The sequence below is a fragment of the Aeromonas sp. ASNIH7 genome (genome assembly GCF_002903485.1).
Lineage (GTDB): Bacteria > Pseudomonadota > Gammaproteobacteria > Enterobacterales > Aeromonadaceae > Aeromonas > Aeromonas caviae.
Genome location: NZ_CP026226.1, coordinates 4,697,535 through 4,755,205, shown reverse-complemented (window position 1 = coordinate 4,755,205; position 57,671 = coordinate 4,697,535). Strand labels below are relative to the sequence as shown.

The 57,671-nt window shown below is 60.6% G+C and carries 39 protein-coding genes, 1 tRNA gene and 4 pseudogenes (1 of these 44 only partly in view); 14 read left to right on the top strand and 30 right to left on the bottom strand.

Annotated features, from left to right (window positions below; genetic code table 11):
- The 9 genes and pseudogenes from nrfE to C2U47_RS22180 all read right to left on the bottom strand — a co-directional run.
- Positions 1-819, bottom strand: the 5' end (the start) of a protein-coding gene (nrfE, locus tag C2U47_RS22220; protein WP_103261922.1) for a heme lyase NrfEFG subunit NrfE. The gene continues 1,143 nt to the left of window position 1, outside the view; 819 of the gene's 1,962 nt are visible here — the first part of the coding sequence; it begins with the start codon at positions 817-819; its stop codon lies beyond the left edge, outside the window.
- Positions 820-1,126: 307 nt separating this feature from the next.
- Positions 1,127-2,079 (bottom strand): annotated as a pseudogene (gene nrfD / locus C2U47_RS22215) (cytochrome c nitrite reductase subunit NrfD).
- 87 nt (positions 2,080-2,166) lie between these two features.
- Positions 2,167-2,847, bottom strand: coding sequence for a 4Fe-4S dicluster domain-containing protein (locus C2U47_RS22210; RefSeq protein WP_052815438.1), 681 nt, complete (start codon positions 2,845-2,847; stop codon positions 2,167-2,169).
- Positions 2,844-3,437, bottom strand: a complete 594-nt coding sequence (gene nrfB / locus C2U47_RS22205; RefSeq protein ID WP_052815437.1) for a cytochrome c nitrite reductase pentaheme subunit — start codon at positions 3,435-3,437, stop codon at positions 2,844-2,846. The genes C2U47_RS22210 and nrfB overlap by 4 nt, the downstream gene beginning before the upstream one ends.
- A 51-nt stretch (positions 3,438-3,488) precedes the next feature.
- Positions 3,489-4,934: an ammonia-forming nitrite reductase cytochrome c552 subunit gene (gene nrfA, locus C2U47_RS22200; RefSeq protein WP_103261921.1), complete on the bottom strand. Its 1,446-nt coding sequence runs from the start codon at positions 4,932-4,934 to the stop codon at positions 3,489-3,491.
- 599 nt (positions 4,935-5,533) lie between these two features.
- A pseudogene (gene glpC, locus C2U47_RS22195) lies at positions 5,534-6,735 on the bottom strand (anaerobic glycerol-3-phosphate dehydrogenase subunit GlpC).
- A 51-nt stretch (positions 6,736-6,786) separates the two neighbouring features.
- Complete coding sequence (gene glpB, locus C2U47_RS22190) at positions 6,787-8,067, bottom strand: glycerol-3-phosphate dehydrogenase subunit GlpB (protein WP_052815434.1); 1,281 nt, start codon at positions 8,065-8,067, stop codon at positions 6,787-6,789.
- Complete coding sequence (gene glpA / locus C2U47_RS22185) at positions 8,057-9,736, bottom strand: anaerobic glycerol-3-phosphate dehydrogenase subunit A (RefSeq protein WP_069785654.1); 1,680 nt, start codon at positions 9,734-9,736, stop codon at positions 8,057-8,059. The genes glpB and glpA overlap by 11 nt, the downstream gene beginning before the upstream one ends.
- Before the next feature lie 221 nt (positions 9,737-9,957).
- Positions 9,958-10,413 (bottom strand): YchJ family protein, encoded by a 456-nt coding sequence (locus C2U47_RS22180; RefSeq protein WP_080989954.1) that lies wholly within the window; start codon positions 10,411-10,413, stop codon positions 9,958-9,960.
- Positions 10,414-10,541: 128 nt separating this feature from the next.
- On the opposite strand from C2U47_RS22180, the gene C2U47_RS22175 reads away from it, so the two are divergent.
- The 4 genes from C2U47_RS22175 to C2U47_RS22160 all read left to right on the top strand — a co-directional run bounded on the left by C2U47_RS22175 (position 10,542) and on the right by C2U47_RS22160 (position 15,771).
- A complete protein-coding gene (locus C2U47_RS22175) occupies positions 10,542-12,209 on the top strand; it encodes a methyl-accepting chemotaxis protein (protein ID WP_010674921.1) in 1,668 nt (555 codons plus the stop codon).
- A 104-nt stretch (positions 12,210-12,313) separates the two neighbouring features.
- Positions 12,314-13,525 carry an ROK family transcriptional regulator gene (locus tag C2U47_RS22170; protein WP_029314606.1) on the top strand — a complete coding sequence of 404 codons (1,212 nt, stop codon included), beginning with the start codon at positions 12,314-12,316 and terminating at the stop codon, positions 13,523-13,525.
- Positions 13,522-15,105 (top strand): ATP-binding protein, encoded by a 1,584-nt coding sequence (locus tag C2U47_RS22165; RefSeq protein ID WP_102948523.1) that lies wholly within the window; start codon positions 13,522-13,524, stop codon positions 15,103-15,105. The genes C2U47_RS22170 and C2U47_RS22165 overlap by 4 nt, the downstream gene beginning before the upstream one ends.
- Positions 15,106-15,771 carry a response regulator gene (locus C2U47_RS22160; protein WP_103261920.1) on the top strand — a complete coding sequence of 222 codons (666 nt, stop codon included), beginning with the start codon at positions 15,106-15,108 and terminating at the stop codon, positions 15,769-15,771.
- Positions 15,772-15,908: 137 nt separating this feature from the next.
- Here C2U47_RS22160 and C2U47_RS22155 read toward each other — a convergent pair whose 3' ends face one another.
- The 6 genes from C2U47_RS22155 to C2U47_RS22125 all read right to left on the bottom strand — a co-directional run bounded on the left by C2U47_RS22155 (position 15,909) and on the right by C2U47_RS22125 (position 23,349).
- A complete protein-coding gene (locus C2U47_RS22155; protein ID WP_103261919.1) occupies positions 15,909-17,438 on the bottom strand; it encodes a tripartite tricarboxylate transporter permease in 1,530 nt (509 codons plus the stop codon).
- Between the two features lie 9 nt (positions 17,439-17,447).
- Entirely contained in the window at positions 17,448-17,909 is a 462-nt protein-coding gene (locus C2U47_RS22150; RefSeq protein ID WP_103261918.1) for a tripartite tricarboxylate transporter TctB family protein, read from the bottom strand.
- A 57-nt stretch (positions 17,910-17,966) separates the two neighbouring features.
- The gene (locus C2U47_RS22145) at positions 17,967-18,932 is read right to left on the bottom strand and encodes a tripartite tricarboxylate transporter substrate binding protein (protein ID WP_103261917.1); all 966 of its coding nucleotides are present in this window, start codon (positions 18,930-18,932) and stop codon (positions 17,967-17,969) included.
- Between the two features lie 174 nt (positions 18,933-19,106).
- The gene (locus C2U47_RS22140) at positions 19,107-20,639 is read right to left on the bottom strand and encodes a lytic transglycosylase F (RefSeq protein WP_103261916.1); all 1,533 of its coding nucleotides are present in this window, start codon (positions 20,637-20,639) and stop codon (positions 19,107-19,109) included.
- Between the two features lie 177 nt (positions 20,640-20,816).
- Complete coding sequence (locus C2U47_RS22135) at positions 20,817-22,502, bottom strand: aspartate:alanine antiporter (protein WP_029314601.1); 1,686 nt, start codon at positions 22,500-22,502, stop codon at positions 20,817-20,819.
- Positions 22,503-23,273: 771 nt separating this feature from the next.
- Positions 23,274-23,349, bottom strand: a tRNA-Asn gene (locus C2U47_RS22125).
- A 132-nt stretch (positions 23,350-23,481) separates the two neighbouring features.
- Here C2U47_RS22125 and uvrB point away from each other — a divergent pair.
- From uvrB to C2U47_RS22110, 3 genes are all read left to right on the top strand, one after another.
- Positions 23,482-25,494 carry an excinuclease ABC subunit UvrB gene (gene uvrB, locus C2U47_RS22120; protein ID WP_052814371.1) on the top strand — a complete coding sequence of 671 codons (2,013 nt, stop codon included), beginning with the start codon at positions 23,482-23,484 and terminating at the stop codon, positions 25,492-25,494.
- Positions 25,491-25,748 (top strand): DUF1232 domain-containing protein, encoded by a 258-nt coding sequence (locus C2U47_RS22115; protein WP_041215068.1) that lies wholly within the window; start codon positions 25,491-25,493, stop codon positions 25,746-25,748. Before uvrB ends, C2U47_RS22115 begins: the two co-directional genes overlap by 4 nt.
- A 147-nt stretch (positions 25,749-25,895) precedes the next feature.
- Positions 25,896-26,558 carry a DedA family protein gene (locus C2U47_RS22110; RefSeq protein ID WP_010674909.1) on the top strand — a complete coding sequence of 221 codons (663 nt, stop codon included), beginning with the start codon at positions 25,896-25,898 and terminating at the stop codon, positions 26,556-26,558.
- Between the two features lie 246 nt (positions 26,559-26,804).
- Here C2U47_RS22110 and dsbB read toward each other — a convergent pair whose 3' ends face one another.
- Together dsbB and nhaB are read right to left on the bottom strand one after the other, a co-directional pair.
- Positions 26,805-27,326, bottom strand: a complete 522-nt coding sequence (dsbB, locus tag C2U47_RS22105) for a disulfide bond formation protein DsbB (RefSeq protein WP_103261914.1) — start codon at positions 27,324-27,326, stop codon at positions 26,805-26,807.
- An 86-nt stretch (positions 27,327-27,412) separates the two neighbouring features.
- Positions 27,413-28,987 (bottom strand): Na(+)/H(+) antiporter NhaB, encoded by a 1,575-nt coding sequence (nhaB, locus tag C2U47_RS22100; RefSeq protein WP_052814370.1) that lies wholly within the window; start codon positions 28,985-28,987, stop codon positions 27,413-27,415.
- Positions 28,988-29,320: 333 nt separating this feature from the next.
- On the opposite strand from nhaB, the gene fadR reads away from it, so the two are divergent.
- Positions 29,321-30,034, top strand: a complete 714-nt coding sequence (fadR, locus tag C2U47_RS22095; RefSeq protein WP_010674906.1) for a fatty acid metabolism transcriptional regulator FadR — start codon at positions 29,321-29,323, stop codon at positions 30,032-30,034.
- A gap of 59 nt (positions 30,035-30,093) precedes the next feature.
- Here fadR and C2U47_RS22090 read toward each other — a convergent pair whose 3' ends face one another.
- The 6 genes and pseudogenes from C2U47_RS22090 to C2U47_RS22065 all read right to left on the bottom strand — a co-directional run.
- A complete protein-coding gene (locus C2U47_RS22090; RefSeq protein WP_039040868.1) occupies positions 30,094-31,614 on the bottom strand; it encodes a SpoVR family protein in 1,521 nt (506 codons plus the stop codon).
- A gap of 10 nt (positions 31,615-31,624) precedes the next feature.
- The gene (locus tag C2U47_RS22085; RefSeq protein WP_052815757.1) at positions 31,625-32,896 is read right to left on the bottom strand and encodes a YeaH/YhbH family protein; all 1,272 of its coding nucleotides are present in this window, start codon (positions 32,894-32,896) and stop codon (positions 31,625-31,627) included.
- 24 nt (positions 32,897-32,920) lie between these two features.
- Entirely contained in the window at positions 32,921-34,843 is a 1,923-nt protein-coding gene (locus C2U47_RS22080; protein WP_010674903.1) for a PrkA family serine protein kinase, read from the bottom strand.
- A 572-nt stretch (positions 34,844-35,415) separates the two neighbouring features.
- A pseudogene (locus tag C2U47_RS22075) lies at positions 35,416-36,456 on the bottom strand (RecQ family zinc-binding domain-containing protein); the annotation flags it as partial.
- Positions 36,457-36,466: 10 nt separating this feature from the next.
- Entirely contained in the window at positions 36,467-37,804 is a 1,338-nt protein-coding gene (locus C2U47_RS22070) for an IS4-like element ISAeme15 family transposase (protein WP_041205253.1), read from the bottom strand.
- An 82-nt stretch (positions 37,805-37,886) separates the two neighbouring features.
- Positions 37,887-38,780: pseudogene (locus C2U47_RS22065) on the bottom strand (RecQ family ATP-dependent DNA helicase); the annotation flags it as partial.
- A 332-nt stretch (positions 38,781-39,112) separates the two neighbouring features.
- Here C2U47_RS22065 and sstT point away from each other — a divergent pair.
- A complete protein-coding gene (gene sstT / locus C2U47_RS22060; protein WP_010674901.1) occupies positions 39,113-40,363 on the top strand; it encodes a serine/threonine transporter SstT in 1,251 nt (416 codons plus the stop codon).
- A 735-nt stretch (positions 40,364-41,098) separates the two neighbouring features.
- Here sstT and C2U47_RS22055 read toward each other — a convergent pair.
- The 3 genes from C2U47_RS22055 to pabB form a co-directional block, all read right to left on the bottom strand.
- Complete coding sequence (locus C2U47_RS22055; protein WP_029314600.1) at positions 41,099-42,397, bottom strand: serine/threonine transporter; 1,299 nt, start codon at positions 42,395-42,397, stop codon at positions 41,099-41,101.
- 215 nt (positions 42,398-42,612) lie between these two features.
- A complete protein-coding gene (locus tag C2U47_RS22050; protein WP_029314598.1) occupies positions 42,613-43,179 on the bottom strand; it encodes a CoA pyrophosphatase in 567 nt (188 codons plus the stop codon).
- Positions 43,180-43,222: 43 nt separating this feature from the next.
- Complete coding sequence (pabB, locus tag C2U47_RS22045; protein WP_103261913.1) at positions 43,223-44,593, bottom strand: aminodeoxychorismate synthase component I; 1,371 nt, start codon at positions 44,591-44,593, stop codon at positions 43,223-43,225.
- A 210-nt stretch (positions 44,594-44,803) separates the two neighbouring features.
- On the opposite strand from pabB, the gene C2U47_RS22040 reads away from it, so the two are divergent.
- Positions 44,804-46,327 (top strand): fumarate hydratase, encoded by a 1,524-nt coding sequence (locus C2U47_RS22040; RefSeq protein ID WP_039040872.1) that lies wholly within the window; start codon positions 44,804-44,806, stop codon positions 46,325-46,327.
- 306 nt (positions 46,328-46,633) lie between these two features.
- Here C2U47_RS22040 and C2U47_RS22035 read toward each other — a convergent pair whose 3' ends face one another.
- The gene (locus C2U47_RS22035) at positions 46,634-47,113 is read right to left on the bottom strand and encodes a cell division inhibitor (protein ID WP_103261912.1); all 480 of its coding nucleotides are present in this window, start codon (positions 47,111-47,113) and stop codon (positions 46,634-46,636) included.
- Positions 47,114-47,347: 234 nt separating this feature from the next.
- Between C2U47_RS22035 and C2U47_RS22030 the strand changes: the two genes are divergently transcribed.
- Both C2U47_RS22030 and C2U47_RS22025 read left to right on the top strand, forming a co-directional pair.
- Positions 47,348-47,545, top strand: a complete 198-nt coding sequence (locus tag C2U47_RS22030) for a DUF4250 domain-containing protein (protein ID WP_005323525.1) — start codon at positions 47,348-47,350, stop codon at positions 47,543-47,545.
- Between the two features lie 390 nt (positions 47,546-47,935).
- Positions 47,936-50,410: a glycogen/starch/alpha-glucan phosphorylase gene (locus tag C2U47_RS22025; protein ID WP_103243056.1), complete on the top strand. Its 2,475-nt coding sequence runs from the start codon at positions 47,936-47,938 to the stop codon at positions 50,408-50,410.
- A gap of 64 nt (positions 50,411-50,474) precedes the next feature.
- Here the strand turns inward: C2U47_RS22025 and C2U47_RS22020 are convergent, their stop codons facing one another.
- Complete coding sequence (locus C2U47_RS22020) at positions 50,475-51,041, bottom strand: cytochrome b/b6 domain-containing protein (protein ID WP_103261911.1); 567 nt, start codon at positions 51,039-51,041, stop codon at positions 50,475-50,477.
- A gap of 256 nt (positions 51,042-51,297) precedes the next feature.
- Between C2U47_RS22020 and C2U47_RS22015 the strand changes: the two genes are divergently transcribed.
- Positions 51,298-52,635, top strand: a complete 1,338-nt coding sequence (locus tag C2U47_RS22015) for an IS4-like element ISAeme15 family transposase (protein ID WP_041205253.1) — start codon at positions 51,298-51,300, stop codon at positions 52,633-52,635.
- A 48-nt stretch (positions 52,636-52,683) separates the two neighbouring features.
- On the opposite strand, the gene C2U47_RS22010 is transcribed toward C2U47_RS22015, so the two are convergent.
- Positions 52,684-54,072, bottom strand: a complete 1,389-nt coding sequence (locus tag C2U47_RS22010; protein ID WP_010674893.1) for an SLC13 family permease — start codon at positions 54,070-54,072, stop codon at positions 52,684-52,686.
- A 154-nt stretch (positions 54,073-54,226) separates the two neighbouring features.
- A complete protein-coding gene (gene trxC / locus C2U47_RS22005; protein WP_010674892.1) occupies positions 54,227-54,667 on the bottom strand; it encodes a thioredoxin TrxC in 441 nt (146 codons plus the stop codon).
- 153 nt (positions 54,668-54,820) lie between these two features.
- Between trxC and C2U47_RS22000 the strand changes: the two genes are divergently transcribed.
- On the top strand, positions 54,821-57,619 hold the full coding sequence (locus tag C2U47_RS22000; RefSeq protein ID WP_103261910.1) for a hybrid sensor histidine kinase/response regulator: 2,799 nt from the start codon (positions 54,821-54,823) through the stop codon (positions 57,617-57,619).
- Positions 57,620-57,671: the final 52 nt, after the last annotated feature.

Sequence of the window (57,671 nt, the reverse complement as noted above, 5' to 3'; positions counted from 1 at the left end):
GTGGCCGTAAGCGCCGCGCTTCTCGCACACCACCAGGGCGTGCAGCAAGGCAGTGCCGAGCAGCCAGGGCAAGAGGGAGGCATTTTCTACCGGATCCCAGAACCACCAGCCGCCCCAGCCGAGCTCGTAATAGGCCCACCAGGAACCCAGCACGATGCCGGCGGTGAGAAAGACCCAGGAGCCGAGCGCCCAGGGGCGGCTCCAGTGGGCTACGGCGCCATCGAGCCGACCCGAGTGCAGCGCCGCCATGGCGAAGGCGAAGTTGACCGCAAAGCCGACATAACCGAGATAGAGCAGGGGCGGGTGGATGATGAGGCCGATGTCCTGCAGCATGGGGTTGAGATCGCGTCCCTCCAGCGGCCCCGGGAACTGGCGGTCAAACGGGCTGGAGAAGATCAGGGTATAGAGGCCAAACAGCCCGACGATCAGCCCCATGATGGCCAATACCCGGATTGTAATCAGCGGATCGACCCGCCTGGAGCAAAGGGCCACCAGGGCGCCCCACAGCCCCAGCGCAAAGACGAAAAAGAGCATGGAGCCTTCATGGCCGCCCCACACCGCTGCCAGCTTGAAGCCAAGGGGCAGGGCGCTGTTGGCGTGCTGGGCCACATAGACCAGGGTGAAGTCATCCTGGCCAAAACAGCTGGCGAGCAGCAGCAGGGCGGCCACCAACAGGAGCGCGACCAGGATGGCCAGCGGTGTTGCGCAGCCGAGCAGCGGGCGTGAGGCGAGCCGCAGCCCCAGCCAGGGCAGCAGCCCTTGCAGCAGGGCGAGCCCGGTCGCCAGCAACAGTGAGAGATAGCCGAGCTCCGCCAGCACACAACCTCCAGTCAATCATTTGTCTATGTTATGCCGCAGCGTCTGCACCGTACCGGCGCTGAGGGATAACATCCACCTTTCTGGCAACAACCAATCGCAACAACTCATCGCCACAAACAAGCGCCAGTCACCCGAAGGGCGGCTGGCGCTTATCCCCAGCTTTCAATAACCGGTTCACTATCCGTCGCGAGAGGTTGTCAGCAAGGTAAAGAGCAGCGCAGGAACCGGAGTGTATGTGAATACATGAGGATTCCGAGCAGCACATGAGCCTTGATCACGGCCTCGCAGCAGGAGCGTGAACCGATTTTTAAACTACCGTCATCTGGCCGGCATAGAGCACGAAGTAGCGCAGCAGCAGGATCCCCACCAGGGTCAGGCTGCAGACCAGTACCAGATAGCCGTTTTTGGCCCGCAGCGGCGCGGGGGCCAGCAGGGCCAGCAACTGGGGCAGCAGCATGCCGATGCCCACCACCCCGAGCCAGAACACCTGACCCAGAAGCCGCTGCCGATGGCGGCCCACATGGCTGCCTCCTTCTGGCCGCCACCGAAGTAGAGGCCGGTAAAGAAGCAGACCAGCAGCAACACCTCCACCGCCAGCACCGGCCGCTCGAAGCGGTGGACAAAGCTCACCCCCTGGCTGTGATGGTTCTCCTTGAACAGGGTGACCGCCAGCAAGATGGTGGAAGCGATGCCGGAGCTGACGCCGGAGATGAGGAACAGCACCGGCAGCACCGGGTTGTTCAAGAGCGGATAGGTCTTGAGCGCCGACAGCAGAAAGCCGGTGTAGGCCCCCAAGAGCACGGCGAGCAGCAGCAAGAGCGGCGCCAGCAGCCGCTCGATGCGGGCGAGCCAGCCAATCAGACCATCCACAAAGGCGAACTTCTCTTGCAGCAGGTGACTGCGCAAGGTCTCGATCTCGGCCCGAAATACCACCGCCAGCCAGGCAAACAGCACCGCCATGTAGACCTGAAACAGCATGACCCCCATCGACATCACGGAGTCGAACTGGTAGTGGAACATCAGCTTCCAGAAGGTCCAGGGGCGGGCCAGGTGGAAGATGAGGATCAGTAACCCCAGCACCACGCTCACCGGCGCCAGAATGGCGGTCGCCTTGATGATGCCGCTCTCGCTGCCGGCTCCCTTGCGGCGCAGCAGCACCGAGAGGCTGGTGGCCCCGGCGGAGATGCCGAGCAGAAAGAGATAGATGGCGATTGGCCAGTCCCAGACAAGTGAAGGGAAGTGAAATGCGTCATGCAACATGATCCATTCCTCCTTCTGTTACTGCGGTAGATGGCGATCGGACAAATCCCCACACAAGGGAAGGGAAGTGAAATGCCTCTTGCATCGTCATGACTTTATCTCCCCTTTGGGCACGCGGTACATCTTGGGCGAAGTGCCGAGTGCCTGCTTGTAGCGATAGGTGGTCTCCTTTACCAGCCGTTTGGCGATGGGGCTGTCCGGGTCATCCAGATTGCCGAACACCAGCGCCTTGGTGGGGCAGGATTCCACGCAGGCCGGCTCCTTGCCCGCCGCCAGGTTGGTCCTGCGGCAAAAGTCGCACTTGTCGGCCACCTTGGTCACAGGGTTGATAAAGCGCACCTGATAGGGGCAGGCGGCCAGACAGTACATGCAGCCGACGCAAAGATCCGGGTTGACGTCGACGATGCCATCCTCCTTGCGGATATGGGAGGCACCGGTCGGGCAGACGTGCACGCAGGGAGCGTTGTCGCAGTGCTGGCAGGACTTGCGAAAGAAGTGGTACTCGGCATCGGGGAAGGTGCCGATGGGGCCGGAGCGGATGATCTCGAGGCGCGAGACCCCCTCTGGCACCTGATTCACCTCCCGGCAGGCATCCATGCAGGCGGTACAGCCGATACAGGCCGTCTCGTCGTGGATCATGCCAAAGCGTACCCCGTCGATGGTCTGGCTGTGGGCGAGGGGGGTGGCAAGGGAGCGAGTCGGCCCTGTCATCATGATGAGGGCCCCCGCACTCATCCCCGCCATGAAGTGACGGCGAGAGCAGCTCATGGTGCCTCCTTGCCCGAGGTGGTGTTCGCCTTGGCCGCCTTGACGACCTCATGCTGCTTGCTGTGGCAGTCGACGCAGAGCTTGATGCGGGACTTCTCCGGAATCGCCACCATGGGCTCCTTGGCCGGGTGCAGCTGGTGGCAGCTGGTGCAGGTGAGCTTGGTAGCGTGCACGTCGTGGGCCCAGAGCGCCTCGCGCAGCACTTTGGGCTCGTGACAGCTCATGCAGACCCCGTTCTGCTCGGCGATGGGGTAGCTCTCGGTACTCTGTTTGTTATTGAAGCTGTCGCTAAAGCGCATCACGTCCTTGACCCCTTCCCGGTGTTGAGGGGAGGGTTGACCGTGGCAGTTGGTGCAGGTTACCGGCGCCAGGTTGTTGGGGTTGGTCGCCTGGCCGTGCTTGCCGTGCATGCCTTCGACCTGCTCCTTGTGGCAGTCGGTGCAGGCCTTGTCGGCACTGCGCAGAAATTCCACTTCATGTGTAGTCGGTGCCGGGGCGGTTGCCGCATCGGCCGCCTGGCCCTGCAGGCTGGTGAGCAGCATGGCTGCCATCAGCATCAGTCGTAAGAAATCCATTGTTAAATCACCCATAGGAAGCCTCCATCCGGCTGCGGGCCCGACACTGGGGGCCCGCATGCCTCGTCATTGTGCGAGCCGTCCGGCCGCTTTGGCCTCGGCATCCCAGGCGGGGACTGTGGTCTTGAGGAACTGGGCCTTGTCGCTGTTCATCTGCTTCATGTCCATGCCAAGAGCGGCCTGGGCCTTCTCCTTGCTGGAGATGTCAGGAATGGCGATCTCGTGGCTGATCCCCTTGGCGGCCAGCAGGCGTGCCAGCTTGGTGCGGGCATCGGCGGCCTTGTCCAGGGCGGTTCCCAGCATGCGCAGCGCCACTTCCGGGGCGTGCATCTGCACCCCGTGGGAGGCGATGGAGAAGTCCCAGCGCCATTGGGCGTGACGGATGTCCTGCAGAATGTCCTTCATCTCGGCCTCGGTGGCGCCGGCATCCCAGGCGGCCTTGGCTTCAAAGTGGGCGTGCACCAGCTGCTTCTCGACTTTGAGCTTGATTTCGGTGACGGCGTCCTTGCGCTGCTTGACCACCCCTTGCAGCATCTCCTTGCTCTGGGTGTGGCAGTTGCGGCAGGTCTGATCGAAGCGATCGAAGGGGTTGCCTACCTTGTGATCCGTGTAGACCTTGCCCTGTTCGTTCTGCACCTTGGGCATGTGGCAGTCGACGCAGGCGACGTTGTTCTGGCCGTGAATGCCGGCGCGCCAGGTCTCGTACTCGGGGTGCTGGGCTTTGAGCATGGGGGTCTTGGAGAGGGCATGGGTCCAGTCGGCAAAGCCAATCTCGTCGTAATACTCTTCCATCTGCTCAACAGTCGTACCCTTGTCCCAGGGGAATTTCACCGCCTTGGTGGGGCCGCTGAAGTAGTACTCCACGTGGCACTGGCCGCACACCTGAGACTGCTGATCGAAGCGCCCCTGCTCCTTGAACGGCTTGCCGATAGCGGTCATGGCCCGGTCGGCATAGGGACGGGAGAGGTGCAGGGCGGGTTTCCCTTCCTTGAACTCTTTCGAGGCGGTGTCGTGGCAGTCGGCGCAGCCGATGGTGTTGACGATCTCCGGTCCGCCTTTTGCCCACATGCCCTTGAAGTAGCCATCCTCACCCCTCTCGTCGATGACGCGGGCCACGTCCGGGCCTTTGCAACTCCAGCAGGCCATGGGCAGCGGACCGTCTTCGGCAGTCTTGGGGGCGCCGGTACGCAGGGTTTCCCGCACGTCGGTCAGCGCATAGAAGTGGCCGCGCGGCTTGTTGTAATCCTTGGAGAAGGGGTAGCCGGCCCAGAGCACCACCATCTGCGGATCTTCCGCCAGGGCGTCGGTGCGCTCGCGGCTCTCGCTGGTGCCTTTCCAGCTGGTGAACTGATCGGCGTGATCCTTGGCGAACAGCTCGCTGCGCGCCTCGATCTTGCCCTTGCTTTGTGCCTCGTCGGCCGCCTGTGCCCAGCCGCTGGTGCCAAGGCAGGTGGTAAGCAGCAGGGCGGCGAGGCCCAGCATGGTCTGTCTGTTGTGTGAACTCACGATCATCACTCCCAAATCGATCTCATTGCCAAGCCTGACCGTTCCATCCTGGATGTGGGCATCAGCCCCCGCACTAGGCAGGAGCAGGCAGGCCGATTAATTGTTATTAGTGAATAAAACCCATGTATTTATGCGATTGCTCGAGCTGGATATTACCAAATGGGTAAAACGAATGATGATTTATCGGGAGCGGGATTGCGCTAGATCAATTGGCGGAGCCGGCAACAAGCGGAAATGAGATCCCGGTTAAATTATGAGGAAACTCAACTTATTGCACCATTGTTAACGCTGTTGTCTGGCGACAGTGGGCTCAGTTGCCCGCCAGCCCGCGTCCGGCAAGGAAATGTGCGTCAAATGGCGCGAGCTGTATTCATTTAGGGATAGAAAATTTCTAATGTATATATATGCATTATTAACTTTAGGGGAGGGAGTCATTATAATCCCCTTATTGCCGGATTCAATCAGAGGATTGTCCATGGATACCATGGCCTATTCGAACGATGATCCAGTAAAAAGAGCCGGCGCTTGCCGGCTCTTTTTCCATCTGGTGTTTGCTTGTCGGCCTCTTTGCCGAGCGGGCCGTCTGGCCTAGCGTGGCAAGGGGATCAAGCCAGGGCCTGGGCCAGCAGGTGGATGGGGTGTTCGCAGCGGAACGCTGTGCTCATCTCGATCTGCCATTTGCAGGTTTCGCAGTCGGTGATGACCAGATCGGGCTTGAGCCGGTTTATCTGATCAAACAGCCCCTCGCCGATGGCCTGGCTGGTCTGGTAGTTCTCCGACTTGAAGCCGTAGGTACCGGCGATGCCGCAGCACTGGGAGTCCAGCACCGTCACCTTGACCCCTGGGATGGCGCGCAGCAGCTCCAGGGTATAGATGACCCCCCCATCTTCTCCATGTGGCAGGGGGTGTGGTAGGCGATGTGCAGATTGAGCGGCTTCATCGCCGGCTTGTTGCCCTGGTAGAACTCGTTCCACAGGAAGCGGGTCACCAGCGAGATGCGATCGCGCACCTTGTGGTTGTCCTGCTCCAGCAGGTGGGGGTATTCGTCGCGCAGGGTGAAGCCGCAGGTGGAGGAGGTGGCTAGTAGCGGCATCTCGTTGCCGAGCAGGGTGTTCTCCAGCTGCTGGATGTTGAAGGCCGCCTGCTGCTTGGCCTTGTCCATGAAGCCGTTGGCAATCAGCGGCACGCCGCAGCACTTCTCCCGCTCCAGCAGCTGGACGCCGATGTTCATGGCGTTGAGCACCTGCACCAGCTCCTTGCCAAGTTGCGGGTGGTTGTAGTTGACGTAGCAGCCGTGGAAGTAGGCAATTTGGCGCGTAAAGCGGGCCTGACTCGCTTTCTGCTTTTTGTACCAGCCGCGGAAGGTGCCCTGGGAGTATTTGGGCAGGTCGCGGTGGGAGGAGACCCCCAGCGCCTTGTCCAGCACCAGCTTCATCGGCTTGAGGCCGGTGGTGAAGTTGACCACCGGGGCCATCAGGGTGGACATGCTGCCCATCAGGTCGGTGTGGGAGAGCACGAACTCGCGGATCCCCGGTTTGAAGCCGCTGTACTGGTGTTTGGCCTTGGCGATGATGTCGCCGATGCGCACCCCGCTCGGGCAGGCCACTTCGCAGCGCTTGCAGTTGGTGCAGTACTTGAGGGCGCTGTCAAAGAGCTCCGGGCTCTTGATGCGCAGCCGCTCCCCATCCGGGCCCGCCTGCTTGGGGCCTGGGTAGGCCGGGTTGGCCTTGGCCACCGGGCAGTAGGCGGTACAGACGGTGCATTTGATGCACTGATCGAAGGTTTGGTTGGCATGATCCAGTAGCATGTCAGTTCTCCTCCCGTTGGGTGTGAAGGCACGGGATATGGGACAAAATCGTCATTGGGCTGAACTCAAAATATGACCGGCAGCCTGCCAGCCGGTGGCAACGGCCACGCCTGAGCCTGACCCTTCTTTTATGGGGTCATAGTGCGCCAGCACGCTACCGGCGCCGTAGAGGTTGACGAGCGGTTTGCCGCCACGCAGCACTCTGAGCTTGTCGTCGGTCTTGACCCCGAAACCCATGAAGGGGTGGTGGTCGAACAGGCGGCGGCCGGCCCAGGCGTCGCGCTCGGGCAGGCTCAGCACGTCGGCGTTGAAGATGGGCTCACGAATGCCGCGCAGGCGCGACTCCAGCCCGCGGCTGAAGAAGCTGCCGGAGGCGAGTACAAAGTTATCCGCTTCAAAGAGTTGATCGTCGCCATTCTGGCTGTGCACGCCGATGACCCGATCTCCGTCGTAACGGGCGCCCAGCACCCGCTCGCTGGTGAGGAAGGTGCCGCCAAGGGCCATGAAGCGGCGCTTGAGGGCCTCCTGCATCCGCATGCCAATAAGCGACGGCGGCATGGTGGCAACCTCCTTGATGATGCAGCCGGTGCGCTGCTCCAGCTCCGTCAGGCGCGGGCCGACCAGCCCCAGCGACAGGCAGGCGGGCAGCACCAGGTGGCGGCAGCGCGGCTCACCGCTCTCCTGCACCATGCGGCTGATCTCGCGGGCTAGATCCGTCAGCAGGTCATGCTGGCCATTGCCCTGCTTGTCAAACAGGCGGGCGATGTCGGCGGAGCGAAACTCGTGGGGATTGCGGCTGAACTCGGCCAGCTGGGGCAGCCGAATTTCCCCGGTCAGGATGCGGCAGTGGGCGAAGCGCGCGTGGGTCGCGAGATTCGCTGCCGCGAGCTCGGGGTGAAAGTCGCGAAATCCCTCCAGGGTGGCCAGCAGGATGGCGTCGGGGGCCGGTGCATCGGTCACGCAGGCGCAGGTGTCGGGGGAGAGCCAGGTGGCTTTGAGGGTGCCGATGGGGGTCAGCCGCTGGTGGTTGCGCTCCTGGCGAAACAGCGGCAAGCCCTGGGCGGCGCAGTGGCGTTGCAGATCATCGAGGCTCGCCGCGATATGGGCCAGCCCCACCTTGCTGTAGGGATGCTCGGGGTTGGCGGCCATAAAGGCGGGCAGGGCGGCGCGGGGATCTCCCTCGCTCTCCAGCAGATCCACCGAGCCGGAGGAGAAGTGCAGGGCGCTCTGGCCGGAGGCCATCAGCAGGGTCTTCTGGCCGGCCTCGGCCAGGCGCAGGGCCGCGGAGAGGCCCGCCATGCCGCCGCCGATAGCGATGCTGTCAAATTTCATGGCTGCGCTCCTTGGTGGGATTGGCGGTGCTGGCGTCTTGCGGGAAGGGGGGCTCGGCCACCAGGTGGGGGGCCGTCCACTCGCCAAGGCCGAACAGCCCCTCGTAGATCCAGTAGGTAAATTCGGCTTCGCGCAGGGCATCGCCCCACAGCACGGGGCGGGTGCCCTTGTAGCGCTCCTCCAGGAACTGGCGCAGCATGACGCAAGCCTGGCGGCCGTCGGCCTTGCCGTACTCCTGCATCAGGCCGGCGGCGCGATAGGCGCACAGCTCCCCCTGACAGGGTCCCATGCCCAGACGAGTGCGGCGGCGCAGATCCACCAGGTTGTCCACATCCAGCTCGCGCAGGGCGTATTCGATTTCACCTGCGGTCACCATCTCGCATTCGCAGATGAGGGCGTTGGCCTTGGGATTGTCGCGGAAAAAGGCGATGACCCGCTCGCCGTGACGGTACTGGGCCGAGCCTTCAGCCGGGACCGAGAGACCGGGGGCGGAGACCTTCTCCGGATCCCGCGAGCCGGGCAGGCTCAGTTCAGCGGTGCGGCACGGTTTGCTGTTGCCAAGCTTCTTGGCAAGCAAGTCGGTGGCCCATTCTGCCATCAGCCGGTAGGTCATCAGCTTGCCGCCGGTGATGGTGTTGAAGCCCTTGAGCCCGTCGCGCTCGGCGTGATCCAGCAGCACTATGCCACGGCTAATGTTGCGGCCGGACTCGTCGCCATCCACCGCCACCAGCGGGCGAACCCCGGCATAGGCGCGCAGCAATCGGGTGCGGGCCATGATGGGGGCCAGTTTTATCCCTTCGCGCAGCAGCACTTCCACCTCTTCAGGCTCGACGGTGAGCTGGTCAATCTTGTGGTAATCGATGCGACTCGAGGTGGTGCCGATGAGGGAGATGGTATCGCCCGGCACCAGGATGTCCGCGTCCGCCGGTTTGCGGGCGCGGTTGAGCACCAGCTGGTTGATGCGGTAATCCATGATTAGCAGGGAGCCCTTGGCCGGGAACATGCGGATGCCGAGATCGGCGTACTCGCAGATCTGCTGGCCCCAGATGCCGGCGGCGTTGATCACCTCCTGGCACTCCACCTCGAACGCTTCGCCGGTGCGGGTGTTGATCGCCTTGACCCCGTGCACTCTGTCTTGGGTGCGCAGCAGCCCCAGCACCTTGCTGTGGGTGAAGATGCGGGCGCCGTGCTCCTTGGCATCCAGCACGTTGGCGGCAGCCAGACGGAAGGGGTCGACCGTGCCGTCCGGCACCTGAATGGCGCCGATCAGCGCCGGGTTGACGTTGGGTTCAAGGCGTAGCGCCTCGGCGGGATCCAGCTGGCGGGCGTCGATGCCCGCCAGGGCGCAGGCGTCCATGAAGGTATTTTGAAAATGGATGTCATCTTCCGGCAGGGTGATGAAGAGGCCGCCGGTGTCCTCGACGCAGTGGCTGGCGATCCGCTTGAGGATGCGGTTCTCCTGAATGCACTCGCGGGCGGACTCCTGATCCGTCACCGCGTAGCGGGCGCCGGAGTGAAGCAGGCCATGGTTGCGGCCCGTGGTGCCGGCGGCGATGTCGTCCCGCTCAAGCAGGATGCAGTCGATGCCGCGCAGTGCGCAATCGCGCATGATGCCGGCGCCGGTGGCGCCACCCCCTATGATGACGACTTGTGTGGTGATTCTTTTCATTCTTGCCCGTCTCATCTCTTCCAGATAAGGCCAGTGTGGCGCCTTCACGACGTAAAATGTTTGATATGGGCCAAATTAATGTTCGTAAACGCTCATTAAGTGTGAGGCGATGAGCGAAATGTGATGAACCTCACGTCACCGTCGAGGCGGGCAGGGGAAAGCATGACGGGAGGGGAGAAGGCCAGCCCGGGGGCTGGCCAGAGGGCGGCGTGGGGGAAACCTCAGCCGCAGCACTTCTTGAACTTCTTGCCGCTGCCACAGGGGCAGGGGTCGTTTCGCCCCACCCGCAGCGGCGCCGGATCCTGCTCGCCGTCGGTGTAGACCCAGCGCCCCTGATGGCGCACGAAGCGGGATCGCTCATGGAGGCAGTGACGTTCGTCCCCTTCCAGGAACCAGGCCTTGAATTCCACCATGCCGAGGGTGTCATCGGGGCCGCCCTGGCTGGTGAGGATCTCGAGGCCATCCCAGCGGGTGTCGGTCGATGAGAGGTCGGCCGCGGTCAGCCCGTTCAGATAGTCCGGGTGCCAGCTGTGTACCAGATATTCTCCCAATCCCAGCACGAAGGCGCTGTAGCGGGATCGCATCAGCTGCTCCGGGGTGGCGGCGGGCTGACCTGCGTGGAGTACACCGCAGCACTTGGCAAGAAAAAGAGAGGAACCGCAAGGACATAGGTTCATGAGTCAGCTCATCTGGTCGATAATTAAAGGTGGCGGGATTGTAGCGAACGCACTTCCCTTTCGGCCAGCTTCCCATGCCGTTTAGGCAGACATCATGCAGCAATGAACACAGCACAAAGGGTGACACAATGACACTTAAGCAGAAGATCCTGTTACTGGGGGCCATCCCCGTGCTGCTGATGGCCCTGGTGGTCAATCTCAGCAACTACCTGGTGGCCAGGAGCGATCTGGAATCGGATCTGGTGGTGGCGCGGGAGAGGGCAATCAAGGAGCGCAAGGCGCTGCTCAGCAGTTATCTGATGCTGGCCAAGACGGCCATCGAGGGCAGCTACGGCAAGCCTGACAGCCCCGAAGTGCGCCAGCAGGTGAAGGAGATATTGCGGCCGCTGCGCTATGGCAGCGACGGCTACTTCTTCGTCTACGACTATCAGGGCAATACCGTGCTGCTGCCGACCCGGCCCGAGATGGAGGGGAAGAACCGCTGGCAGGACAAGGATACCAAGGGTGCCTTCCTCATTCAGGGGATCATCAAGTCGGCGCGGGAAGGAGATGGCTTCTCGGAGTACTGGACCAACAAGCCCTCTATCGGGCGGGATGCCCCCAAGCTCTCCTTCAATCTGGTGCTCGACAAGTATCAGTGGGTCGTGGGCACGGGCTTCTACATCGACGACATCGACAATGAGCTGGCCACCCTGCGCAGCGAGCGGGAGGAGACCATGTATGGCTCCCTGAAAACCGGGGTGCTGTTCATCCTGGTGATCCTGGGGGTGACCCTGGCGGCCACCGTGGTGATCGGCAACCGGGTCACCCGCCCGCTGGCGGATGCGGTTGCCGCACTCAATGACATCGCCGACGGGGACGGGGATCTGACCCAGCGCCTCAAGGTGCAGAGCAAGGACGAGGTGGGGCAGCTGGCCGCCGCCTTCAACCGCTTCGTCGAGCGGATCCAGTCGGTGGTGAGCCAGGTGGGGGAGACCAGCCACCAGTTGCTGGGGGCCGTGGATCGGCTGCATAGCCTGAGCGAGCATGCGGACAGGCAGATGCAGGGCCATGGCAAGGAGACGGATCAGGTGGTGACCGCGGTGACCGAGATGAGCTCCACCGCCCAGGAGGTGGCGGCGAGCGCTTCCAACGCCGCCAGCGCCACCAGCGATGCGGCCCGCGAGTCCGATGCGGCCCGGGGGGTGGTGAACAGCGCCATCGGCAGCATCAACCGGCTGGTGGACGAAGTGCATGTGGCGGCCGGGGTCATCGAGCAGCTCGCCCACGAGACCGGCAAGATAGGCTCCGTGGTGGAGGTCATTCGCGGCATCGCCGATCAGACCAACCTGCTGGCCCTCAACGCCGCCATCGAGGCGGCCCGGGCGGGCGAGCAGGGGCGCGGCTTTGCGGTGGTGGCGGACGAGGTGCGATCCCTCGCGGGCCGTACCCAGCAGAGCACCAAAGAGATCAACGAGATGCTCCAGCGCCTGCAGGGCGGAGTGAAACAGGCGGTGGAGGTGATGCAGGCCAGCGAGGCACGCAGCCAGGAGACGGTGCAGGAGGCGAGCCACATCGCCAGCTCCCTGGACAGCATGGTGGCGGCGGTCGGCACCATCAACGACATGAACATCCAGATCGCCACGGCCGCCGAGGAGCAGCACGCGGTCTCCGAGGAGATCAACAAGAACCTGGTGGCCATCCAGCAGATCGTCAGCGAGCTGACCGAGGCGTCCGGGGAGTCCAGCACCACCACCCGCGCCCTGGCAGGCACGGGTGACAAATTGCGCCAACTCGTCTCCCGCTTCCGTTACTAATCACATTTTTGCCGTCTGGACAGGATTTCCAGACGGCAAATTTGGGGATCGGCGCAGAATGTGTGAAAATCGCGCCATTCGTTCCTTTCGTTAGCCCCAACCCTATGAATGAGATCGTGAAAGGCAGTATCGATTTGATCCGTCAGCTCAACTACGGCCTGGTCTATGCCAGCCTGGAGGAGCACAAGGAGCTGTCCCGTACCGATCTGTCCCGTCTGACCGGCCTGTCGCCGGCCAGCATCACCAAGATCACCCGCGAGCTGCTGGACGGCGGCCTGGTGGTCACCTGCGGCGAGAGCTCGGTGGGGCGTGGCCGTCGCCAGACCCTGCTGCGCATCAACGAGCGCCGCTTCCAGTTTCTCTCCATGCGCCTGGGGCGCGGCTATGTGGACATGGCCCTGTTCGATCTCGCGGGTCACTCCCTGGCACGCCATCGCCATGTCTTCAACGAGGCGGAGCGTGCCGAGCTGCTGGCCAGCCTGGTGCGGGCCATCGAGGGCTTTTTGCCCAAGAAGGCGCTGCGTCTGGCCTGCATCGCCCTCTGCCTGCCCGGCCAGGTGGAGCGCCACTCCGGCATGGTCAAGCATTTTCCCTATTACGATCTGCGCAACTGGCCCCTCGGTCCCACCCTGCAGGAAGCCTTCTCGGTACCCGTGCTGGTGAGCGGCGACGTGCGCACCTGGATCCAGGCCGAGCGGGAGTGGGGCGCCGCCAGGAACTGCTCGGATGCGGTGCTGGTGTTCGTGCACAACGACATCGGGGTCGGCATGGTGGTCAATGGCCAGCTCATCGAGAGCGAGTCGGCTCTGCTCGGGGATCTCAGCCATCTGCAGCTCGAACCCTATGGCCAGCGCTGCTACTGCGGTGGCTTCGGCTGCGCCTGCACCCTCGTGACCAATCAGGCGCTGGAGGCGCAATATCGGGAGCTGCGTGAACGGATGCAGGAGTTCGATCTGCCCGAAAGCGTCACCATCCGCGAGCTGTGCGAGTTGGCGCTGGCCGGCAACAGCCTGTGTCAGGACATCCTGCACCAGGCAGCAGGCCGCCTCTCCCGGGTACTGGCGAACCTCATCTGCCTGCTCAACCCGGGCAAGCTGCTGCTCGGGGGGGAGATCACCCGGGCCGATCGACTGCTCTTCCCCATGTTGCACCAGTCCCTGGCAAGCCAGTTGCCCGCCGAGTACCTGGTGCGCCTGCAGATTGAATCCACCCACTTCTACGAAGATCCCACCAAACCCACCTCGGTGCAGGTGCACAAGGCCCTGCGCGATGGCAGTCTGCTGCTCGACTTGTTGCGAGGCGACAAGGAGGCATGAGGCTCGGGTTGCAAGGACGCTTCCTGCTCATTCTCTGTCTGGTCAGTCTGTTGCAACTGGTGTTGCTGAGCGGGGCCAGCTACTACTATGTCGCCGGGCAGCGCTACCGTGAGGTGGGGGATCAGGCCCTGGATGTGGCACGGCTGGTGGCGCGGGAGTCCGGCGTCATCGCCGGGGTGAAGCGGGCGGATACGGTCCGCCTCAATGCCCTGGTGGAGCGGATCCGCGCCGAGGTCGGGGCCAGCTACATCGTCATCGGGGACAGGCAGGCACGCCGCCTGGTGCACCCCAATGCGGACCGGATTGGCAAAGCCATGGTGGGGGATGATCCCGAGCGTGCCCTGCAGGGAGAAGCCTATATCTCCAGGGCCCAAGGGTCCCTTGGGGTCTCGGTGCGCGGCAAGGGGCCCATCCGGGACGAGATGGGCAAGATCATCGGGGTGGTGTCGGTCGGCTATCTGGTGCGGGACATCGATGCGGATCTGCAGGGCTATTTGCGCTTTGGCCTGGCCATGACATTGCTCATTGTGGTACTCAACAGTGTCGCAGCCGCCTGGCTGGCCCGGCGCTACAAGAAGGCGATATTCGGCTTTGAACCCGAGCAGATGGGGCGACTCTATGCGGAGCTCGACTGTACCCTGCGCACGGTGCGCGAGGGGATCCTCACCATCGACGAGCAAGGGCGCCTCACCTCCCTGAACCCCAACGGCATCAAGCTGCTGCGCCTAGACGACACCACCGCCAGGAGCGCCATCGGCCAGCCCATTGGTCACCTGCTGCCGGGCAGTCGCATGCTCTCCATCCTGCAAGAGCAGACCCCCCAGTTTGACGAGGAGATAGTGCTCAACGGCCAGTCCCTCATCGTCAACCGCTTGCCGCTGGTGCGCGAGGGCAAGCTGATCGGCGCCGTGTCGAGTTTTCGCCGCAAGGACGAGCTGGCGGAACTCAGCGCCCAGCTCTCCCAGGTGCAGGCCTACAGCGATCTGCTGCGGGTGCAGACCCACGAGCACAACAACCAGCTCGGGACCATCGCCGGCCTCATTGAGCTCGGTGCTACCCGGGAGGCGCTCGCCTTCATCGGGCGGGAGGCGGCCACCGAGCAGACCCTGCTCGGCTTCCTGATGGGGGCCATCGCCAAACCCAAGGTGGCGGGGTTGCTGCTCGGCAAATACCACAGGGCCCACGAGCTCGGTCTTGAGCTCGTGATCGATCCCGATGCCCGTCTGCACGATATTCCTGCCCGTGTCAGCGGTTCCCAGCTGGTAACGGTGCTGGGCAACCTCATCGACAACGCCTTCGAGGCGACCCGCCGCCACGGTGCGCCCTATCAGCCCATCCGGGTTTCCCTGAGCGATCTGGGGCAGGATCTGGTGCTGGAGGTGGAGGATGGGGCTGGCGGTATCGACCCGCAGTTGGCGGACAGGTTGTTCGAACAGGGGGTCAGCAGCAAGCCCGAGCCAGGACACGGTATCGGGCTCTCCCTGGTGCGCAAGACCCTGGATGCCCTGCAGGGGGAGATCACCATCGAAGCCACGACGCAGGGAAGTTGCGTCGTCTGTTACATTCCCAAGGAGGTGTGAGTGATCAAGATCCTGATCGTCGAGGATGATCCCGCCATTGCCGAGATCCACCGCCGCTTCGTGCAGCGCCTCGCCGGTTTTGAGGTGCTGGGGGTGGCGTTGACCCTGTTCGATGCCAGGGAGCAGATAGGGATCCTCCGGCCCGATCTGGTGCTGCTGGATGTCTGGCTGCCCGATGGAGAGGGGTTCTCGCTATTGAGAGAGCTGCGCCAGGCGGGGGCGAGTCTGGATGTGATCCTGCTCACCGCGGCGCGGGAAGCCGCTGCCCTGCAGGAGGCGATGCGCCTCGGGGTGGTGGATTTCATCTTGAAGCCCGTGGTGTTCGAGCGCCTGCGCGACACCCTGGAGAAGTACCATCAGAGCATCGCCGCCCTGGCGGCGTTGGCCGACATCGATCAGCAGGCGGTGGACACCCTGTTCGGTACGCCGTTGCAGCAGGTGGCGGCAGAGGGACTGCCCAAGGGCATCGATGCTCTCACCCTGCAGCGGGTGCTGACGGCCCTGACTCCGGAGGCCGCCAGTGCCGAGGAGATAGGCAGCCGTATAGGGGTGAGCCGGACCACGGCACGCCGCTATCTGGAATTTCTGGTGGGGCAGAAACTGGCGAGCCCCGAGCTCGAATATGGCACCGTCGGGCGGCCGGAGCGGCGTTACCGCAAGCCGTGATCCGATCGCCCGGAACCTGTTGTCCAGACAAGAAAAGAGCGCCTTTCGGCGCTCTTTTTATCAGGGTTTGCTTCCCGTGGGCATCAAGGTCTCTGCGCGTGATGGTCAGGGTTCAGAGGTGGCAGAGGCTCATCGATTCAGTGGCTGGTGGCAGGCTCCCCCTTGGGGGCCCGGCGAGCCTGCCACCACTGCCAGACGGGCAGCAGCAACATGGTCAGGGTGATCACCGTGAAGGCGAGGGTGATGGGGCGCTCCCACAGGAAGCTCAGGCTGCCGTCGTTGATCACCAGGGCCCGGCGCAGGTTGTCCTCCAGCATGCCCCCCAGGATGAAGCCGAGCAGCATGGGGGCCATGGGGAAGGTGAGCAGGCGCAGGCCGATGGCGATCAGTGCAACGATGGCCATCACATGGATGTCCATGGTGTTGAAGGAGACCAGATAGACCCCGGTCAGGGAGAACAGCAGCACCATGGGGATGAGCACGGGGCGCGGCACCGCCAGTACCCGGGCCAGGTAGGGGATGAGGGGGAGGTTCAGGATCAACAGCACCACGTTGCCCAGATACATGGAGATGATCACCGACCAGAAGACGTCCGGATGCTCCATGAATAGACGCGGGCCCGGCTGGATGCCGTAGGCCACCAGGGCGCCCAGGATGAGGGCCGTGGTGCCGGAGCCCGGGATCCCCAGGGTCAGCAGGGGCACGAAGGAGCCGGTGGAGGCGGCGTTGTTGGCCGCTTCCGGGGCGGCCAGACCGCGCAGGCTGCCCTTGCCGAACTGCTCCTGGCGCTGCTTGCCGGCGATGTTGCGCTCGGCGCCATAGGCCATGAAGGCGGCGATGGTGGCGCCGGCTCCCGGCAACACGCCGATGAGAAAGCCCAGCACCGAGGAGCGGGCGATGGGAGGCGCGATCTCCCTGACCTCTTCCTTGCTCAGCTTGAGGCTGCCGAGCTGCTGCATCTGCCTGGCCTCTTCCTCGCTGCTGTCCTTGCCGGGGCGCAGCACCGCCATCAGGATCTCCGCGAGGGCAAAGGTGGCCATGGCCAGCAGCAGGAAGGAGAAGCCGTCACGCAGGTCCGGCAGGCCGAAGGTAAACCTGTCTACTCCGACACTGCGGTCGATGCCGATGGTGGAGATCATGATGCCGAACAGCGCCATGATCAGCGCCTTGAGCACCTGCCCCTTGCCGGCAAAGGCCGCCACGGCGGAGAGGCCCAGCACCATGAGGGCGAAGTAATCCGCCGACTGGAAGGAGAGGGAGACCTTGGCGAGCAGGGGCGCCGCCACCATCAGCATAATGGCGGAGAGGGTGCCGCCGGTGAAGGAGGCGTAGGCGGCGATGGCCAGCGCCTTGCCCGCCTGTCCCTTGCAGGCCAGGGGATAGCCGTCGAAGGCGGTGACCACGGTGGCGGAGCAGCCGGGGGCGTTGATCAGGATGGAGGAGGTGGAGCCCCCGAAGATGGCGCCGTAATAGACCCCCGCCATCAAGATGATGCCGGAGGCCGGATCCAGGCCATAGGTGATGGGGATCATCAGGGCGATGGCAGTGACCGGGCCAAGGCCCGGCAACATGCCGATAAAGGTGCCGATGAAGCAGCCAAGCACCACCATCATCAGGTTGACCGGCAGCAGTGCAGTGCCGAGTCCTTGCAAGATTCCGTCTAACATGGTGACTCCTTAGAAACCGAGCAGGGTGAACAGGCGACCCGGCTCCAGATAGATGTTGAGCCCCTTGGTGAGCAGGGCCCAGAAGCCGATGGAGAAGGGGACGCTGATCATCAGGCCGTAGCGCAGGCTGGGCTCACCGAGCACCCGGATGCCCACGCTCAGGAAGGCGATGGTCGAGAGCACGAAGCCAAACCAGGTGAGCCCCAGTCCGTAGATGACCATGAGCCCGAGCAGGATGAAGACCCGGCGCCAGTCCCCCTCTTCCCGGCGCAGGGGCTCGCCCCCGGGGAAGAGCACCAGCAGCAGGGAGAGCAGCGCCCCGAGCCCGGCCAGGGCATAGGGCAGGGTGCTGGCGGTGAAGGGGTCGTATTCGTCGCCGGGGTAGCCCGGTATCTCGGTGGCGTAGTAGCCATAGGCGAGGGAGAGCAGCAGAAACAGCAGGCCCCCCAGTCGCTCCTTGGTAATGTTCATCTTTTGACTCCAACATGAGCGGCGGGCCTGCGCCCGCCTGCGATGGGACAGCGAGGGTTATTTGATGAAGCCGAGCTCGCGCATCAGGCCGCCGATCTGCTGCTCCTGGCCGTCAAGGAAGGCGGTGAACTCGGGACCGGACTGGTAGAGGTTGGTCCAGCTGTTGCGGCTGCGGACCACTTCCCACTCCGGCTTGTCGTACATCTGCTTGAGCAGGGCGGCAAACTCGGCGGATTTCTCCGGGCTGATGGTGGGGGAGGCGAAGTAACCGCGCCAGTTGGCGAAGACGGTGGGGTTGTTCTGCTCGCTGAAGGTGGGGATCTGCTCCGCCCCCGGCAGGCGTTTGTCGGAAGTGACCCCGAGGATCCGCATCTGGCCTGACTTGACCGCTTCCATCGCCTCGCCAAAGCCGGTGGAGATGGCCTGGGTCTCTCCGGCCAGCACGGCGGCCATGGCGCTGCCGCCGGCATCGTAGGCGACGTAGCGCAGTTTGCTGGCGTCGGCGCCGGCATTCTTGAAGGTCAGGGCGGCGACCAGGTGATCCAGGCTGCCACGGGCGGAACCCCCGGCAATCTTCACCTTGGCCGGGTTCTCCTCGTAGGCGGCCAGCAGCTGGGCCCAGTTCTGATAGGGGGAGTCCGCCTTCACCGCCAGCGCCTGGTAGTCGGCGATGATGGCGGCCACCGGCGTCAGATCACGGAAGGACTGGGGCAGCTCCTTGGAGAGGGATTTGACGATGATGGGGGTGGAGTTGACCATCAGAGTCTTGTCGGACTGGGCCGAGGTCTCGATGAGGTGGGCGATGGCCTTGGCGCCGCCACCGGCGGACATGTTCTGGTAGGAGACGGTCTTGACCAGACCGGACTTGGCCAGCACTTCACCGGTGCCGCGGGCCGTGGTATCCCAGCCGCCGCCAGCGCCGCCCGGGATCAGGAAGTGGACTTCGTTGATCTGGGCGTGGGCGCCGACGCTCAGTGCGAGCAGACTACCGATCAGGGTACGCTTGAAGGTTCCTTGCAACATGGTGCTCTCCTTGTGATTGTTGCAAGAAGGTTAATTAATCATGCCTGACTGGAAAACAATCTGACCGTAATGGCTATTAAGGCTGTTGTGGCCATTGTGTTCATTCTGGTCATGGGCCGAAGAGGGGGGCGCGTATAGAAACGAGGCGCCCGTGAGCGCCTCGTCCGGCAAGGATCACTGGGTCGGTTTCGCCGCCGATGTGCTGATGTCCTCCTTCGCCTCCTGTTTCAGGGCATCGCTCGCCTGCTGGCGCAGAGCCACCTGCTCCATCACCAGCTTGTAGGCGATGTAGTACTTGTAGATGTTGCCCACATAGGTGACCGTCTCGGGGCCGATTTTCTCTGCCGCCACGTACTCGACATTGTGGAACCAGACGTTGGGATCCAGCCCCCGTTTCCTGGCCTCGGCACGGAGCCTGGCTACCCGGGCGGGGCCGGCATTGTAGGAGGCGAACGAGAAGAGGGCCTTGTCGAGGGCGGTCATGGGCTCGTCCGCATAGTAGTGATCGATCATCCAGCGCATGTATTTGACGCCCCCGTGAATATTGGGCTCGAGCTGGCGGATGTCGCCGACCTTCAGCCCCTTGCCGGTGGCGGGCATGATCTGCATGATGCCGATGGCGCCCACATGGCTACGGGCATGATGGTTGAGGGCGGACTCCTGGTAGCCCTGGGCCGCCATCAGCAGCCAGTCCATGTCATAGCGTTCGCCATATTCACGGAACAGCTCGACCACCTGCAGGAATTTCTTGCGCTCCGCCTCGGCGGCGGCGCTTTTGACGAACTTGTTCTGCTTGAGATAACGGGCCAGGATCTCATCCCCCGTCGCCTTGCCGCGCAGCGCCTTGATCTGCTCGTTGAGCATGGCGAGCAACTGGGGGCTCTCCTTGCGCACCGCCCAGGCGATGACGCCCCCTTCCCGGAACACGGGGGCGTCGTGAATGGTGATTCCGGGGAAAATCTTTTGCCAGAAGCGGGCCTTGTGCTCGTCCATGACGATGAAGGGGAGCAGGCCTGCGTTCACCATCTCCACCAGATCTTCATCTTCGAGTACCTCCGAGGCGGGTTGGAGGTCGATGAGGGGCTCTCCCGCCGACTTGCGGGCCTGGTTGTAGGCCATGAGGCTCTCGTAGTAGCTGGAGGAGGGGCGCACGAAGACGCGCTGGCCCCCGAGATCGGCGGCGCTTTCCACCTTGGGGGAGAGGGGGCCGGAGACGAGCAGCTCCCGCACGTTTTCAAGCAGGGGATCGGTGAAGGCGATACCCTGCTTCTTGCGCTTGTCCGTGATGGTGAGATTGGCGGCGGCGATGTCGCCTTTGCCCTCGATGAGGGAGCTCAGCAGCGCTTCCCGGGCCACGGGAATGAAGACGAAGTGCACCTTGAGGTGGCGCTTGATCGCCTTTTGCTTGCGCAACTGTTCGTTGAGACGCTTTTCCACCTGCATGAAGGCATCGTAGGTGACGCCCCGCTGCACGCCCTTGGTGATGAAGAACCCCGTCTTGTTGTAGGTGGTGAGCACTCGGATGGTGCGCTGCTCCAGCATGACGTCGAGATCTCCCAGCCTGGGTCTGGCAAGCTCGTCCCCCTCAAAGCTCAGGGCGCTTTTCTCCGTCTCTGCCTCGGGGGCCACCTGCTTGCCGGATTCGGCCCCCCAGGCTGGCGTCAGGGAGCAGAACCACCAGATCACGACCATCCATGCGCGTTTCATCACTTACACCTCGCTCGTTTTATTGAGTGTAAGTGGCGCCTTGTGGGTGATTTAGCTTATTGGGTTTGATAGAGATGGCCCCATAGCACGATTTCCACTATTCCATCCAGGAGTGCCCGCCCATGAAAAAAGGAGCCCCGAGGCTCCTCTTTTTCTGCGTGTTGCGGGCCCGTTTGGCTAGAACCAGAAGCCGATGATGAAGGAGCCCGCCAGGGTCAACATGACGTTGGCCACCGCATAGGTGCCGGCATAGCCGAGCGCCGGGATGGAGCTGTTGGCCGCTTCGTTCACCACGTCCATGGCCGGGGCGCAGGTACGTGCGCCCGTGATGGCGCCGAGCAGCAGGGCTGGGTTCATTTTGAGCACCCAGACACCGAACAGGTAGCCTACCAGCACCGGCAAGGTGGTCACCAGCATGCCGGAGAAGAGCACCACCATCCCCACTTCGCTCAGGTGATCAAGGATGCCGCCCCCCGCCTTGAGGCCGGTACTCACCATGAAGACAGCGAGCCCGAGATCCTTGGCAAGGCGCAGGGCCCCCGGCGGCACATAGCCCACCGTGGGGTGGTTGGCCCGCAGGTAGCCCATCAGGATCCCCGCCAGCAGCAGGCCGACGGCATTGCCGAGGCCGAACTCTATCTGGCCGAACACCAGGGAGACGGAGCCGATGAGCAGCCCCAGCACGAAGAAGGTGGCAAAGGCCACCAGATCCGTGGTCTGGCTGTGGATGCTGATGAAGCCGATCTTGTTGGCCAGCAGCTTGACCCGCTGCTTCTCGCCGCTGATCTGCAGCACGTCACCCTTTTGCAGCATGATATTGCGATCGAACGGCATCTCGATCTGGGAGCGCACCACCCGGTTCAGGAAGCACCCCTTCTCGGTGAGGTTGAGCTCCACCAGGTGGCGACCCACCACGGCATCGTTCTTCACCACGATCTCTTCGGTGACGATCTGGAGGTCAAGCAGGTTGCGATCGAACACCTCTTTGCCGTTGCGGTAGTTGACGTCGAGCTTCTCGTGGCTCTCGGGGTAGCCCACCAGAGCTATCTCGTCCCCTTCCTGAATGACGGCATCACCGTCGGGGCTCGCCAGGATGCCGTTGCGGCGAATGCGCTCCACATAGCAGCCGGTGTGGGGATAGATGCCGGTCTCCCGCAGGGTACGCCCCCCGATCCAGGCGGCGAGCTCTGGGCCGACCCGATAGGCGCGGATGATGGGCAGATAGGTCTTGCGGCTCTCGCTGTCGGACAGCCCCCGCTCGCGCGCAATCTTCTGCGCTTCGGTATTGAGATCCAGCCTGGCCAGGGAGGGGAGGTAGCGCACCACCAGCATCAGCCCCACCAGCCCCACCAGGTAGGTCAGGGCGTAGCCGATGCCCATGTTGTCCAGCACCGACTGCATGTCGGTCTGGTGGGGCAGGTTGAGCAATCCGCTTCGCAGGGCGTCCTGCGCCCCCACCAGGGCCGGCGTGGAGGTGAGGGAACCTGCCAGAATGCCGGCGGCCATGCCGGGCCCCAGATTAAAGAACTTGGCGAGCCCCACGGTCAGCAGCAGGGCCGACAGCAGGATCACCAGGGTCAGGGTGATGTAGTGGATGCCGTCGCGAAGGAAGACGCTGAAAAAGTGCGGCCCCGCTTCAATTCCCACACAGAAGATGAACAGCATGAAGCCGACGTTTTCAGTGGAGGTGGAAAACTGGAATCCCATCTGGCCAAACAGCAGGGCGGTGAAGAGCACGCCTATGGTGTTGCCTATCTGGAAGTTGCCGATGCGTACCTTGCCCAGCAGCAGCCCGAAGGCTAGTACCACGAACAGCAGCAGGGAGTCGCTTTGATGTAGCAGTGTCACGAAATCTATGGTCATGCCCGGAAAAACCGAGGATAAAAGTGAGGCCGATATTGTGCCGGATCCTGTATCAAGAAAGAAGCGCCAAAGCGGATTAACAGCCAGTTAAGTGCTGGTCTCTTCGATGAAGATAGGGATGCGAGGGGGGGCTGGGGAAAACACCTCTATTTTACGCTGCAAGGCCCGCTGTCAATGAGTGAAATATGCTGTCGAGCAGAGAGGGGATGACGCTCCTGTGGACAATTTATTACCTGCTGCATGGGGAGCAAACGGGCATGTTTTTCAGCATTTTCCACTGAGGAAATTGAAGGGTAACAAAAGAGACTCATGACTCATCCGGCGAGGGCTGACCCGCAGGACGCGGCATAGCGAAAAAAAATCCCCCACAGGCAGCACCGCGAGTCGATTCATCCCATTTAGGGGGGAAGGGAAAAACAGCAGAAAATGGGGAAGAGCGGGGGCAGCCATCGCAAACCGGGGACAATGGCTGCCAGCCCAGATGAACCGTGGCTTTGGTCAAGTTACCCACAGAAACTGTGGATAACCCTGTTTATGAAACTTGGCAATCAGGCTGAAAGCCGCGCCAATACTGGGCTGCAAGGACTGTTCAAAAAATACCTGCAATAAATTGTTTCTATAAAAATCAAATAGTTATACGCAGCAGAACAAAAAGCTGCTGGTCAGTAACGGGAGATCAAAAGGGAGTCAGGCCGCAGGGGAGGGCTTGTGCATTAAAATTGGAAGAGGAAAGCACTAAAGTGGATAACTTGCACCGAGATGGTGAGGAATTGGCTCCCACGACTGGACTTGAACCAGTGACATACGGATTAACAGTCCGCCGTTCTACCGACTGAACTACGGGGGAACATCAGGCAAGGAGGTGCATCATACAGAGGTCGTATTTCAGGGTCAATAGCCATCAGGGAGGGTGAGCGGATACCCAGCTCCTTCAACTCGGGGTACACTGCTCCCTTGCCGTTTTTTGCCGGGAGTCGTCATGAGCAAGTTATTCCAGTTGGCCAGCCAGTTTCAACCCGCCGGGGATCAGCCGAGGGCCATCGCCCAGCTGCTCGATGGCATCGAGTCGGGACTGGCCCACCAGACCCTGCTCGGGGTGACCGGTTCGGGCAAGACCTTTACCATGGCCAACGTCATCGCGACTCTTAATCGTCCCACCATGATCCTGGCCCCCAACAAGACCCTGGCGGCCCAGCTCTATGGGGAGATGAAGGAGTTCTTCCCCGACAACGCGGTGGAGTATTTCGTCTCTTATTACGATTACTACCAGCCCGAAGCCTATGTGCCGACCACGGACACCTTCATCGAGAAGGATGCCTCCATCAACGATCACATCGAGCAGATGCGGCTGTCAGCCACCAAGGCGCTGCTGGAGCGGCGCGACGTGGTGATCGTCGCCTCGGTATCGGCCATCTATGGTCTGGGGGATCCCCAGGCCTACCTCAGCATGATGCTGCACCTCAAAGTGGGGGACGTGATCAATCAGCGGGATATCCTGCGCCGCCTCGCCGAACTGCAGTACACCCGCAACGACATGGCCTTCCAGCGCGGCACCTTCCGGGTGCGGGGGGAGGTGATCGACATCTACCCCGCCGAATCGGACAAGCTGGCCCTGCGGGTGGAGCTGTTTGATGAAGAGGTAGAACGCCTCTCCCTGTTCGATCCCTTGACCGGCGCCATCGAGCAGACGGTGGTGCGTTACACCATCTACCCCAAGACCCACTACGCCACCCCGCGGGAGACCATTCTGGGTGCCATCGAGCACATCAAGGAGGAGCTCAAGGGGCGGCGCGAGCAGCTGATGAACCTCAACAAGCTGGTGGAGGAGCAGCGCATCAGCCAACGCACCCAGTTCGACATGGAGATGATGCAGGAGCTGGGTTACTGCTCCGGTATAGAGAACTACAGCCGCTACCTCTCCGGCCGCGCACCGGGTGAGCCGCCGCCCACCCTGTTTGACTACCTGCCGGGGGACGGCCTGCTCATCATCGACGAATCCCACGTCACGGTGCCGCAGATCGGCGCCATGTTCAAAGGGGACAGATCCCGCAAGGAGACCCTGGTGGAGTACGGCTTCCGCCTTCCCTCGGCGCTGGACAACCGGCCCCTCAAGTTCGACGAGTTCGAGGCGCTGATGCCCCAGACGGTGTTCGTCTCGGCGACCCCCGGCCCCTACGAGCTGGAGAAGTCAGGCGGTGACGTGGTGCAGCAGGTGGTGCGTCCCACCGGCCTGCTCGATCCTGAGGTGGAAGTGCGGCCGGTCAGCACCCAGGTGGACGATCTGCTCTCCGAGATCCGCAAGCGGGTGGCGGTGGAGGAGCGGGTGCTGGTCACGACACTGACCAAGCGGATGGCGGAGGACTTGACCGAATACCTGGCGGATCACGAGGTACGGGTGCGCTATCTGCACTCGGATATTGATACCGTGGAGCGGGTGGAAATCATCCGCGACCTGCGCCTTGGCAAGTTCGACGTCTTGGTGGGCATCAACCTGCTGCGCGAAGGACTCGACATGCCGGAAGTCTCCCTGGTGGCCATTCTGGATGCGGATAAAGAGGGCTTCCTGCGTTCCACCCGCTCCCTCATCCAGACCATCGGCCGGGCAGCGCGCAACCTCAACGGCAAGGTGATCCTTTACGGGGATACCATCACCAACTCCATGAAGGTTGCGATCGAAGAGACCGAGCGGCGCCGCGCCCTGCAACACGCCCACAACCTGGAACACGGCATCGTGCCGAAGGGGCTCAACAAGGCCATCGGCGATGTGATGGACATGGGGGGCAGCCGCACGGCGGGCAAGGCGGGCAAGGGGAGTCGCAAGGCTGCCGAACCGCAAGGGGAGTACCATGCCCGCTCTGCCAGCGAGATCAGCAAGGAGATCAAGCGGATGGAAGAGCAGATGTTCCAGCATGCGCGGGATCTGGAGTTCGAACAGGCGGCGGCGCTGCGGGATCAGATCCAGCGGCTGCGCGGCGAGCTGATCGAGTCATGAGCACCAGACGCTGGCTCATCTGGCGGCGTTTGCGCCGCCTCTATCAAGGCTTTCGCCACCCAGGCACGCCCTGGTGGGCGAAGGGGCTGGTGATCCTTATTCTGCTCTATGGCATCAGCCCGGTGGACGTTGTCCCCGATGTGGTGCCTCTCCTTGGCTGGCTCGACGACGCTACCTTGTTGCTGCTCCTCTTGTGGGGCTGGGAGAAATGCTTGCCCGGCGAGGTGCTGGCCGCTCTGGACAAGGCCGAGTGAGCAGAAGCCTACGTTCAGGGAGAGGGGAAAAGAAGGGGGGACTGAATGACTCCCTTCATGGGATTCGAAAAAGGGGACCATGGGGAGATTGTGAGCCTGGTCTCATTGGCGTAGACTCCACGCCGTTCACTTCATGGGTACCAAAAAATGGATCTGATCCTCTTTGCCATCGACTTTATTCTGCACGTTGACGTGCATCTGAAAGAGCTGTTCGAGAACTATGGCGTCTGGGTATACGCCATCCTGTTTCTCATCATCTTCTGTGAAACCGGGCTGGTGGTGACTCCCTTCCTGCCGGGGGACTCCCTGTTGTTTGCTGCAGGTGCCCTCACCGTGGGCAGCGTGTTGGACGTGCACACCCTAGCCGCCGTGCTGATCATCGCCGCGGTGCTCGGCAACGTGGTGAACTACACCATAGGCCACTTCTTCGGTGAGCAGCTGTTTCGCAACCCCGATTCCAAAATCTTTCGCCGGGACTATCTGGTCAAGACCCATGCCTTCTATGCCAAGCATGGCGGCAAGACCATCATCATCACCCGCTTCCTGCCCATAGTGCGCACCTTCGCCCCCTTCGTGGCGGGCATGGGGGCCATGACCTATCCCCGCTTCCTGGCGTTCAACCTGGTGGGGGGGCTCTTGTGGGTGCTCTCCTTCGTCTATGCCGGCCACTTCTTTGGCAATCTGCCGGTAGTGCGCCACAACTTTACCCTGCTCATCTTCGGCATCATCGCGGTCTCCTTGTTGCCCATGGTGATCGGCATGGTGAAGGCCAGGAGAAGTGCCAGCAAGGCTACCTCCGAAGGCGCGTGACATCGCCGTGCACGACATGAAAGAAGGGAGCCGATGGCTCCCTTCTTGTTGGTAGGCCGAGTGGCAGGTCGCTGCTGCGCCCTTTGACCCGCTTGTGGCCTGTTACGATGATGCACACCCGCAGGCAGCCACTTCATTGGCAGAACAGGGAGAAGGAGATCCGGCCCTCTGGGCATGGGGTCGTGAGGCGATAAAGAGGAAATAAAAAGGGAGCCATGGGCTCCCTTCTTAGGGTCGAGTGACGAACTAGTTGCAGCAGCGCCCTTTTATCAGGTTGCCAGCAGCCACGATGACGAACACCAGCAGATAGGCGGCAAAGATGACCACGAGCCACTGCGGCATGGAGAAACCGAGGAACTGCCAGCTGATCTCGCTGCAGTCGCCGTCCGGGTAGAACATCCAGGGAACCCACTTATCCAGTGGTGCCCAGGCAGGGAAGTCAACAAATCCCTCGCATACGTTGAAGGGGGAGTGGTTCATCTGGTAATCCACATGCTTGAGCGCCAGTTTCAGGCCCCAGAAGGCGCTGTAACCCCACAGGAGCATGGCACTCCAGCGCAGGTACCAGCGCTCTGGCGCGACCATGCCGAGGAGGCCGGCCGTGAGTACGCCGAGGAGGGCGATACGTTCATAAATGCACATCACGCAAGGGTGCAAACCCAACACGTGCTGGAAGAAGAGGGCGCAGAGTTCCAGCGCGAAAGCGGAGGCTGCCAGCAATCCCCAGGCCAGACGATGACTGGCAATGCGGCGAAGATACTCGATCATATGATTGATCTCTCAGAGAAAAATAGTGGCTGAATTAGAGCAGAGTCCCATCTGAAAAGAAAGGGGCCGAACAGCCCCTTTCATGATCAGTGTGTGGACGGGGTGGGCAGTGGCAGTGCCCCATGATCCAGCAACCACCCTGCCTGATAGAACCATTCGGTTGCAGGACCGAGGAGCAGTTCCACGGAGAAAAAGCCGACAAGCCCCAGCACCAGGGTATAGGGCAGCGCCATCCAGACCATACGGCCATAAGAGAGGCGCAGCAGGGGAGCGAGGGCCGAGGTGAGCATGAACAGGAATGCGGCCTGGCCATTGGGGGTGGCGACCGACGGCAGGTTGGTGCCCGTGTTGATGGCCACGGCCAGCAGATCAAAATGCTCCCGGTTGATGGCGCCGTTGATCAGGGCGGTCTTCACCTCGTTGATGTAGACGGTGCCGACGAAGACGTTGTCACTGACCATGGAGAGCAGACCGTTTGCTAGGTAGAAGAGGGCAAGCTGATCCTCCGGCTTGGCCGCCAGTACCCACTGGATCACCGGCTTGAACAGCTGTTGATCGATGATGACCGCCACCACGCTGAAAAAGACGGTGAGCAGGGCGGTGAATGGCAAAGCCTCCTGGAATGCCTTGCCAAGCGCGTGTTCTTCAGTCACGCCGGTGAACGCCGTCGCGAGCACGATGACCGTCAGGCCGATCAGCCCAACTGCAGCCAGATGGAGGGCAAGACCCGTGATAAGCCAGGTGGCAATCAGCGCCTGGACGATCAGCTTGGCCTTGTCCTGCGGGGTACGTTGTGCGTCTTCGTCGCGCTCGTAGGATTCCATGATGTGACGCACGGGCTCGGGCAAGCGGGCGCCATAACCGAACCAGCGGAATTTTTCGACCAGGATGCAGGTCAGCAGGCCGCAGATGAAGACCGGAATGGTGACTGGTGCCATGCGAATGGCAAATTCACCGAAGTGCCACCCGGCCTGTTCACCGATGATGAGGTTCTGGGGTTCGCCGACCAGGGTGCAGACGCCCCCCAGGGCGGTACCGATGGCGGCGTGCATCATCAGGCTGCGCAGGAAAGCACGAAACTCGTTCAGATGCTGGCGGGAGAGCTCGTCAATCTCTTCGTCATCATGATGCAGATTGCCGGACTCATCCCGGGAGGCCACCTTGTGGTAGATGGCGTAGAAGCCGGTGGCGACGCTGATGACCACGGCGATCACGGTCAGGGCATCAAGGAACGCGGAGAGGAAGGCAGACACCAGGCAGAAGGCGAGAGAAAGCAACGTTTTGGAGTGGATGCGCACCAGCATCTTGGTAAAGACGTAGAGCAGCAACTGCTTCATGAAGTAGATGCCGGCCACCATGAAGACCAGCAGCAGAAGCACTTCGATATTGGCCACCAGCTCATGCTTTATCTGGTTGGCGGAGGTCATGCCGATGAGCACGGCTTCGATGGCCAGGAGTCCGCCCGGTTGCAGCGGATAGCACTTGAGGGCCATGGCCAGGGTGAAAATGAACTCGACAACCAGCAGCCAGCCGGCCAGGAAGGGATCAACGTAGAAAATGACCGGGTTGATCAGCAGGAATAGAACGATGGCAATTTTGTACCATCGCGGAGCATTGCCCAAAAAGTTCTTTGTAAACGCGCGCCCTAGGCTGATTGGCATAATGATGGTTCTCTGTTCTGTTGTTGATATCTGCGTCTATGCAGTCGAGCCCGACCCGAGCCGAACATCCGGATATTCACCTGTATCAGATTGATTGCACATGATTTTAATCAAGGGAGCGATAACTATAAATAAGCTCGCCGAACTTGCCCAGCGAGCAAACGCTTATATCCCCATCATTTGGTGTTGGTTGACTCCCCACTTGTTGCTGTATACATATTTTTAACAAAAAGATCGGGGTAATGTGAGCAGAGGACCGACCTTCTGCTTGCCAGCATGACCGGCTTTGCTATTATTCGGGGGCCTTTTTACGCACTACAACAGAGTCATTACATGGTCATTAAAGCGCAAAGCCCTGCCGGGTTTGCCGAGGAATACATCATCGAGTCCATCTGGAACAATCGCTTTCCTCCTGGATCCATTCTGCCGGCGGAGCGCGAGCTGTCCGAATTGATCGGCGTGACTCGCACTACCTTGCGTGAAGTGTTGCAGCGCCTTGCCCGTGATGGCTGGCTCACCATCCAGCATGGCAAACCGACCAAGGTCAACAATTTCTGGGAAACCTCCGGTCTCAACATTCTGGAGACACTGGCACGTCTCGATCAGGACAAGGTGCCGGATCTGGTGGCACAGCTGCTCTCCGCCCGGACCAACATCTGCACCATCTTCATCCGTGGCGCCATTCGCAACAACCCGGAACAGGCCGCCGAGATCTTGCGGGGTGCCGATGATGTGGAGAACACGGCCGAGGCCTATGCGGACTTCGACTACCGTTTGCATCACCAGCTTTCATTTGCCTCGGGCAACCCCATCTATGCCTTGATTCTCAACGGTTTCAAGGGCTTGTACAGCCGGGTTGGCCGCTACTACTTCTCGGACAAACAGGCGCGGGAAACCGCAGATGCCTACTACAAGACGCTGCGCAAGCTGGCCGAAACCAAGGATCACGAAGCCGTGTTCATGACGGTACGCCAGTACGGCATCGAGTCTGGCAAGCTTTGGACCCGTCTGCGTCAGGACATGCCAAGCAACCTGTGTGACAACTGATTGCCCTGATCCAAGAAAAACGCGCCTGATGGCGCGTTTTTTTATGCCCGGCACTGACGTCAGGTCATGCTCTTGCGGTCCGGACAACGGCCGATGATATCTGCGGATAGCTCGCCATTGTCCTGCTCCAGCACCACATCGAAGCCCCACAGCTGATGCAGATGCTTGAGCACCTCGTGGCGTGACTCGCCAAGGGGGATGCGGTTGTGGGGAACATAGCGCAGGGTCAGGGAGCGATCGCCTTTCACTGCCACGTTGTAGACCTGAATGTTGGGCTCCAGGTTGCTCAGGTTGTATTGAGCGGACAGGGTGCTACGCACCAGTCGGTAGCCCTCTTCATTGTGAATGGCGGACACCTTGAGGTAGTTCTTCAGATCGTCGTCATCGATGGCAAAGAGCTTCATGTCGCGCATCACCTTGGGACTGAGGAACTGGCTGATGAAGCTTTCGTCCTTGAAGTTCTGCATGGCGAAATGCAATGTCTCGACCCAGTTGGTGCCAGCGTAATCGGGGAACCAGTATCTGTCCTCCTCGGTCGGGTGTTCGCAGATGCGACGCAGGTCCGTGAACATGGCAAAGCCAAGGGCGTAGGGGTTGATCCCCGAGTAATACCGGCTGTTGTAGGGGGGCTGATAGACCACGTTGGTGTGGCTGTGCAGTACCTCCAGCATGAAGCGATCGCTGATTTTTCCCTCGTCATAGAGGTGGTTGAGAATGGTGTAGTGCCAGAAGGTGGCCCAGCCCTCGTTCATCACCTGCGTCTGCTTCTGCGGGTAGAAGTACTGACTGATCTTGCGCACGATACGCACCACCTCGCGCTGCCAGGGCTCGAGCAGGGGGGCATTCTTTTCGATGAAATAGAGGATGTTCTCCTGAGGCTCGGCAGGATAGCGCCTGTCTTCCACCCCGGCAATCTTGTGCTGCTTGGGCAGGGTACGCCACAGCTCATTGACCTGGGTTTGCAGATAATCTTCCCGCGCCTTCTGGCGCCGTTTCTCCTCGGCCAGAGAAATCTTCTGGGGCCGCTTGTAACGATCCACCCCGAAGTTCATCAGGGCATGGCAGGAGTCAAGCAGTTTCTCCACCGCATCGATGCCGTGTTTTTCCTCGCACTCGGTGATGTAGTTCTTGGCAAACAACAGGTAGTCGATGATGGAGGAGGCATCGGTCCAGGCCTTGAACAGATAGTTGTTCTTGAAGAAGGAGTTGTGACCATAGCAGGCGTGGGCCATGACCAGCGCCTGCATCGGCATGGTGTTCTCTTCCATCAGATAGGCGATGCAGGGGTCCGAGTTGATGACGATCTCGTAGGCCAGTCCCATTTGGCCGCGCTTGTAGTTGCGCTCGGTGTGGATAAAGCGCTTGCCGAATGACCAGTGTTGATAACCGATGGGCATGCCGACACTGGAGTAGGCATCCATCATCTGCTCTGCAGTGATCACCTCGATCTGGTTGGGATAGGTGTCGAGCCGATAGAATTTGGCGACCCGGGCTATCTCCTGGTGATAAAGCTCCAGCAGATCGAAGTTCCAGTCAGGACCATCGTCCAGCGGCGCTATCTTTCTTGCGGTTTCTACCATATGTGATCCCTCAAGCCGCTTGCTTCTTGAACAATTCCCGGAACACCGGATAAATGTCCTCGACCTTGCGAATGTGCTCCATGGCGAAGTGGGCGTATTGCTCTGCCACCGCCTCATATTCGTGCCACAGGGTCTGGTGGGCGCGGGTAGTGATCTCGATGTAGGAGTAGTAACGCACCCGCGGCATGATGTCGCGCATCAGGATCTCCCTGCACTGGGGTGAGTCATCGGCCCAGTTGTCACCATCAGAGGCCTGCGCCGCATAGATGTTCCACTGGTTGGCGGGATAACGTTCGTTGATGATGTCGTTCATCATCTTGAGCGCACTGGAGACGATGGTGCCGCCGGTCTCCTGGGAGTAGAAGAACTCGTGCTCGTCCACCTCCTTGGCCTGGGTGTGGTGGCGGATGTAGACCACCTCGACATTCTTGTAAGTCCGGCTCAGGAATAGATAAAGCAGGATATAGAAACGCTTGGCCATCTCCTTGGTAGCCTGATCCATGGAACCGGAGACGTCCATCAGGCAGAACATCACCGCCTGGCTCGAGGGGACGGGCCGTTTGACAAAGTTGTTGAATTTGAGGTCGAAGGTGTCGATAAAGGGGACCGCATCGATGCGTCGTTTCAGCTCCCTGATCTCTTTTTCAAGTTGCGCCATTTCGGCGAAATGGTCGTTGGGCTCGCAAGCCAGCTGGGCCAGGCGCTCCTCCAGTTCACACAACTGACGTTTCTTGCCTGCCTGCAGCGCCATGCGCCGCGCCAGCGAATTTTGCAGGGAGCGCACCACGTTGATGTTGGCAGGCACCCCGTTGGAGGTGTAGCCGGCCCGATAGGTCTTCATCTCCATCAGCTGGTTGAGCTGGGTCTTTTGCAGCCGCGGCAGCTCCAGATCCTCGAACAGCAAGTCCAGGTACTCGTCCTTGGAGATCTGGAAGACGAAATCATCGACTCCCTCTCCTTGATCCGAAGCCTGGCCCTCGCCACTCCCTTGGCCGCCGCCACCCCCTTTGGGCCGGTCAATCTTGTCACCAGATACGAACTGGTCGTTGCCTGGATGCACCATCTCCCGTTTGCCGCCATGACCCTGATGAAAATGGGGTTCCCCGATGTCCTTGGTCGGGATGCTGATGCTCTCACCCTTGTCCACGTCCTGAATGCTGCGCTTGGAGACAGCATCCGAGACCGCTTGTTTTATCTGCTTCTTGTAGCGGCGGATGAAGCGCTGCCGATTGACAGCGCTTTTGTTTTTGCCGTTGAGCCTGCGGTCGATAAAATGCGCCATAACTCCCCCTTGAACACGGCAGGGTCAGGATGACTTGCGTACCCTGAGATACCACTCGGAGAGCAGCCGCACCTGTTTACGTGTGTAGCCTTTCTCCATCATCCGTTCGACAAAGTTATCGTGCTTCTTCTGCTCCTCAGCCGAGGTTTTGCTGTTGAAGGAGATAACCGGCAGCAGCTCTTCCGTGTTGGAGAACATCTTCTTCTCGATCACGGTGCGCAGCTTCTCGTAACTGGTCCAGTTGGGGTTACGGCCTGCATTGTTGGCCCGGGCACGCAGCACGAAGTTGACGATTTCGTTGCGGAAATCTTTCGGGTTGCTGATCCCGGCAGGTTTTTCAATTTTCTCCAGCTCGCTGTTGAGAGACGCTCTGTCAAACAGCTGGCCGGTTTCTGGGTCACGATACTCCTGATCCTGGATCCAGAAGTCGGCGTAGGTGACGTAGCGATCGAAGATGTTCTGACCGTACTCTGAATACGACTCGAGGTAGGCGGTCTGGATCTCCTTGCCGATGAACTCGACGTAGCGCGGAGTCAGGTAACCCTTGATGAACTCCAGATAGCGATCGTGCAGCTCTTGCGGGAACTGCTCGCGCTCTATCTGCTGCTCCAGCACATAGAAGAGGTGCACCGGGTTGGCTGCCACTTCCGCGTGGTCGAAGTTGAAGACACGGGAGAGGATCTTGAACGCGAAACGGGTGGAAAGGCCGTTCATGCCCTCGTCAACCCCCGCATAATCCCGGTACTCCTGATAGCTTTTCGCTTTGGGATCCGTGTCTTTGAGACTCTCGCCGTCATAGACTCGCATCTTGGAATAGAGGCTGGAGTTTTCCGGCTCCTTGAGCCGCGACAGCACCGAGAACTGGCCCAGCAACTCCAGAGTACCCGGTGCGCATTTGGCCTCGGTCAGCTCGCTGTTGAACAGCAGTTTTTCATAGATCTTCACCTCTTCCGAGACGCGCAGGCAGTAGGGCACCTTGACGATGTAAACACGGTCGAGGAAGGCTTCGTTGTTCTTGTTGTTGCGGAACTGCTGCCACTCGGATTCGTTGGAGTGGGCCAGCAGGATGCCGTCGAAGGGGAGGGCGGAGAGCCCTTCGGTACCGTTGTAGTTCCCCTCTTGCGTCGCCGTCAGCAGCGGGTGCAGCACCTTGATGGGGGCCTTGAACATCTCGACGAACTCCATCATCCCCTGGTTTGCCTTGCATAGCGCACCGGAGTAGGAGTAAGCATCGGCATCATCCTGGGCGAAGTGTTCCAGCATGCGGATATCGACCTTGCCGACCAAGGAGGAGATGTCCTGGTTGTTGTCGTCCCCCGGTTCGGTTTTGGCGATGGCGATCTGATCGAGGATGGAGGGGTTCACCTTCTCCACCTTGAACTTGGTGATGTCGCCGCCAAACTCGTGAAGGCGCTTGGCGACCCAGGGAGACATGATGGGGCGCAGATAACGGCGAGGGATGCCGTACTCCTTCTCGAGGATTTCGCCATCTTCGTCGATGTCAAACAGGCAGAAGGGGTGATCATTCACTGGTGAGCCCTTGATGCGATAGATGGGCACTTTTTGCATCAGGGATTTGAGTTTCTCTGCCAGCGAGGATTTACCGCCGCCAACCGGTCCGAGCAGATAGAGGATCTGTTTCTTCTCTTCCAGACCCTGAGCGGAATGTTTGAGATAGGAGACAATCTGTTCGATGGCTTCTTCCATGCCATAGAAGTCTTTGAAAGCGGGATAACGCGCGACGACGCGGTTGGAAAAGAGACGGCTGAGACGTGGATTGGTCGAGGTGTCGATCATTTCCGGCTCGCCGATGGCGGTCAGCAGACGTTCGGCGGCAGAGGCGTAGCAGGATTTGTCCTGTTTGCACATATCCAGAAACTCCTGGATGCTGTACTCCTCCTCTCTGGCCTTCTCATACCGCTGTTGATAGTGCTCGAAGATGCCCATAACTTAGCCCTCGTTATAGTCGCTTGCCCTGAAAAAGAGTGGATCACTACTTTTGTTCTGTTTACCTCTTAAGCCTAGTCAACAGCCCCCAGTAATCCATCGCCATCATTGGTTTAAGTTTGTGCGGGAGCTTCCCGATCCTCGTGCGGGAAGAAGCAGTAAGTGACATACCTATGTTACTGACTGTTAAATTATTTTTGCCACGACAGTGATGCAAATGTCAAAGACATAAAAAATAAATCTTTGTGTGCCAGAGGGAGAAAATGGTGACGCTCTGTTTTGTCAGGGGGCGGTGCCAGCAAGGGCAAGGGCGGCAGGGAATAGAGGGTAAAAAGACGTGTCGCTTACGTCAACGTAATGTTACTTGCTTGGTGCTTTTGCTCTAATTTTTACATTGACGCTACATTCTGGCTGCTCTAGATTGGTCCTGTGTCGAGCAGTCATCGCTTTAGCAAGAGAGTGGGTGATTGTGCAGATACTAAGCTCTGTTTAAGCACGTTTCCGTTGGCTTGACCCTCGCATCCGCGAGGGTCTTATTTTTTCAGCGCCTGAACGGCGCCAAACCTGCAAGCTCAGGATTCGGCGGGATAGAGGGCTGACACCACCGCCAGCACCTCGGCGAAGGGATGGTTCGCCAACTGGCCAAAACCGGCCAGATCCCTGGCCTTTAGACGGGTGGTCAGCGGGGTGGCGATGCCACACAGGAAACGGGTCAGGATCCTGGGATGGCGCTGATGGCACAGGGCGATCAGCGGATCGCACCAGGCGCGCAAACCGTGCTCGTTGGGCAAGCCCGGTGATGGCAACGGCGGCAACACGGCGATCTCTCCCCGGCAGACGGAACAGTGCCCGCAGCGCTCGGGGGCGGCGTCGTCGGCAAAATAGCGGGCAAGCTCATGGCTGAGGCAGGTGGTCGAGGTGAAAAAGGCCAGCAGTGCCTGAAGGCGGGCCAGCTCGCTCTGCTCTTTCTTTTCAAACAATCCATGCAGCTCTTCGGCCAGGGTCACGGTATCGATTTGCTGGCTCAGCACCCGATAGAGCTCGGTCATCTGCTTGCTTTCAAGCTCGATCCAACCCTGCTGCTGCAGGTAGTCCAGCGCCGCCGCGGCGCGCTGGCGTTCTCCCTGATATCCCTGCCACAGCGCCTCGAAGTCAATGGTGCACCAGGTGCGCGCCTGGGGGGCGCAGGCAAAGACCTGCTCCAGGAACTGGCGGCGTTCGGAATTGAAACGAGCGAGGATCGCCTGTTTTTCCAGTACGAACCTGAAACGGTACTCGGCAAAGTAGCTGTAGGCCGGTGCAATGACCCCCGCCATCTCCAGATAGACCAGCAGGGTCTTGAGGGGCAGTTGGCGAATGTTGGTCTCGTTGGAGAGGCGCAGCAGGCTGAATTCCCACTCGGCGCCGCTCTGGCGCACGATATCGAGCAAGTGCGCGATGGCGTCCCTGTCCGGCGTATCCCCATAGACGAAGTTTTCCAGTACCGGCAACTGGGCGCGGCTCGCCAGCACGGTGCAGCGGGAGGGAAGCCCGTCACGTCCGGCGCGGCCTATCTCCTGGCTGTAGTTCTCGATGGACTTGGGCAGGTCGTAGTGAATGACCCGGCGAATGTCGCAATGCTGTTCACTTAAGCGGAGCCGCATTGCGATTTACCGGAAAACGGGTCTTTGATATCTTCACCGCCCTGGGTCTCGATGGCCTGGGGCGTTTTTCTATGAACATGACGCCTATGCAGCCCCGCAACTCCGCCAACCTCCGTGGCGTATGGGCTGGCGATAACGCGCCCGCCATCACTGCCATCTGGTTCGCGATGAACTGACAGGCAAACTTAAAGCTCACCTCATTGGGCGCTCGCTGATGGGCTACGGCGGCCTGGCTGGCCTCCCGCCTGACCAGATTGTATCCAAGCAGCAATCCCCACAGCTCCTGATAGACCAAGTCCACTTTCTTGCTTCTCAGCGTGATGGCGTTGTGCTGCATCGCGCTTTTGATATCCCGGTATCCCAGCTCGATTTCCCAGCGCTCGTGGTACAGGGTCGCCACCTGAGCTGCACTGAATCGCGCCACGGGCAGGGAGGTAAAGACCGTTTTCTCCTTGCCTGCCACCTCATAGGTCACTGCGCGAACTTGCCAGTGTGTCGGCAACGCCGGGTTTTTCTTGCGAGCCTGAGGCGAGACCGTCATTTGCAACAGACGGTCACCGTCGCCATAGCGCTCAAGTTCCGTGTATACCAGCCCCTTGCGTTCCGGGATGAGCCAGTGACGGTCGGTGTCTTCGGCCTGAATACGCAGCAACAGGTCGGCACCGAAGAAGCCTTTATCCAGCAGGGTCACTGACTTGTCCGGCAATGAGTGAATGAACTCGCTGGCCAGGGGGATTTCCCCTTTGCGGTACGGGCTGATGGCCGCGTTGGCAATGACATGCGAGCGGACATTCATGAGCGTGACCAACCGCAGCATCGGGTAGGGTGTCTGCCGGTTGGTTGAGGTGTTACCCGAGCCGAAATGTGCTCTGAGTTCAGGCATATCCTGGGTTCGGAACAGGGCCCCATCGATGGCAAAGACCTGTAAACCGTGCCAATGGTCTTCAGGATAACGTTCCCGCCCCCACACATCGGCGCACTGTTTGAACAGCCACTCGAGCGGCTGTTTGCCGAGTCGCTGACGGGCCTGAGACAGGGCACTGTCCGCGAGCAAGGCATCATTGGCCAACCCTTCTGCACAGATGTTGAGGCGCCGAGCGACCTCGGAGATGGGCTCATTGCGGAAAAAGGCCATCCCCACGACGAGCCACAAGACCATATCAGAAGGTAAGCGGCGTCGGCGGATAGTGGCCTTTTCAGACAAGGCGGCAGCGGCAGTAATCCATTCGTCGGGAATATGGTCGGCAAAAATGGCCAGCCGAGCCAGCATGTCGCCAGATGCCTCAACAACATCGTTCAGATCGTTTGCAATAGACATAAAAAAATCCGGAACCAGTGATTGGTTCCGGATTGTCCTACAGCAGAAGGATCGGTCAATGGATCCTTAACTGATCAGCATTGCGGCGAATGTCGGCCTTGTCGATGCCCATGCCAAAGGCGATGGTGGCCACGATGCAGTCGAGTCTGCCAGCCATGAAGTCATGCTGGATCTGGCTGCGCAGGGCGGGATCGAGCCCCGCATGGTAGGCGCATGCCCGGATGCCGCTGGCCTGTAGCTGCGCGGCGCACTGCTCTGCGCTGTGTTGCAGAGTCACGTAGACGATGGTGGGGGCGGCCGGATTCCGGTGCAGCTCCTCGCGCAGCCATGTATCGCGGGCACTGCCGGCCAGCGGGAGGACGGCCAGATCCAGATTGGGTCTGTAGAAACCGGTGACCACCAGATCGTCCCGGTCGATGGCAAATTTTGCCTGCATGTCCGCCATGACGGCCGGGGTGGCGGTGGCGGTCAGCAACAGCACCTGGGGAATGGCCAGTTCACGGCGATGATCCGGCAGCTTGAGGTAGTCGGGGCGAAAGTTGTGGCCCCACTCCGAGATGCAGTGGGCCTCGTCCACCACCAGCAGTGACAGGGGGATGTGGGCGATGAAGCGGCGAAAGCGCTCATTTTTGAGGCGCTCCACCGAAATCATCAGGATCTTGAGCTTGCCATCGCTGGCCTGCTGCATCACGCGCCGGCTCTCTTCCGCTGTCTGGCTGGAGTCCAGAGTGGCGGCGGCGATCCCCTTGCTGCGCAAAAAGGCGAGCTGATCGTGCATCAGGGCCAGCAGGGGAGAGATGACCAGGGTCAGGTGGGGCAGTGCGAGGGCGGGCAATTGATAACAGAGGGATTTCCCCGCGCCAGTCGGGAAGATGGCTGCGGCGCTCTTGCCGGCCAGCAGACGACTGATCACCGCTTCCTGCCCGGGCCGCAAGCGATCAAAGCCGAAGTGTCGGGTCAATAAAGAGGTGATCATGGCAAGGCTCCCTGAAAAAGGGCGTCATCATATCACTTCTGGCCCAGTGGTGGCCGATGATCGGACTGGTTTGGTGACATTTTGACCGTGGTTGATATTGTGTTATCACATTGTTGTAGATTTTTTGTGAGGTAACCCTGATATTTTTCAGTGATTATGTGGAAAAAAACCATGGCAGATGGGATATTCTTGTCCGCAACCCCACGCGAACGGGACAGATCCACCAGAAGAGCTGCCCACGGCGTCACCGTCAACGGACCGGTGCCAATGCGCGGGGCTGGTTGCCAACAGGACTAATGATTCACGCACCATGAGTGCACAGGGACTACTTGATGACACAACAACACCCCCTCATTCGACTGGTCAACAGCACCAGTCTGGTTAGCCAGATCCTAGTCGGTCTGGTATTCGGTATCCTTCTTGCGATGTTCATGCCCGAGTGGGCCAAGGCGGCGGGTCTGCTCGGCAGCCTGTTCGTCGGCGCCCTGAAGGCCGTGGCGCCGCTGCTGGTCTTCGTGCTGGTGATGTCGGCGATCATCGGCCACAAGCAGGGTCAGAAGACCAACATGAAACCGATCCTGCTGCTCTATGTGCTGGGTACCTTCCTGGCGGCTGCCGTGGCAGTGGTGGCGAGCTTCCTCTTCCCCTCCAACCTGCATCTGGTGGCAGGCGCTACCGAGATCACGCCGCCGGGGGGCATCACGGAAGTGCTGCAGACCCTGCTGTTCAACGTGGTGACCAACCCGGTGAAAGCACTGCTGGAAGCCAACTATATCGGCATCCTGGCCTGGGCCATCGGCCTTGGTATCGCCATGCGTCACGCCAATGAGAGCACCAAATCACTGATTTCCGATGTGTCCCACGGGGTTTCCGCCATCGTCAAGGCCGTGATCCGTTGCGCTCCACTCGGCATCCTGGGCCTGGTTGCCTCCACCCTGGCTGAAACCGGCTTCGATGCGCTGTTTGGCTATGCCCAGCTGCTGGTGGTACTGATCGGCTGCATGCTGTTCATCGCCTTCGTGGTCAATCCGCTCATCGTCTTCTGGAAGATCAAGCGCAACCCCTATCCCCTGGTGCTGACCTGCCTGAAAGAGAGCGGTGTGACCGCCTTCTTCACCCGCAGCTCCGCCGCCAACATTCCGGTCAACATGGCCCTGGCCGAGAGGCTGCGCCTGCCGGAAGACACCTATGCGGTCTCCATCCCGCTGGGGGCCACCATCAACATGGCCGGCGCCGCCATCACCATTACCGTGCTCTCCATGGCGGCGGTGCATACCCTGGGGATGGAAGTGGACATGGCAACCGCCATTCTGCTCTCCGTCGTCGCCACCATCAGTGCCTGTGGCGCTTCCGGTGTGGCGGGCGGCTCCCTGCTGCTGATCCCGCTGGCGTGCAGCCTGTTCGGTATCAGCAACGACATCGCCATGCAGGTGGTGGCCGTTGGCTTCATCATCGGGGTGTTGCAGGATTCCGCCGAAACGGCCCTCAACAGCTCCACCGACGTGCTGTTCACTGCGGCCGCCTGCATGGCCGAGGATGAGAGCCTGCTGGATGCCGCCCCGGTCCCCAGCCGCGAAGCTTGATCCCCTCAGACTTTCCGCTCTGCACAGGCGCCCTCTTCGGAGGGCGCTTTTTATTTGCGCGCGCGTCAGGCGCCCTGCACCTTCTCGCCGTGTCATGGCACTGACAGTGCTCGGATCCCCCTGTGTGATTTCCCGGGAGGGGCCCGTTGGCCGCCTTACGTGTTCTCGCCACCGCCAACAAGCCATTCCCTGTACCCGCGTGCCCGGCACTGCATTCGGCAGGGCATATCGGGCTGTTTGTGCTGTCAGCATGGCGGCCTGTGGCATCCCCTCTGGTGACCGAAGGGGTCATCTGCTCTTCGGACGCTGTACGGGAAGCCCGGTCAAGGCCCTCTCGGCGGTTTGCCTGCGCCCTGTGGCCGGTATTTTCCTTGAATGCCTTGAAGAAAGGCTCCATTGGGTGGGGATCTGGGCTCTCTGGGCTAAACCCCGAAGATCGGGCGTTCCTGGTAAGGACAAGGGCTCTGGTGTTCTGTCTGGCAAGGCAAATGGCGTGCGGCAGATGACGGGATAACGCAGCACGCCTTGGTCGTGTGCCATAGGGAAAGGAATATGAGCGGCAAGCTGTCACCAAGGGGAAAGAGAGTGGATGAAAGGGCTGTCTCTGATCTGAGGGGCTCTGATCATCTGAGTCCAGTGTCTGATGATCATAACGAACACAGCCCGGCAGAGGAGATCTGCCGGGCTGTGGGAGGCGCCGGGCCAGATGCTGGCCCGACGGTATCGCAGGAAGGCTTAGCCGACCAGTTGATAGAGGATGGCGGAGATGGCGATGAGGCCCATGGTCGCCACGAAGACGTTGCTGATCTGACCCTGGTATTTCGCCATGGCCGGAACGCGCTTGATGGCGTACATGGGCATGAGGAACAGGATGGTGGCGATGATGGGGCCACCCAGGGATTCGATCATCCCGAGGATGGAGGGGTTGATCACGGCCACGCCCCACAGGGTCAGGATGAAGAAGGCGATGATGAACAGCTCCACTTTCTTGTGGTTCGGTGCCTTGCCGGAGCTGCGCATGTTCTGGACGATCATCCCTTTCAGACCTTCACGGGCACCCAGATAGTGGCCGAAGAAGGAGGAGACGATGGCCACGAAGGCAACCAGCGGACCGAAGTAGGAGATGATGGGGCTCGCATGCTGGTTGGCCAGGTAGGAGAGCACGGCGATGTTCTGGGACTTGGCTTCTGCCAGCTGGGCCGGCGTCAGGCTCATCACGCAGGAGAAGACGAAGAACATCACGAAGCCCAGCAGAATGATGGCGGTGCGCTTGAGGATGGCGTCGGACTTGGCGACGGCATGCTCACCGTGATCACGGCGCTGAGCCAGGGCGAAGCTGGAGATGGCCGGGCTGTGGTTGAAGGAGAACACCAGCACCGGGATGGTCAGCCACAGGGTGGTGGCGAAATCCTTGGTGCTCGGCATTTCATTCAGGGCCGCACCGGTCCAGTCCGGGATCAGGTACAGGGAGATGCCCGCCAGAATGGCGATGAGCGGATAGACCAGGAACTCGGTCACTTTCAGCATCAGCTTCTCGCCAGCCAGCATCACGGACATCATGGCCATGATGAGCACGATGGAGAGGATCCAGCGCGGGGGCGGCGTCATCTGCAACTGGTTGACCAGGAAGCTTTCCACCGTGTTGGTGATGCCCACGCCGTAGATCAGCACGATGGGGTAGATGGCAAAGAAGTAGAGCAGGGTGATCAATTTACCGGCACCCACGCCGAAGTGCTCTTCCACCACCTGGGTGATGTCGGCATTGGGCTGCTTGGAGGAGAGCACGAAGCGCGCCAGACCACGGTGTGCCAGGTAGGTCATGGGGCCGACCAGCAGCGCCATCACTACCAGCGGCCAGAAGCCACCCATGCCGGCGTTGATGGGCAGGAACAGGATACCTGCACCGACGGCGGTACCGAACAGGCTGATCACCCAGGTGGTGTCTTGTTTACTCCAACCGCGAGATTGGACCGAGCTGATTCCTTGCTCCTGTGCGGCTGCAACATCCTGTGCGCCAGTGACAGTATTGGACATGTGTCTCACCCCGAATGTGTGGTTTTAATTAGTCGGCGCAAGAATACTTTCTTTTTAATCAAAAATGTTGATCAAATTCACCTTTGTGCGGCTAAAACCCGTACTTTCTTGTAGAAATGTGATCAAAAGAATAAAAAATCAAAATTTATTTATCAAATGCAGTGTTATTTGAATGTTAACTGGATAATTTTCCACCTCATCATGTTGTCGAAATGTTATGTCGAGATGTGTTGGGCAAGCTGGCGGATCATGCTGGCAGTGGCCCCCCAGATGAAAGATTGCTCCCAAGGGATCCAATAGATGGTGTGACGTCCGTCCGCCCTTGGCAGGCTCAGGGCTATGTGCTGCCCCGGATCCAGCACGTGGGCGAGGGGGACTTCGAAGGCCTGGGCCACCTCGTCCTGGCTCAGGGTCAGCCCGTAGCCTGGGTCGAGCATGGCGAGGACCGGCAGCACATCGTAGCGTGAGACGGTATTGAGAGGGGTGAGGCTGCCGATGATCCGGATCTGGGAGGGGGGAATGCCAAGCTCCTCCTCGGTTTCCCTGAGCGCGGTGTGAATGAGGTCCCGGTCTTCCGGGTCCTGGCGCCCGCCGGGAAAGCTGATCTGCCCCGGGTGGTGGCGCAGGGCGGCGCTGCGGCGCGTCAGCAGCAGGTGCAGGCCCTCGGGGCGCTCCACCAGGGGGATCAACACGGCGGCAGGTTTGAGCCCGGCCAGTGCCAGGCGATGGGCGGGGGCGGGGCGCTGCAGCAAAAAGCGGGTCAGCAGCTCGGCGCTCGTCATCTCCATGGGTCTCCTTGTGTCGGCCCCGCAGGGCCGGATGGGGTCAAAGGGCATCGAGCAGTGGCAGGATGCGGGCCACCTTGTCGTAGGTCTCCTGATATTCGGCGTCGGGATCGGAGTCGGCGATGATGCCGCCCCCCGCCCAGCAGTGCAGCTGACCGGCTTCGGCGATCAGGGTACGGATGCAGATGCTGGTATCCATCCTTCCGTGCTGACTCAGATAACCGATGCTGCCGCAGTAGGCATTGCGCCGCACCGGTTCCAGCTCCTCGATGATCTCCATCGCCCGGATCTTGGGAGCCCCTGTGATGGAGCCGCCGGGGAAGCAGGCCCGCAGCAGATCCACTTCTTGCCAGCGAGCATCCAGTTCTCCGTGAATGGTGGAAACCAGATGATGCACCGCCGGGAAGGATTCCACAGCAAAGAGGTGCGTGACCGTGACCGACCCCGGCCGGCTCACCCGGCCGATGTCGTTGCGCAGCAGATCGACGATCATCAGGTTCTCCGATCTGTCCTTGTCGGCGCTGGCGAGCGACTCGGCCACCCTGGCATCCTGGGCGGGATCAGGGTGGCGAGGCCGGGTGCCCTTGATGGGCTTGGTCTCGATATGGCGCTTGTCGAGCAGCAGGAAACGCTCCGGGGAGAGGCTCAGAATGGCGCTGTGCGGCAGGCGGACAAAGGCGGAGAACGGCGCCTTGTTGGCGGCGCTCAGGGCGAGATAGGCGGACCATTCATCCCCCTGATAAGGGGCGCTGAAGCGCTGAGTCAGGTTGATCTGGTAACAATCCCCCGCCGCCAGATAGGCCTGGATACGGGCAAACTTGTCTCCGTATTCGGCCCGCGTCATGTTGCTCTGCCAGGGGCCGGTCAGGCGAAGGGGGAGGGTGGTTCGTTCGCGCTGCGCCATCAGCCAGTCGAGCCTGCGGGCGAGGCCGGCTTCATCACCCCAGTGGGCCAGTTGCCAGTGTCCCGTCGCGACATTTCGCAGCAGCGCCCAGTCGTAGATCCCGACCGCCATGTCGGGCACCTGGATGTCCTGTTGCGCCACTGCGGGCAGACGCTCGAATCGTCGGCCCAGATCGTAGCCAAAGAGTCCCAGGGCTCCCCCGATAAACGGCAATCCCGAGTCATCCTCAACGCGCTCCCCAAGCAGGGCTTGCTGGGTCTTGGCGAGCAGGGCGAGGGGATCGCCGTCATGATGGTGCTGGTGGTTATCCCGGGTGAGGCAGGTGCTGGTACCCCGGGTTTCCAGGGTGGCAAGCGGATCGGCGCTGATGATGTCAAAACCGTTGTCAGCCCCCAGGGGGCCGGCGGATTCCAGCAGGATGGCCCAGGGTTGGTGTTGCAGGCAGGCAAACCAGGTGTGGTGCGAGGCCTGCGGGTCGAAATGGTGGATATGCAGTCTTGGTTTCATTTTTTGTTACATAGGCAACAGTTTGCGCCCGGCTCCCTAGCCGGTTCGGGTGGTCAAGCGTATCATGGCCGCCAGCATTTTTAAGAAAAACACCGTTATAAAAACACGCCGCAGTCTGCCGGCTCCAGGTGCATTTGCCACCTGCCGAAGGCCCGGCTCATATGGAAGCCCTTGCTCGCGCAAGCGATAACAAGGACCAGTGAGGATGATATGAGCATCATTAGAAAACAGGACTTTATCGATTCCATTGCTGACGCCCTGCAGTACATCTCCTTCTACCACCCCCTCGATTTCGTGCAGGCCGCCAAGGCCGCCTATGACCGCGAGATCAACCCGGCCGCCAAGGATGCCCTGGCCCAGATCCTGATCAACTCCCGCATGTCTGCCGAAGGTCATCGCCCGCTCTGTCAGGATACCGGTATCGTCACTTGCTTCGTCAAGATCGGTATGCAGGTACAGTGGGACAGCGACATGACGGTCCAGGAGATGGTGGATGAGGGCACCCGCCGCGCCTACACCAATCCGGACAACCCGCTGCGCGCCTCCGTGCTGGCGGATCCGGCCGGCAGCCGCAAGAACACCAAAGACAATGCCCCCGCTGTCGTGCATATCGACATGATCCCCGGCGACAAGGTGGAAGTGAGTATCGCGGCCAAGGGCGGCGGCTCCGAAAACAAATCTAAGATGGTGATGCTCAACCCCTCCGACGATATCGTGGAGTGGGTGCTCAAGACGGTGCCGACCATGGGGGCTGGCTGGTGCCCGCCCGGCATGCTCGGCATCGGCATCGGCGGCACCGCCGAGAAAGCGGCGGTGCTCGCCAAGGAAGCCCTGATGGAGCACATCGATATCCAGGAGCTGATTGCCCGTGGTCCCGAGACCACCGAAGAGAAGCTGAGGGTCGAGCTCTATGACAAGGTCAACAAGCTCGGGATCGGTGCCCAGGGGCTGGGCGGCCTGACCACGGTGCTGGATGTGAAGGTGAAATCCGCACCGACCCACGCCGCCTCCAAGCCCGTGGTGATGATCCCCAACTGCGCCGCCACTCGTCACGTGCATTTCGAACTCGATGGTTCCGGCCCGGCGGAGCTGACACCCCCCAGGCTGGAAGACTGGCCGGAGATCACCCGTGAGTCCGGTGGCAATGTGCGCCGGGTCAACGTGGATGGCATCACCAAGGCAGAGCTTGCCAGCTGGAAGAGCGGTGATACCGTGCTGCTCTCCGGCAAGATCCTGACCGGCCGCGACGCCGCCCACAAGCGCATCGCCGACATGCTGAAAAAAGGTGAAGGACTGCCGGAAGGGGTCGATTTCACCAACCGCTTCATCTATTACGTGGGCCCGGTCGATGCGGTGCGTGACGAGGTGGTCGGCCCGGCTGGCCCCACCACGTCCACCCGGATGGACAAATTCACCGACATGATGCTGGGAGAAACCGGCCTCATCGGCATGATCGGCAAGTCCGAGCGCGGCCCCAAGACGGTCGAGAGCATCAAGCAGCACCAGGCTGTCTACCTGATGGCGGTGGGCGGCGCCGCCTATCTGGTGGCGAAAGCCATCAAGAAGGCGCGCGTGGTGGCCTTTGCCGATCTGGGGATGGAGGCCATCTACGAGTTCGAGGTGGAAGACATGCCGGTCACCGTGGCGGTCGACTCCCAGGGCAACAACATCCACGAGACCGGCCCGGCCTACTGGTCCGCCAAGATTGCCGAGCTGGAGACCAAGCTGGCTTGATCAATCGGACTTCGATGCAAACGGAGAGCGATTAGCCCCCGTACAGCAGCATGTTGAAAGGCGACCCTCGGGTCGCCTTTTTTACGGGCCCCATTTGACGGTCTGGGCCTGAGCAAATTTACTGCTGCTGTGCTGCTGTGCTGCTGTGCTGCTGTGCTGCTGTGCTGCTGTGCTGCTGTGCTGCTGTGCTGCTGTGCTGCTGTGCTGCTGTGCTGCTTTGTCTTTGTCGTCATGGCATCCCGGGTCGGAAGCCTGGATAACCCGGTGGGCAATGCCGGCGCATTGGCTGTTACGCCGAAGGGGCGATCAGTGGTTCAGGTAGATATCCTGGCCGCCGTAGCTCAGTGCCCCACCCAGAGGGGTTGAGGGCTCGAAGAAGCGGGTCAGGACACCGGCACGTTGGCCCAGGGTGCTCAATGTGCTCCGGTCCAGAGCGACCTGTTCGGGCAGCCAGGTTAGCACGGCGGCACAGTGACCATTCATCAGGCTCTGCTCCAGCAGGCGCTGCCAATTCTTGATCTTGGGGGCGTGCACGACAAGCACCCTGGCAGGATTGATCCCTCTGGCCTGCAATTGCGCGGCGGCGGGCAGACCTGGCGGGGCGACGAGAAGGATCCAGCCACTGTCAGACTGACTCAGTTGCCCCAGGGCATCGAGCAGCGGCGCTTCCTGATGGAGAGGGCCGCGCCGCTGCTCTTGTCCCATCTTGCTCTGATGGCGAGTGGGCCAGGTGGTGATCAGACCGGCAGAGGAGGAAGGGGGGCAAAGACTCAGGGGCTGGCTCATATGTCGTTCCTGTATGAATAACCATGCTGTATGCGTATACAGTAGTTCTGTTCGCAAGGAGTGACAAGTCATTTGTGGCTAAAAGTGTGAGCCGATTAACAGGGGATGATTTTAACTCCATGATTAAAAAGAATATTTATATCTTCCTTATACAGGGTGTTTTTTAACCTGTAGACAAACTTCGGGTCGGCGCTCATGGTTATACAGTCCTGTATGGGGAGAGGAGGGAGCGAGATGGACGTCAGTACCTTGCAACGACTGGATGCGAACATTCTGCTCGGGATCATCAACGAGAAGCTGCGGCTGGAGTGTGATGGTCTGGAAGAGCTGCTGGCTTACTACGACATGACAGAAGATCAGCTGGCTACCCGTCTGCAACAGATCGGGTATCACTACGACCCTATGAGCAATCAGTTCAAGGCACATGGTTAATTGAAATCAAAGGATGCTCCGATTGGGGCATCCTTTTTATTACCTGACGAGGAGGTGTGAATTGAAAGCGCTTTCAATTTCTCCCTAGTTGGCGATTATTTTCACGTATTTTCAGTCACAGGCAATCATTGAAAACCTATTCATGAAACTATCTTTTTTGTTTTCATGTATCACCATGATTTAAAACGAAATTTATATTTTATTCAGACTGGCTTAAGGAAAGGGTTTTCATGGTGAAACTGTCATTTTTATGCGTTAAAGTGTGACTCACGTTAACTTTTAAACCCTTGGCTTTAGCTAGTATGCCCCCGCCGGAGCATATTCTGAGATAACAGCGCCGGTCCCCCCGATGGGATGACATTTTTTATTTGTAACGAAGGAAAATGGTTTATGGCTACCAAGAAGAAGACAGACCAGGATCTCCAACTGGATAAAGATCAGCTCAAGGCGAGTATCGTGCGTCACCTGCGTTCTACCTTGGGTACAAGCGAACAGAAAGCCTCTCCGGATGCCTGGTGGAAAGCGACCGCTGCCGCCGTCAATGAACAGGTGTACGAGCGCCTGACCCGTACTCAGCAGACTCACTTCAAGAAAGATACTCGTGCGATTCACTATCTCTCTGCTGAATTTTTGATGGGGCGTTTGACCTCTAACAACCTGCACAACCTCTCCCTCTACAAAGTCTGTGAAGAGGCGCTGGGTGAACTCGGTCTGGAACTGACCGATCTGTGTGAACAAGAGCCTGACATGGCCCTTGGCAACGGCGGCCTGGGTCGTCTGGCTGCCTGCTTCATCGATTCCCTGGCCACTCTGAACTACCCGGCGGTGGGCTATGGCATCCACTACGAGCACGGCCTGTTCCGTCAGGAAATTCAGGATGGCCGTCAGATCGAGCGTCCGGACTCCTGGCGCGAATATGGCAACCCCTGGGAGATCTGCCGCCCGGAATCGGTGCAGGAGATCCCGCTCTACGGCTACGTGGAGACCGTCTTTGGTGACAAGGGTGGCCTGAAGAAGGTGTGGCACGCCGGTCGCAAGATCAAAGGGGTGCCCTGGGACATTCCGGTGGTCGGCTTCGGTGGTCACACCGTCAACATCCTGCGTCTGTGGGAATCCCGCGCCTCCGAGTTCTTCGACTGGGACGTGTTCAACGCCGGTGGTTATATCGACTCCCAGGCCGAGAAGGCCCAGGCCGAGACCATCTCCAAGGTGCTCTACCCGAACGATGAGACCGACGCCGGCAAGGAGCTGCGCCTGATCCAGCAGTACTTCTTCTGCGCCTGCTCCATCAAGGACATCATGCGTCGCTACAAGCGGGTGCATGGCAGTGACTTCAGCAACTTTGCCGCGCAAATCGCCATCCAGCTCAACGATACCCACCCCACCGTGGCCATCCCCGAGCTGATGCGCGTGCTGGTGGACGAAGAGGGGCTGAACTGGGATACCGCCTGGGGCATCTGCTATCAGGTCTTCTCCTACACCAACCACACCCTGCTGCCGGAAGCGCTGGAGAAGTGGTCCGTCAGCCTATTCGAGAAGGTACTGCCGCGCCATCTCGAGATCATTTACGAAATCAACGCCCGTTTCCTGAACGAGCTGGTGGAGCCCAAGTGGCCGGGCAACGATGCCATCAAGGCCAAGCTCTCCATCATCGAAGAGGGTGACGTGCGCAAGGTGCGCATGGGCAACCTGTGCGTCATCGGTTCCTCCAAGGTGAACGGCGTGGCCGAGATCCACTCCAAGCTGGTGAAGGAAGATCTCTTCCCCGAGTATGCCGAGCTGTGGCCCGAGAAGATGTGCAACGTCACCAACGGCGTGACTCCCCGTCGCTGGCTGCTGGCCTGCAACCCGGAACTGGCCGAACTCTACAACGAGGTGGTGGGCAAGGAGTGGCCGCTGCAACTGGACAAGCTGCGTAGCGTGGTGAAGTTTGCCGACGACAAGGCGTTCCAGCAGCAGTTCATGACCATCAAGCGCCACAACAAGGAAAAGCTGGTCAAGGTCATCAAGGCGGAAACCGGTATCGACGTGAGCGCGGAGGCGATCTTCGACGTCCAGATCAAGCGTCTGCACGAGTACAAGCGTCAACAGCTGAACCTCATCCACATCATGGCGCTCTACCGTCGCCTGCTGGCGAACCCGGACTATGACATGCATCCGCGGGTGTTCATCTTCGGCTCCAAGGCGGCGCCCGGCTACAAGCTGGCCAAGGACATCATCTACGCCATCAACAAGCTGGCGGAGCGGGTCAACAACGACGCCCGTATCCAGGGCAAGCTGAAAGTGGTGTTCATGCCGAACTACCGCGTGAGCCTCGCCGAGAAGCTGATCCCGGCGGCGGATGTCTCTGAGCAGATCTCCACCGCAGGTTACGAAGCCTCCGGTACCGGCAACATGAAGATGGCGCTGAACGGTGCCATCACCATCGGGACGCTGGATGGGGCCAACATCGAGATCGCCGAAGAGGCGGGGGCCGAGAACTGCGCCATCTTCGGTCTGAACGTGGACGAGGTGAAGTCCCTGAAGTCGCGCGGCTACAACCCGTATGACTTCTACTACGCCAACTCCGAACTGAAAGCCGTGCTGGACTGGTTTGATACCGACTACTTCACGCCGGGTCGCCCGGGGGAGCTCTCCTCCATCAAGCGTTCCCTGCTGGAAGGGGGAGACCCTTACCTGACTCTGGCGGATTTCGAGTCCTACTCCGAGGCGCACAAGCTGATCGACGCCTGGTACCGGGATCCGGCCCTGTGGGCGAAGAAAGCCATCATCAACTCGGCCACCATGGGCAAGTTCAACTCCGACCGCTCCATCCAGGATTACGTAGACCGGATCTGGAAACTGACGAGCTGCAGCGTCGGCTGATGTCTGCTCCTGTGAAAAACCCCGCGATGCGGGGTTTTTTTTCATCTGTCGGGCTGAGGGAGGCTCAGGGCCTGTCGACCACCCGGGTGTCCGCCGGCACCCGTTTCTTGCCGGTGATCATCGCCCTGACGAGATCACCCCGTACCAGACGATCCAGGGCGATGACGGCCAGTACATGGACGAAGATGGCCACCTGCAGCCCCTTGGCAAAGAACTCGTGGATCTCTTCCATGCGATGGGTGCCGGAGAGCGGCCCGTATTCGGTCATGATCCCGCTGGCGGCGGTGCCGACAAGGCAGGTCAACAGCAGCAGTATCATCAAGGACCCCAAAGGATTGTGGCCGGCGTAGTAGGGGTGGCGCCCCTTGATCGTCTCCTTGAGATAGGTGATGACGCCGGTCGGTGTCGGCAGCCACTGGGCGAAGCGGGCATGATAGGAGCCGATGAATCCCCATACGATGCGCAGTGCCAGCAGTCCGGCCAGCGTATATCCCGCATAGCGGTGGTTGCGCGCCCCCTCTTCAATGATGAAGAGATTCAGCACGCACAACAGCACAGTGGCCCAGTGAAATACCCTGACCACCGGATCCCATACCTTGATTTCACGGTTGTTCTGCATCGTCTTACCCATGAGGTGATCCCCTTGTCGTGATGTCCATGATCATCGCCATCGTCAGCCATGGCTGCGTGATGGCCGTTGTCAGCATCATGGAGGCGATTTCTTAAGTGCAAGTTAATGTCGCCGTGATGTCGCGGGTAGGGAGTGCGGTGGTTTCGGGGCGAGAAAAAGCCCCGGCGATGCGGCAATGCTGATCAGTTAAGGATCCATTGACCGATCCTTCTGCTGTAGGACAATCCGGAACCAATCACTGGTTCCGGATTTTTTTATGTCTATTGCAAACGATCTGAACGATGTTGTTGAGGCATCTGGCGACATGCTGGCTCGGCTGGCCATTTTTGCCGACCATATTCCCGACGAATGGATTACTGCCGCTGCCGCCTTGTCTGAAAAGGCCACTATCCGCCGACGCCGCTTACCTTCTGATATGGTCTTGTGGCTCGTCGTGGGGATGGCCTTTTTCCGCAATGAGCCCATCTCCGAGGTCGCTCGGCGCCTCAACATCTGTGCAGAAGGGTTGGCCAATGATGCCTTGCTCGCGGACAGTGCCCTGTCTCAGGCCCGTCAGCGACTCGGCAAACAGCCGCTCGAGTGGCTGTTCAAACAGTGCGCCGATGTGTGGGGGCGGGAACGTTATCCTGAAGACCATTGGCACGGTTTACAGGTCTTTGCCATCGATGGGGCCCTGTTCCGAACCCAGGATATGCCTGAACTCAGAGCACATTTCGGCTCGGGTAACACCTCAACCAACCGGCAGACACCCTACCCGATGCTGCGGTTGGTCACGCTCATGAATGTCCGCTCGCATGTCATTGCCAACGCGGCCATCAGCCCGTACCGCAAAGGGGAAATCCCCCTGGCCAGCGAGTTCATTCACTCATTGCCGGACAAGTCAGTGACCCTGCTGGATAAAGGCTTCTTCGGTGCCGACCTGTTGCTGCGTATTCAGGCCGAAGACACCGACCGTCACTGGCTCATCCCGGAACGCAAGGGGCTGGTATACACGGAACTTGAGCGCTATGGCGACGGTGACCGTCTGTTGCAAATGACGGTCTCGCCTCAGGCTCGCAAGAAAAACCCGGCGTTGCCGACACACTGGCAAGTTCGCGCAGTGACCTATGAGGTGGCAGGCAAGGAGAAAACGGTCTTTACCTCCCTGCCCGTGGCGCGATTCAGTGCAGCTCAGGTGGCGACCCTGTACCACGAGCGCTGGGAAATCGAGCTGGGATACCGGGATATCAAAAGCGCGATGCAGCACAACGCCATCACGCTGAGAAGCAAGAAAGTGGACTTGGTCTATCAGGAGCTGTGGGGATTGCTGCTTGGATACAATCTGGTCAGGCGGGAGGCCAGCCAGGCCGCCGTAGCCCATCAGCGAGCGCCCAATGAGGTGAGCTTTAAGTTTGCCTGTCAGTTCATCGCGAACCAGATGGCAGTGATGGCGGGCGCGTTATCGCCAGCCCATACGCCACGGAGGTTGGCGGAGTTGCGGGGCTGCATAGGCGTCATGTTCATAGAAAAACGCCCCAGGCCATCGAGACCCAGGGCGGTGAAGATATCAAAGACCCGTTTTCCGGTAAATCGCAATGCGGCTCCGCTTAAGTGAACAGCATTGCGGCGATGCGGGGCTTGGAGGGGCATTAGGGGGCGAACCTCAGTGGAGGATATCCCCCATGAAATAGGCCAGCATGGTCAGGATGACGGTGAACACCAGGTTCAGTACCAGGCCGGCCCGCATCATCTCCCGCTGCTGGATATGGCCGCTGGCGAAGACGATGGCGTTGGGAGGCGTTGCCACCGGCAGCATGAAGGCACAGGAGGCGCCGACGGCGATCAGCACGGAGACCACGATGGGGGAGACCCCCAGTGCCTCGGCCACCCCGGCGAACAGCGGCACCAGCAGCGCGGCAGTGGCGGTGTTGGAGACCAGCTCGGTCAGGAACACCACGAAGGCGGCCAGGCAGAGCAGGATCACGAAGATGGGCATGGAGGAGAGGCCGCTGGAGAGGTGCTCCGCCAGGAAGGCGTTGGCCCCGGTCTGCTTGAGGATGGCGCTCAAGGTGAGACCACCCCCGAACAGCAGCAGCACGCCCCAGTCGGTGTTCTGGTTGATGTCATCCCAGCTGGCGACGCGGCTGACGGCGATGGCCAGGATGGCGCCCATGGCGATCAGGGTATCGAACTGGGGAATGCCGCCCAGCGCCTTGGCAAGAGGCTGGGATCCAATCCACAGCAGCACCGTGGTCAGGAAGATGGCCAGGGTCACTTTGCGCTGACCTGTCCACTCGATGGTGACCTGCTCGGTGCTGACCTGGTGGGAGAGATTGGGACGGGTCACCCAGTAGAGCAGGCCGATGCCTACCGGCATGAAGATGATCACCACGGGGATGCCGAACTCCAGCCAGTCGGTGAAGCCCAAGCCCATCTGGGCGGCGGCGATGGCATTGGGGGGGCTGCCCACCAGTGTGCCGATGCCACCGATGCTGGCGCTATAGGCGACGCCAAGCAGCACGAAGACAAGGGTGCGGCGCTCCTTGTGAACGTCCAGCCCTTTCAGCATGCCGAGGGCCAGCGGCATCATCATGGCCGCGGTTGCGGTGTTGCTGATCCACATGGAGAGGGCGGCCGTGATGGTGAAGAGCACGATGGAAGCCCAGCCCAGGTGTCCCTTGGCGAGCTGCATCACCTTGCCGGCGATCTGGGTGTCGAGTCCCTGCTTGGAGAGGGCTGCAGCGAGGGCAAAGCCGCCAAAGAAGAGGAACAGGACGGGGTTGGCAAAGTCGGTCAGCGACTTGCTCATGTCGAACACCCCGAGCAGGGTGGCGAGCACCGGGATGGAGATGGCAGTGATGGTGATGTTCACCGCCTCGGTCAGCCAGAGGATGGCGATGAAGATTAGGATGGCCAGCCCCTTGTTGACCATGGGGTCAAACGGGAGCCATGCCAGCATGGCGCAGAGCAGGAGCAGATCCAGGATGACGATCCCGGACTTGATGTCCAGCCAGCGTGAGGGGGGAGTCGGAGGTACAGCCGATGTGTGCATAACGTTCTCTCGGTTAATTTATGGTTGTTGTTGTGATGCCGAGGTTACATATATCCCCCTGTTTGAAACAGGGGGATATGGTCAAATCATGTGGCGACTCACAGAGTCAAGTGAAGATGGATCTTCAATCAAACAGAAATGAAACATTTTATTTTCATTTGACAGGGGAGGTGAAGGAGAGCAGCCACTCCTTGAACAGGCTCTTGGGCAGGGAGCCGCTGCGCTGTGCCAGGATCTCCCCCCGCTGGAAGACCATCAGGGTAGGAATGCTGCGAATGCCATAGCGACCTGCGATGGCGGCCTCCTGCTCGGTATCGAGTTTCACGAAGCGAAGGCGGGGCTCAAGCTCCCGGGCGACCTCCTGAAAGACGGGGGCAAACTGCAGGCAGGGGCCACACCAGCTTGCCCAAAAGTCCACCACCACCGGGATGTCGGACTGGATCAGGGCATCGAAGCTGGCCTGACGCCCCGCCACCGGGGTTTGTTCGAAGAGGGCGTGACGGCAGCGGCCACACTTCGCGTTTGAGTCTGCTTTTTCGACAGGCAGGCGGTTGCGGGTAAAGCATTGGCTACAATAGGTGGTGACAAGTGACATAATTGCTTCCTTATTTCATGGCCCGGCAACATCTTTATTGCAATCAGAGCGCCGACTAACGGTAACATAGCACTCAGTGGTTTTTCACAGTTGGCCTCCGGCCGTGACCTGATGTCACCGGATGGCCGACCATGACATGAGAATCGAGACGGGATGAAGAGTGTTGCACGGGGCAATCGTGTTGTCTTTGGCCTTATCATCGTATCGCTGGTGGGCTTTTCTGCCTATTGCTGGCAGTTGCTCAGCCAGCAGCAGCGTGCCTTCGATTTGAGCGTGGCGGCTGAGATGGTGCTCAATCGGGTCAATACCGATACCGTCTATCTGCTGGGGCGCGCGAAGGCCAGCGATGGCAGCGTACAGCAACGTCTGAGCCTGCTTTCCAGTCACCTGGACAGGTTCGTCAGGCTGGTGCACGAGGATCCGGAGTCGGTGGACGACCCCGGCTCCCAGGCGTTGCAGCGGGACATCGACGGTTATCTGCTGGATCTCGCCAGGCTTTACACCATGGAGATGACCATCGAGTATCTGGCTCCCCGCTTCCAGGGCCAGCTCAAGGCGTTGCAAGGCACCCTGCCGGTCGGTGAGGCGCAGTACCGCGACCTTACCGAACTCATGCGCCTGCACCACTACCTCCGACGCAGCTGGGATCAGAACGAGCAGCGGCAACTGTTGCAACTCCAGCAGCACCTGCTTGACCGCTATGGCGAGCAGCCGAGGGTCACGGCCCTCGTCCGGCTGGGCCAGGAGTTCAATCAGCAGGTGATGGAGTACCATCGCCTGCGCAATCAGGTGGTGGAGATGAAGGGGCTGAGCTCACTGCCCGCCTGGAAGCAGAGCAAGCTGGAGCGGGCCTCCTCCCTCAAGAGCCGCTTCTACCTGATGGTGCTGGGGGGGGCGCTGCTCTGCTTCTCGCTGGTGGCCGCGACCCTGTGGCGTCGCAACCAGAAGCTGAGCGAGCTCTCTCGCCATGCCGCGCTGCTGGCCCAGGCCAAGAGCGACTTCCTGGCCAACATGAGCCACGAGATCCGCACCCCCATGAATGCCATCATCGGCTTCAGCGCCCTGGCACTGCAAACCAGTCTGGATCCCCAGCAGCGGGACTATCTCAACAAGATCAGATCCTCGTCGGACACCTTGCTGCTGCTCATCAACGACATCCTGGATCTCACCAAGGTGGAGTCCGGCAAGCTGACCCTGGAGGAGATCGACTTCGATCTCAGCGAGCAGCTCGACTCCCTCGCCGCCATGTTCGCGGATCTGGCGGAGCGCAAGCACATCGAGGTCATCATCAACAAGTCTCCCGCCGTGCCCGACTTTCTGCGCGGGGATCCGCTGCGCCTCGGTCAGGTGCTGGTCAACCTGGTGAACAATGCCATCAAGTTCACCGAGCGGGGCGAGGTGGAGGTGGCCATTACGCTCACCAGCCAGCATCCCATGCGGGTCTGTTTCAGCGTGCGGGATACCGGCATCGGCATCGCCCCGGAGAAGCAGGCCCAGCTGTTCCAGCCCTTTACCCAGCTGGAGGCGGGCAATACCCGCAAATATGGCGGCTCCGGGCTTGGCCTCAACATCTCCCAGCGCCTGGTGGGACTGATGGGTGGGGAGATCACCGTGCAGAGCAAGCCCGGGGTGGGCTCCACCTTCCTGTTCGAGATCCCCATCTCCCAGGCGGTGTACGGGGTCTCGGGGCGCCGGGTCTTCTTCGATCACCAGCCTCTGATCCTGATGATGGATGACAACGAGCTGGTGCTGGAGCTGGCCAAGGACATCCTGGGGCGGGCGGGGGCGTCCGTCATCACGGTCAACAGCCTCTCCCGCGCCCGTCAGGTGCTGCGGGAAGAGGGGCATCACATCCGCCTCGCCATCCTCGACTGGCGCATGGGTCAGGAGGATGGCCTGGACTTGGCCCTCGAGATGTACCAGCACAGCCAGTGGCGGCGCTTGCCTGTCCTGATGACCAGCGCCTGGTCCAGGGAGGGGCTGCACGGGCGGATGGAGAGCATGGGACTGACCCATTTCCTGGCTAAACCCATGACCGAAAACGCCTTGCTGGCCAAGGTGGACGAACTGCTCAACGGCAGCTCCCATGACAGCAAGGTCCGCCAGGCGGAGGCCCAGGGGGATCAGCAGCAGTTCCGGGAGCTGCTGCGCGGTACCCGGGTGCTGCTGGCCGAGGACAACCGGGTCAACCAGCAGCTCATTCTGGAGTACCTGCGCCGGGTGGAGGCCAAGGTCACCGTGGTGGACAACGGCCGCGAGGCGGTGGAGCAGGTGGCGGAGCAGCCGTTTGACGTCATCCTGATGGATCTGCAGATGCCGGTGCTGGACGGGCTGGATGCCACCCGCCAGATCCGCAAGATGGTGGACAAGCACGATGTGCCCATCATCGCCCTCACCGCCAGCGCCATGCCGGGGGACAGGGAGCGCTGCCTTGGCGTCGGCATGAACGGCTATGTCACCAAGCCGGTGAGCAAGCTCGATCTCTACAACAACCTGCTGCAATGGGTGAAGAGCAGCGGCGGGGAGCCCAAGGTGCCCATCGAGGTCAAGCCGCCGGCCCTCATGGGCGTGCTGGATCTGGAGGATGCCCTGCGCCGGCTGGAGCATGACAGGGAGGCGCTGCAGATCCTCTTCAAGCTGTTCCTCTCCGAGCACAAGGACGATCTGTGGGACATCCGCACCGCCCTGCGTCGCCAGCAGCCCGAAGTGGCGTGCCGCTTGCTGCATACCCTGAAGGGGGTCTCGGCCAACATCTCCGCCTCCCGCCTGCAACTGCTGGCCGGGGAACTGGAGTGGCGGCTGCGGCTGCAGGAGGAGCTGAGCGAGGGGGAGCTCAACCAGTTGCAGCAGGTCTTTACCCAGACCCGGGAGGAGGTCTCCCACTTCCTGCTCACCGGAGAGCAGCAGGAGTCGGTCGCCTTCCCGTTCTCGCCCCCCGACAAGCGGCTCTGAGGGAGGGCAAGATAGCAATCGTTCTCAAGTCACCCGCTTCAGGCTATGATGA

Bases quoted from the DNA above. Each gene is read 5' to 3' on its own strand.
- pabB (WP_103261913.1), bottom strand. From the start codon at position 44,593: ATGAAACCAAGACTGCATATCCACCATTTCGACCCGCAGGCCTCGCAC.
- C2U47_RS22110 (WP_010674909.1), top strand. From the start codon at position 25,896: ATGGATCTGATCCTCTTTGCCATCGACTTTATTCTGCACGTTGACGTG.
- uvrB (WP_052814371.1), top strand. From the start codon at position 23,482: ATGAGCAAGTTATTCCAGTTGGCCAGCCAGTTTCAACCCGCCGGGGAT.
- C2U47_RS22070 (WP_041205253.1), bottom strand. From the start codon at position 37,804: ATGTCTATTGCAAACGATCTGAACGATGTTGTTGAGGCATCTGGCGAC.
- C2U47_RS22020 (WP_103261911.1), bottom strand. From the start codon at position 51,041: ATGGGTAAGACGATGCAGAACAACCGTGAAATCAAGGTATGGGATCCG.
- fadR (WP_010674906.1), top strand. From the start codon at position 29,321: ATGGTCATTAAAGCGCAAAGCCCTGCCGGGTTTGCCGAGGAATACATC.
- C2U47_RS22155 (WP_103261919.1), bottom strand. From the start codon at position 17,438: ATGTTAGACGGAATCTTGCAAGGACTCGGCACTGCACTGCTGCCGGTC.
- C2U47_RS22015 (WP_041205253.1), top strand. From the start codon at position 51,298: ATGTCTATTGCAAACGATCTGAACGATGTTGTTGAGGCATCTGGCGAC.
- sstT (WP_010674901.1), top strand. From the start codon at position 39,113: ATGACACAACAACACCCCCTCATTCGACTGGTCAACAGCACCAGTCTG.
- C2U47_RS22115 (WP_041215068.1), top strand. From the start codon at position 25,491: ATGAGCACCAGACGCTGGCTCATCTGGCGGCGTTTGCGCCGCCTCTAT.
- C2U47_RS22030 (WP_005323525.1), top strand. From the start codon at position 47,348: ATGGACGTCAGTACCTTGCAACGACTGGATGCGAACATTCTGCTCGGG.
- C2U47_RS22050 (WP_029314598.1), bottom strand. From the start codon at position 43,179: ATGACGAGCGCCGAGCTGCTGACCCGCTTTTTGCTGCAGCGCCCCGCC.
- C2U47_RS22025 (WP_103243056.1), top strand. From the start codon at position 47,936: ATGGCTACCAAGAAGAAGACAGACCAGGATCTCCAACTGGATAAAGAT.
- nrfA (WP_103261921.1), bottom strand. From the start codon at position 4,934: ATGATCGTGAGTTCACACAACAGACAGACCATGCTGGGCCTCGCCGCC.
- C2U47_RS22165 (WP_102948523.1), top strand. From the start codon at position 13,522: ATGAGGCTCGGGTTGCAAGGACGCTTCCTGCTCATTCTCTGTCTGGTC.
- C2U47_RS22035 (WP_103261912.1), bottom strand. From the start codon at position 47,113: ATGAGCCAGCCCCTGAGTCTTTGCCCCCCTTCCTCCTCTGCCGGTCTG.
- glpA (WP_069785654.1), bottom strand. From the start codon at position 9,736: ATGAAAAGAATCACCACACAAGTCGTCATCATAGGGGGTGGCGCCACC.
- C2U47_RS22170 (WP_029314606.1), top strand. From the start codon at position 12,314: ATGAATGAGATCGTGAAAGGCAGTATCGATTTGATCCGTCAGCTCAAC.
- C2U47_RS22040 (WP_039040872.1), top strand. From the start codon at position 44,804: ATGAGCATCATTAGAAAACAGGACTTTATCGATTCCATTGCTGACGCC.
- dsbB (WP_103261914.1), bottom strand. From the start codon at position 27,326: ATGATCGAGTATCTTCGCCGCATTGCCAGTCATCGTCTGGCCTGGGGA.
- glpB (WP_052815434.1), bottom strand. From the start codon at position 8,067: ATGAAATTTGACAGCATCGCTATCGGCGGCGGCATGGCGGGCCTCTCC.
- C2U47_RS22085 (WP_052815757.1), bottom strand. From the start codon at position 32,896: ATGGCGCATTTTATCGACCGCAGGCTCAACGGCAAAAACAAAAGCGCT.
- C2U47_RS22145 (WP_103261917.1), bottom strand. From the start codon at position 18,932: ATGTTGCAAGGAACCTTCAAGCGTACCCTGATCGGTAGTCTGCTCGCA.
- nhaB (WP_052814370.1), bottom strand. From the start codon at position 28,987: ATGCCAATCAGCCTAGGGCGCGCGTTTACAAAGAACTTTTTGGGCAAT.
- C2U47_RS22150 (WP_103261918.1), bottom strand. From the start codon at position 17,909: ATGAACATTACCAAGGAGCGACTGGGGGGCCTGCTGTTTCTGCTGCTC.
- C2U47_RS22180 (WP_080989954.1), bottom strand. From the start codon at position 10,413: ATGAACCTATGTCCTTGCGGTTCCTCTCTTTTTCTTGCCAAGTGCTGC.
- C2U47_RS22010 (WP_010674893.1), bottom strand. From the start codon at position 54,072: ATGCACACATCGGCTGTACCTCCGACTCCCCCCTCACGCTGGCTGGAC.
- C2U47_RS22210 (WP_052815438.1), bottom strand. From the start codon at position 2,847: ATGAGCTGCTCTCGCCGTCACTTCATGGCGGGGATGAGTGCGGGGGCC.
- C2U47_RS22090 (WP_039040868.1), bottom strand. From the start codon at position 31,614: ATGGTAGAAACCGCAAGAAAGATAGCGCCGCTGGACGATGGTCCTGAC.
- C2U47_RS22080 (WP_010674903.1), bottom strand. From the start codon at position 34,843: ATGGGCATCTTCGAGCACTATCAACAGCGGTATGAGAAGGCCAGAGAG.
- C2U47_RS22055 (WP_029314600.1), bottom strand. From the start codon at position 42,397: ATGTCCAATACTGTCACTGGCGCACAGGATGTTGCAGCCGCACAGGAG.
- C2U47_RS22140 (WP_103261916.1), bottom strand. From the start codon at position 20,639: ATGAAACGCGCATGGATGGTCGTGATCTGGTGGTTCTGCTCCCTGACG.
- nrfB (WP_052815437.1), bottom strand. From the start codon at position 3,437: ATGGGTGATTTAACAATGGATTTCTTACGACTGATGCTGATGGCAGCC.
- trxC (WP_010674892.1), bottom strand. From the start codon at position 54,667: ATGTCACTTGTCACCACCTATTGTAGCCAATGCTTTACCCGCAACCGC.
- C2U47_RS22175 (WP_010674921.1), top strand. From the start codon at position 10,542: ATGACACTTAAGCAGAAGATCCTGTTACTGGGGGCCATCCCCGTGCTG.
- C2U47_RS22000 (WP_103261910.1), top strand. From the start codon at position 54,821: ATGAAGAGTGTTGCACGGGGCAATCGTGTTGTCTTTGGCCTTATCATC.
- C2U47_RS22135 (WP_029314601.1), bottom strand. From the start codon at position 22,502: ATGACCATAGATTTCGTGACACTGCTACATCAAAGCGACTCCCTGCTG.